Here is a 57,671-nt window from a genome sequence, read left to right as displayed (position 1 = left end):
CTTTTGGCATAATGCATGGTCTATCGATATTGATTAGTTAATCAACTTTCTAAAAGTAGGTAAGTGGCAGATGCGCAATTAGCTTTCCGGCATATGAATGCCGAGCCTTGCACGGGAGGACTCCGGTCGAAGCATGCAACGCGGGCTTGGATACGTGAGGTGTTAGCTGGAGGCAAAAGGCTGATGGAGGATTGCTTGCGAGAAATGACATTGGAGGTAAAGCTTACGAATGCTTGCCCTGCGCGAGAGAGATGCAGCTACAGAGGTGTCGCAGGCCAGTCGTTTGTTTAGACGCAGCCGGCGGAGTTCCGCGGCAACTCTGGAAGTTGGTGAAGGTTGCGGGATGGAGGGAGCACTCGTCCGTGGCTCTGTCGACTGAGCACACCGGCCTTCTGCCAGCGACCTTTGTGCGGGCTTTTACTGCCGCCGCGATAGACAGATGGAGCAAGTGCCGGCCAGCAGCACCTGCGCGGCCTCAACCTGGCCCAGGGATGCGTCCTGATCCGTCTCCAGGCGCACGCTGTCGGGTTGCAGGCAGCGCATGTTCCCGCATTTCTGGCAGTAGAAGTGGGCATGGCTCGGATGCAAGGGACTTACGCCAAGACAGTAGCGATCCACGCGATCGGGGCAGGCCAGGCGAGTCAGCACGCCTTTGTGGGCCAAAAGCTCCAGGATGCGGTAGACGGTCACGCGGTTCATGGCCGCGCCGGCGCTCGCGTCCAGACTGTCCAGGACTTCCCGCGTGGTCAGCGGCGCGGCCGAGCGCGTGAGCACGGCCAGAACAGCCAGCCGGTTGCAGGTAGGCGAGAGCCCTGCCGTGCGCAGCAGGGTGGGATAGTCGCAATCGACGCACATGTCGTTTCCTCGTTCGGACAAGAGCCCGGGTCGCCAAGGCTCCCCGGACTCTCGGTTACTGCAGGGTCAGCCTGAGCTTCTCCGCGACCTGTATCAGGTTCCGGTCCCAATTGCCTGCCAGAGGGTCGGCCACGATTAGTTCGGCCTTGATCTCCCTGGCCACGACATTGGCCGTAGCGCGCGAGAATTGAGGCTGCACGAATATGACCCGGATGCGGTGTTTGGAGGCGAAGCCGGCCAGCTCTACGAGTTCTTCGGGCTTGGGCTCCTTGCCCTCGATCTCGATCGGCACCTGTACAAGCCCGTAATTCTGGGCGAAATAGCCCCAGGAAGGGTGGAAAACCAGAAATTCCTTGCTCCGCGCAGGCGCCAGGATGGCGCGGATGCGTGCGTCCAGGGCGTCCAACTCGCTCAGAAAGGTTTGGTAGTTGGCTTCATAGGTCGCGGCGTTCTCGGGATCGACGGCTTTGAGCCCTTCCAGGATATTGGCCGCCTGGATCTTGACCAGCTTGGGCGAGAGCCAGATGTGCGGGTCCAGGCCGCCATGGTCATGCTCTGCGTCATCAGCTTGATTTGCTTCTTGCCCATGCTCCTCGCCTTGGGGGTGGGCAGCCATGGGGATCTTCGGCACACCGTTGTCGGTAGCCACCAGGAGCAGATTGGGGTTGGCGGCCTTGAGTCTGGGCATCCAGGCCTGCTCGAAACTGTCGCCTATGGTGAAGTAGGCTCGGGCGCTCTGCAGCGAGGCCAGTTGCCTGGGCTTTGGTTCATAGATGTGCGGACTCGCGCCCGGCAGGACCATGACCGAAACCTCGGCCAAGTCGCCGGCTATGCGCTCCACGAAGTACTTTTGGGGCACTATGCTCACGAAGACCTCGACGGCCTCGGCCTGGGCCAAGGTCGAGGCAAGCAGGACGGTCAGCAGCAGGAAGCAGGTCAGAATCCGTTTCATATTTCCCTCCCATGGGAGAAGCGGGCTTGCGAATGCAACTGAGTTGCATTACCTATGCAGCCTTGCCGCGTGAGTTGTCAACAGCCCTTAACCACCTCTCCGGCTTGCTTTTCGCGGCTAAAGCTGCCACGCAGGTCTACTCCTTGGACAAAAGCGCATGAACAACCTTTTCGGCAGCAGTCAGATATTCATCTCCCTGGCTATCGCCATCGTCCTGGAAGCAGCTCCCTTCTTGTTGCTCGGCTCGTTCGTTTCGGCCGTGGCCGGCGAGACCTCTCTTGGCCAGCGCTTGGCCCGTGCGGCCCCTCGCTCGCGTGGGGGCGGCATTCTTGTCGGCCTGTTCGCCGGTCTGGTCCTGCCCACCTGCGAATGCGGTGTGGTTCCGGTTGCCCGGCGGCTGTTGCGCCAGGGACTGCCGTCGCACACGGTCATAACGTATATGCTGGCCGCGCCGGTCGTGAATCCAGTGGTGCTACTTTCCACCTGGGTGGCCTTCCAGGGCAGCTGGGCGAGCCTCGCGGCCAGGGTCGGCGTGGTGGCCGTGGCGGCCGCGGCCATGGGCTGGGCCGTGGCGGGCACGGCTTCCGCTGCGTTGCTGCGCGGCGGCAATCCCTTCCCCGTGGGGCTGCCGCGCATGGACGAAGTGTGCGGACACGTCCATGGACCGGACTGCGGTTGCGACCATGACAATGGCGCGGACGGCCGGTCCCTGCCCCTGCGCCTGGCCCGAGGAACGGCTCTGGAGTTCCTGGACATGGCCAAGTTCCTTATCCTTGGCGCACTGGCGGCCGCGGCGGTGAAGACGTTCATGCCCTCGTCGCTGCTCACGCCCCTGCAGTCCAGTCTGCCCCTGTCAGTGGCGGCGATGATGGGTCTGGCCGTGCTGCTGTCGATCTGCTCCGAGGCCGACGCCTTCGTGGCAGCCTCCTTCACGGGCTTTCCCTGGGCCTCGCAAATGGCTTTCGTAACCCTGGGACCCATGGTGGACCTGAAGCTGCTGGCCATGTTCTACGGCGTATTCCATCACCGCCTGGCCACGGCACTGGTCGTGGTGCCGACGTTGCTGGTTTTCGTGCTCTGCATGGCCTTGGGCCTGCTGCTTCCGGGAGGTTCCTGGTGAGCGCTAGAACCCTGCTTACCCGTCTGTGGGCCAAAGCCGAGGCCATGCTGCTGGCTTCCCTCGGGCTGTACATGCTGGCCTTGGCTTCCAGCAATACATACTGGCTGCTGCTCAACCCCAAGTACAAGCTGGTCACGGCCGCCGGCGGCTGCGGCATCACACTGGCCGCCTTCGCCCTGTTCATGATGCCGGCCGCTCGGCCCGGAACCTGGCGCGGCCTGGTCATGGCAGGTCTGGTGCTCTTGCTGGCCATGCATGATCCTGAGATGACCATTGCGCCACAAGGCGGCCTGGACATGGACAGCGCATTCTCGACGTATTCGCCCCAGACCGGCTCCGCGCTAACTGGTCCGGCCAGGGGCAGACAGGCCCCGGAGCCCTCCAGGATCGAGCTGGACGGCCGCGAGTACGTGCGCATCAATACGGCGGAGCTGTATTTCGAGACTGTCGAGGCCAGCCCAGCCAAGCTGGCCCTGGGCTATGTGACGAAGGGCCTGGTGGCCCGCACGCCTGAGATGGACGCCCGCGGCGAAGTGGGCCTCGTGCGTGTGGCCGTGAGCTGCTGTCTGGCCGACGCCGTGGGCCTGGGCCTGCGGGTCAAGGTGGACGATCCCTCCGGCTACGAGCCGGGCCAGTGGTTTAAAATTTATGGCCGCCTGATGCCGCAGTCCGCCAAAGGTCTGCCTTCGGCGCCGCAGCTAGACGGCGTGTTCATCACGGCCCTGGCCGAGGGCTTTATCTTTCAGGCCGAGCGCGTGGAGGTAGTGGAGCCGGACTTGCCCTATATCTTCGAAGTGCGCGACAGTGAGCCCTATGCCTATTGAGCTTCGATCCATAACCGCGCCGCACGCCGCGCGCCTTCCGGAGCGAGCATGACACCCGACGCCGCATTTCCGGTTTTGGCCACGCTCCTGGGCCTGATCCTGGGCAGCTTCTACAATGTGTGCATCGCCCGCTACGAAAGCGGCTTGTCCATCCTGCGGCCCAGGTCCCACTGCCCGCTGTGCGGACGCACGCTGGGGCCGCTGGAGCTTGTGCCGGTGCTCAGTTGGTTGTGGCAGCGCGGCCGCTGCAAGGGCTGTGGAGAGCGCATAAGCCTCAAGTATCCCTTGGTGGAGTTGCTCTCGGGATTGTGGGCGCTGCTGCTGGCGATCCAGTTCGGTCCTGGCTGGGAGTGGCTGGGGCACATGATACTGGGCGGCATGCTGCTGGTGGCCTCGGGCATCGATCTCGACAACTTCATCCTGCCGGACAGACTGACCTTGAGCGGTTTTCCCCTGGCTTTGGGCTTCGCGGTCCTGCGGCCCGACCTGGCCCTGAGCGACGCGACCTGGGGAGCCTTGGCCGGGGCCGGCGCGTTCAAGCTCATCCAGGTCAGCTACAAATTCCTGCGCGGCGTGGATGGCCTGGGTACGGGCGACGTGAAGCTCATGCTGCTCATCGGGGCCTGGCTCGGCTGGCAACTCGTGCCCATGGCCGTGCTGGTGGGTTCCGTGGCCGCACTGCCCGTGGGCATCCTGTACGCGCTGCGCTCCAAGCGCACAGGGCAGCCGGCAATCGTGCCCTACGGCCCCTTTCTCAGTCTGGGCGCCATGGCATGCGTGCTTTACGGCGGGGAACTGCTGAGGCTGTTGACGCCCTAAGGTTCTCGGCGGCGTAGCGATGAAGAAAAGGCGTTGCGGGCCGGAATGGCCATGGAAGAGGGCAAGGCCGAAGGTAAATGCGTATTATGTCCCGCTTGGGACCAGGTCATGAGAGACGAATTAGGCAAGAAGCGAAATCTGAAAAGCCGCTGCGGAACGTGTTCGCGGCGCGCCCTGCCGCGTCACGACGCCGGGGCTGTCTCAGGCCGTATGGCTCAGGCTGCTCGGTCGATCCGGGTCATTGGCCAGGGACCGCCGGACTGGCTCCAGGCGCAGCCCGTCCAAGGTACTGGTCGCATTGAGGGGCAGGGCCTGTTTGCGCAGGAGATGGCCATCCCGGAAGTAGACCATGAGCCGCTCGGATTCCTGCACGACCATGCCTTCCATGCCCAAGAACCTGCTGCGGCGCGAGCGCAGGGCCTTGCGCCGCTCGGCCAGTGATTTGCTGTGTGCGAAGAACGCCTTGCGGGGCGTGATCTGCCGTAGCTGCTCCTCCTCCATGTTCAAGGCCTCGGCTAGTTGGGCGAAACTGGGACGTTGCCCTGTCTGGCAGGCGTAGAGATCCGAGGCTTCAAGCACGTCGTGCAGGTTCTCCACGGGCCAAGGGATATGCACACGGCCCGCGGCCAGCGAAGCCACCTCGACGCCCATGGCCTTCACGAAGGCGTTGAAACGGACAAGATACGTTTTTTGCACACCAAGACGCATGGAGATCTCGCTCAAGGTAGGAACCTTGCCGTTCTTGCGATATTGATCGCAGATGAAGACGTAGATATCTCTGTAGTTTACGGTTGATGCATCCTGCCGCGTGGATCGAGATGTTTTCTTGTACATAATCACCTCCACACAGCTCAATGCAGAGGTGATACCAAGCTGGCGAGAAGATGGACAGGAAGTGGAAGGTCTGCCGCAGGGCGGTGCTACGTCATCGGTTCAATGCAGAACGGATAAGCACGCCGGCTCGGTTGCATAAAGGCCAGGAATGAAATGTAAAAGCCTGCGGAAGAAACTCTCCGCAGGCTTTCTGCATGCTATATGGCTTCAGGTCGCACTAAATGTTAACAGGCGACATTCTCGGACTGCTGCATTTTGCGCGCGCACTTTTCGAAGTGCAATCCCTGGATTGCCAGATCCACGGCAGTGGGCAGCGATCTGAATCGCGTGAAGCCGGTTTTGAATATTAGCCGCCAATAGTGCCGCCTGGCGCGCGAGCGCATGCCGATGAGCCACAGACTACGCATGAATGCGGCCATGTCCGACAGAGTCGGCCGGCCGCGCGCGGTAGGTTTGTACTTGCTCAGGAACATGTTGATGCGCTTGTAGTAGATATTCGGGCTATATAGGGAGTTCACGAGATCCCTGTAGCCCTGCAGGAGCGTGTCCGCACCCATTTTGGGAATGAAGTTGAGCGAACCGTCAGTGTTCTCGCCGCTCGTGTCGCACAGCAGCCGGTTCTCGGCCTTGAGCCTGTGCCACAGGCGCGTGCCCGGCAGGGCCGTTAGCACGCCGACCATGGCCGTGACCACGCCGACCTTCTGGATGAAGTCCATCTGGATATCGAAGATCTTGTCCGTGTCGCTGTCAAATCCCACGATGAAGCCGGCCATGACCTGCAAGCCGTGGGCATGGATGGAGTCAACAGCCTTGGACAGGTCGAGGACGGTGTTCTGGTGCTTGCTGCATTCCTTGAGGCTCTCGGGCGAAGGGCTCTCGATGCCCAGGAAGACCTTGTGGAAGTTGGCCATGCTCATGAGCGTCATGAGCTGCTCGTCCTGGGCCAGGTTCAGGCTGGCCTCGGTGAGGAACTTGAAGGGGTAGCGGTGCTCCTTCTGCCAGGCGATGAGCGCGCGCAGGAACTCCTTGACCTTGTCTTTGTTGCCGATGAAGTTGTCGTCCACGATGAACACCGACCCGCGCCAGCCGGCGGCCCTGAGCGAGGTCAGCTCGCGCAGCATCTGGTCCGGCGTCTTCGTGCGCGGCATTCGGCCGTTCATGATGATGATGTCGCAGAATTCGCAGTTGAAGGGGCATCCGCGCGAGAACTGCACGGACATGGTCGCGTAGTTCTTGAGCTTCATGAGCGACCACATGGGCACAGGGGTCCTGGTGATGTCCGGCTTCTCATCCGAGGTGTAGACCGGCTTGGGCTCGCCCGCGGCCAGGTCGCGGATGAACAGGGGCAGGGTGACTTCGGCCTCGTTGAGCACCAGGTGGTCCACGCCGGGGAAGAGGTGCGGCGATGAGGTGAAAGCCGGCCCGCCGGCAACGATGCGCTTGCCTGCCTCCTTGCAGCGTTGGATAACCTCCTGCGCTCCTTCCTTCTGCACGAGCATGGCGCCGATGAAGACCATGTCGGCCCAGGCGATGTGCTCGTCCGTGAGCTCCTCCACGTTGAGGTCCACGAGACGCTTGTCCCAGCCTCCAGGCAGCATGGCCGCCACCGTCAGCAGGCCGAGCGGCGGGAATGCTGCCTTTCTGGAGACGAAGCGCAAAACGTGCTTGAAGCTCCAGAAGGTGTCCGGATAGCTGGGATTCACGAGCAGAATGTTCATTTCCGTCCTCTTGGTTCATGTTCTATATAGCATCCATAGGCGGAAACACGGTTTAATGAAAGCCCGGAACTTGAAATTTTAATGCTCAAAGCATGGCCTGGGCTGCTCGGTAATACCCCTCTCAATCTTCGTTCAGTTCGGGCAGTTCGGGCATCGCTTGGGCGGATAGCCGGCGCGCTTTTCGGCGACGCAGGGCGAGGCTTGCCCGCCGGGGGGCATGGCCAACGAGACGACATGCCCGGGCAACAGGGCAACAACTGTGACAAAGATGGTCAAACCAAGGTGCCGAAGCTCGCGATTTACCGTGGAACCCAAAACAGCAGAAGTCGGACATAGTTTGACGCGTTTATAAGCAAGAGTCTTACTTTATTATTTTAAAAAACATAAATACTTCCATCGGAGTAACAGGCCATATAGCAGATTATCATGTGTATAGTAAAGTTGTATCAACTTTATTGACTTGAAAAATATGGAGTACAAAGGGATAAGAAAGGCTTGTCGAGTTTAAAAAAGAATAATACCTAGGAGGCAAAGTACAAATTAAAACATTTAAGCATTTGAATTACACTTGAAGCTTTACATAAGCTCGTGCTCCCCGTTGCGCAGCATGGATTCATCGACACTCAAGCACTCTCTCCGCAGCTCGGAATGCTCTCTATCCTCCGGATCCACCTACCCGCTGTAACCGCTCTCGCACGTACGCGCATGGAAGCTTTACGACCCGATCGGAGCAGCTACTCCGCTAAGCGGCAGTTCTCGGGATTCGCCCTGTGATTCGATTCCGGTTCGATGAGATGGGCTGAATCCCAACAGAAACGGCATCACGGATGCAGTATGGAGGCGGGCTAAGCTCGCTGTCTGTATGGACTGACCGCCAGGACTCCGTCGAGCTGCGGGCGATACCGCCCAAGCCAGGGGGAAAGGAGAGAGGTCATGTCATTGCCGGTTACGAACAGTCACCCGCTGATGCGTATCCTCATGCTTGCCCTGATGCTGTTGACCTGTGCAGGGCTGACGGATGCACGAGCCGACGCATCGGAACTGGATTCGGGCGATGGCGGAATTCTCATTTCGCCTGCCGGGACGCCCAGGCGCATCATGGTCAACCTGGGCGACCGGGGACCCCAGGCCTATCCCGAGCGATTCCGAACCGCGCCCGATAAGGAGGCCGACCTTGCCGCGGCCATGGAGTTCCTGCTGTCCCGCGAGGAGATCCTCGGCTTGCAGGACTCGGCCAGGGAACTCGCCTTACAGGCCTACACGACTGACGAACTGGGCCGCCGTCAACTCCGTTTCGCCCAGCGCTACAAAGGCCTGCCGGTCTGGCCCGCCGAGATCCTGGTGCACGTGGACCCGGTAGGCCGCGTCGATCTCATGGAGGGCGCATACATTCCGACTCCGCTGGGGCTGCGCACGGCACCGCTCGTGAAGGCTGACGCCGCCGAAAGCAAGGCCCGCGATGTCCTGGACGGAGTTGCTGGCGAGAGCGCCTTGGCGCTCCTGGAAGGCAAGCCGGAGCTCATCGTATACATGGGCGGCGGCTCGCAGCCCCGGTTGGCCTGGAAGGTGATCCTGAACCGCTCCGTCGCCTCGCGCTGGCTGATTCTCGTGGATGCCATGACGCGGCAGGCTCTACTGGCCTACGACACGGTCATGGAGGACAACCCTTCGGGCTCGGGCCAGGACCTGCTGGGCGAGACGGTGCCCCTCAACGTGTGGGAGGACGAAGGGCTTTACTATCTCCTGGACACGAGCAAGCCCATGTTCCGGGGCATTGAGGAGTACATGGAATCCGGGGCCATCCCGGTGCATGACTTCGCGGGGCAAGATCCGCTTCTTGGCTTCAATCCCCGTCTGGTCGAGTCCGCAAGCCCCGATTCGGGCTGGCTGCCGGATGGAGTGAGCGCGGCCTACAATCTTTCCGAAACCTACGACTATTACTTCGAGCGTCACGGTCGGGATTCCATTGATGATCAGGGCATGTCCGTGCGGGCATACGTGCGCGTGGGCGGTTCGATTCTCAGCAACGCCTGCTGGAATCCTGGATTGGAGTCGTTCTTCTTCGGCGCGGGACAACGGGCCGTGGCCGGCCTGGACGTGGTCGCCCACGAGTTCACGCACGGCGTGGTCGATTACGCCTCAAGCCTTCTGTACTACGGGGAGTCCGGAGCCCTGCACGAGGCTTGGGCGGATATTTTCGGGTGCGCCGTGGAAGCCAGAACCATGGGCGCCACGGACTGGGTCGGCGGCACCGTCTTTTCGGAAAGATTCCAACGTAGCCTAGCCGACCCCGCCTCCAGGGAAATCGTCCCCGGACGTCCTTATCCCTCCCATGTAGACGAGATGGTCACCCCGGACGATCCGCTCCTGGGTGAGGATTATGCGGCGGATAATGGGGCCGTGCACTGGAACTGCACGGTTGTCTCGCATGCATTCTACCTTCTGGCCGAAGGCCAGGACGACGCCATCGGCATTGAGGACACGGAGGAGATCTTCTTCCGCGCCGTGACCAGGCACATGCCGCCGGCTTCGCGATTCCTCGACGCCCGCCTGGCCTGCCTGGCCTCGGCCGAGGAAATCTTCGGCTCGAATTCGGCCCAGGTGCGCGCCACGGAGGCTGCCTTTGCCGCCGTGGGCATAGTCGAGCCGCAGCCATCGCCCCCGTCCGATTTCTCAGATGACGCCATGGTCTGCCTCCTGCTCGCCACGGAACAAGGGCAGGATGCCGTCTGGTCTCTCGGCCGCCTTGATCCGGCCAGGGACGATGATCCGCAGGGCGAGCGCATTTCCCGGACGCCGGCGGCCCTGGCTCCTCCGGCGGTGAGCAACGACGGCTCGCTGGCGGCTTTCGTGAGCGCGGACCACGACGCCTGCACGGTCGACATGGACAGCCTGGAGGAGAACTGTCTCGGTCTGGAAGGTGAGGTGGCCAGCGTCGCTTTGTCACCGGACGGCAGCCTGATGGCCTATGTGCCCCTGACCGAAGCCGGGGAGCTGGCCGACCACTTTGTGCTTCACGATGTGGCGACCGGCGAGGAGGTCCCGGTTCTCTTCGTTGATGAAGCGGGTAATAGCGTCTTCCTGGCCGTGAATTCGGTCGATTTCGCAACCGACGTGCATACCTTGGCATTCGATGTCTTGGCCCCAATAGAGGAAGAAGACGGAACAAGGACTGCCGCATGGGTGGTAATCGTCGCGAACCTCGAATCCATGCAGGCTTATGCGCTTGCCGCGCAGGATACGCCGTTGGCCAGCCCGGCCATGGGCAACCAGAGCCTGGAGCACATCAGCCTGGAGGTCCTGACCGGGTTGGATGGACCGGAAGCCCAGTCCCTCGTGTCTGCCGGTGATCTGTCGTTGTTGAACTTCGCGCCTGTTGCGCAAACAGCGCCGCTTGCCGTCCCAAGCTTCAACAGCGACGACAGCGCAGTACTGTACAGCGCGCCAGATTCGGGAGCGCAGGCGCCCGCCATCTGGAGAGTTCCGATGGACATGGCCAACCTGCGGACTCTTGGCGATCCTGAAATGATCCTGGCCAATGCGCTCTACGCCGAGGCCTATGCGTCCGGGAGCACCGCTGACGGCGCGCAGTCCGAGACCGGCGACGCCAACTTGCGGCTTCCGGCTGCTCCAATGCAATTCGATATGCGGACCGTGGACGTGCGGAGCTTCGGCCTGGGTGACCAGTAGGCAAGAGCGATATCAGGGGGTGACTACGAAAGATGATGCCGGACAACCGGCTTGCCCGACCTGCCCGTTGCAGCCATGCGCGGACGATTCAGGAGGGGGGAGAGGAGCCACAGGCGGATATGGCCGGCCGTCAGGGACGGCGAGCTGTTTGAATATGCGCCGATTGGTTCTTTCAATCTCAACCATGCATCGGAGGAAAGGCCATGCAGAGACTACAAAGCAACAAAGCGAGTACGTGCAAGGTCACGCGCATTATTCTGTTGGTATTGGGCCTGCTGCTCTGGCAGACCCAGGCCATGGCCCAGGGAGACCTAGCGGAAGATGCTCCGGATCAACTGCCAGGACAGGCTGTGGACCTGTTCAGCGTGGATCCGTTCCAGAGTGCCGGCGAGATCGAGATGACTATTCCGTCCAAACTCAAGCAGACCAACGCGGCGAAGGTCAGGCAGGTGACGCCTCCGGGCGATGGTGACGAAGCAGTGGAAACCGCTTTCGTATTCCTGTTTCCGGACTTGTCTCAATCATCCGCAGGCACGGGCGGCTCGGGCTCCTCTTCGTCCGGGACCGGCGTGGGCTGGTCTGACGCCAGGCAGCAGCAGGAGGTGCTCTGGTATGTCGGCCTGCTGGATCCGACCCAGAGTGATAGCGCCCAAGGCGTGCAGATCTCGCAGACGCCCGCGGCGATCGTTCCGCCGTCGGTCACCAGCGATGGTTCGATGGTCGCCTTTGTGGAAGCCGAAGCGAACATGATCTGCCTCATCGACGCCCAGGCCGGCGAGGTATGTGACGAAGCCACTCCAGGGACCGGCGGCGGAACCGGTGGCCAATCCTCACGTCAGGCAGCTCCCGCCACTGGAGCGGTTGATGTCGCCCTCTCTCCGGACGGCAGCTTGCTGGCGTACGTGCCGCTGTCGGCCACGGAGGAGCCGGCCGACTATTTCGTGATCCGCGACCTCGCGACAGGGGAGGAGTCTCCTATACAGATCACGGATGAGTCCGGTCAGAGCGTCCTGCAGGCTGTCGGCGCGGTCGATTTTTCCGATGACGGGATGAAGATCGTCTTCGACGCGCTGGTCCCCGCCCAGAGTGAGAGTGGAGAGGCGACGCTCCAGTGGGTCGTGCTCGTGGGCGATTTTAATACCGGAGAGCTCGTGGGCTTCGGCATCCCGGATATGCAGCTTGTGAATCCCGCGTTCAGTCATGCGACTAGTAATTTTATAACCTTTGAAGCCGTGACTGGCGAAGGAGAGGAGATGGCCACGGTGCTGGTCGTCGCCGACATCAGCCAGCCGGAGGCGGCCCTCGGAGCCATCATCCAGAGCCTGCCCCCGGCCTGGCCTGGATTCGGAGCGGATGACATGTCGCTCTATTTCATAGCCCCCATTCAGGATGCCGAAACCGGGGTCGGCATTGTCAACATCCCGGTGGACCTGACAACCTTGGAGGCGGCTGGTGATCCCGTGCTGGTCTTGCCGGACGCTATTTTTGGCGATGCCTACGCCGCAGGAGGAGTGGCTGGCGGAGACGGCACTGGCGGTACTGGCAGCACCGGTGATGACGACGACTCCAACGGTGATGACGATTCCGAAAGTGATGACTCCGACGACAGCGGCGATTCCGGCTCGTTTTCTTTCTAGCAAGGACAGCTAGGAAGCCGTAGCTGGCTTGTTCGGAGGCAATAGCCGATAGAGTAAATGAATCAGGGCCCTGCATTTCGCGGAGCCCTGATTCATTTCATTGACCTAGTCATCACGCTATAGCCGTTTGCAAAAGAAACGAGAAAATGAGGGTTCAGGGAAATCATTTTCCTGGCAGGTGAGAGTCTGAGAGAGGGCAGCGCCCTCTTTCAGGTCAAATGCAAGATGCTCTAGTTGCGCCAATCCGGGCTTGGGCGCTTTTCTCGGGCGCTAGGCCTGTATCGTAAGCCTGCCGTCTTCCATAACTGCCACGGTGCGGGCCAGCTTGGCGTAGGCCGGCTCATGAGTGACCAGCACCACGGCCGGGCCGTCGGAGTTGAGCCCGGCCAGCAGCTCCATGATGCCCTGGCCCGTGGCCTTGTCCAGGCTGCCCGTGGGCTCGTCGGCAAAGAGCATTGCGGGGCCCGTGGCCAGGGCGCGGGCGATGGCCACGCGTTGCTGCTCGCCGCCCGAGAGTTGCCCCGGCAGGCGTTCGCCCTTGTCCGCCAGGCCCACGCGCGCCAGGCACTCGCGGGCCCTGTCGGTCTGCTCGCGTTTCACGGGCCGCAGGCCGTGCATGAATGGCAGCAGCACGTTTTCCTGGGCCGTGAGATAGGGCATGAGCTGATGCTGCTGGAAGACCACGGAAAAGTCCTTGCGCCGCAGAGCGTTGATAACGCTCTCGGAGGCGTGGTCTATGGCCCGGCCCTGCCAAGTCAGGGCGCCCGAGTCTGGTCGCAGCAGGGTGGACAGGACACTCAGCAGAGTCGACTTGCCCGAGCCTGAGCGGCCCACGATGGCCACGAAGCCGCCCGGCTCGATGTCCAGGCTCACGTTGCGCAGCACGGGCGTTTCCACGCCTTGCGAGCGGTAGCTTTTGCAGATGTCGCGTGCGGAAAGCATGCGGTTTGCTCCTTGAATCCCTACACGAGGCTGAAGGCTTCGCTGGGCTCTATGCGCGCGGCTTTCCAGGCCGGCAGGGCAGAGGACAGGACGGTCAGCAGGCTGACCATGGCCAGGGTCAGGGCCAGGTGCGCGAAACTGAAGGGCCAGGTCGCGGCATCGGCCACGTCCAGGGCGCGCAGCACCTCGACGCTGGCTTGGCATCCGGCCAGGTAGCCGACCACGGCGGCCAGCGCGCCCAACAGCAGGGCCTCGAAGCTGAAGGCCGTGAACACTCCGGCGCGCGAGAAACCCAGGGCACGCATGAGTCCGATCTCCTTGCGGCGTTCGCCCACTGAGGCATACAGCGACAGGGCGATCATGGCGCAGGCCGTGAGCAGAATGATCAGGCCAACTACCCAGGCCAGGGTGCTCACGAAACCGATGGAGTACATGCGCTGGCCCACGACCTGGCTCAGGGCCTTTATGTCTACGCCGGGCAGGGCCTGGCGCAGCTCTGCCACGATCTCGTCGATGGGGCAGCCGGCGCACAGGGCCGCGATCTCCACCAGATTGACTTGGCCCTGGCGGCCCATGGCGGCCTGCAGCGCGGCCAAGTCGGCGAAGAGCACCTCGTCGTCTTCGGAGCCGGTCTCGGCCAGCACGCCGGAAACTCGGAACTCCTTACCGCCGATTTTCACCGTCGATCCGGGCGCAAGGCCCATGCTGCTCGCGGCGCGGCTACCGGCCAGCAGCTCGTGTTCCGCTTTGGGAAAGGCGTGCTCGGTTTGCCAGTGGGCCTTGAGAGCCAGCTCGTCCTGCATGCGCACGCCGATGACGCCCACGGCCTGCTCGTCAACGCGGGCCAGGGCCACGAGCTTGGGCGAGACGGCGCTCAGCCGGTCATGCATGTGGATGGAGCGGATGCGTCGCTCCGTGTCGGCCTGCTCCAGGTGGCGCACGTCGTAGGACAGGCTGCCGAGCTGCACTCCGCCGTAGCTCAGGGCCAGAGTATCGGCCTCGGGGAAGATCACGATATTGGCGCCGTAGCGGGCCAGCTTGCGCTCGAAGCTCTCGCCCACGGCCTCGGCCACGTAGTGCAGGGCCACCACGGCCGTGACGCCCACGGAGAACACGCTCACCAGCAGCAGCGTGCGCAACAGCTTGCGGCGCGCGTTGCGCAGGGGGATGGTCAGCAGATTCACGGTCGCTCCTAGAAGTACTTGAGACCCTGACGCAGATCCTCGGTGCGCAGAACGACCGTATCGTTCACGATGGAGCGCTCAAGCGGGGCGGGATTGCAGCCGCCGCGCACCTCGTTGATGCGCGAGGCGTGGAAGCGCTGCCCGCAGTTGTTGCAGATCATGTACTCGCCGTTCTGGGAGTAGCCTTTCTTCTCCTGGTAGCACACGTCGCAGGCATCGAAGGCCGCGCGCGCCACGCCGTCGGACGTCTTGAGCAGGAAGAAGCGCACAGGCTTGCCGTCGATGTCCACGCTGAAGTGGCGGGCCTCGCCGCCGTCGAGTTCGGCAACCGGCACGCTGACGGCGCCGTCGGTCACGCTCATGGTCTGAGAACCGGAGGAGCAGGCCGCCAGAACCAGGGCGGCCAGGACAAGAAGGGCTATACGCATGGGTATTCCTTGGCTGAGGGGATACATCGTTTGTCGTGGGTCAATTGTCTACCAAATTGGTATGGAAATAGGAAGCGTCAAGAGGGAGGTAGATCCGAAAGGGGATCGCAACCTCGCATGTGTTACTTGGCGAGAGGAAAGCCCGATTCTGGGTCTCGGAGGCGTCAGCCTCCAATTTCGGCCAGCAGCCGCGTCCAGGGATTGCCGCCGGATGCGGGCAACGCCCACACTTGGCGGTGCAGCGCGGCCAGCCGCTCGGGATCATAGAGCATTTCCTTGCGCTCCCTTGCGCTCAGACCTGCGGGGCCGCATTGCAGAGCCTTGGCAAGCAGGTCGTCGCGTCTGGCCGCCACTTTCGGAGACATCCGCCGAGGGCCGCGCAGCAGGGCCAGATGCAGGCCCAGGGCTTCTGGATCGAGCACCACGCGGGCGAAACCGTTCAAGCGGTGGGCCGAGTCCGTCGAGCGTGTTTGCGTCAGGCGATCCCGATATTTTTCCACCGCGGCAATATGCGTTGGTGGAGCTGATTCGTCAGGCGTGAGGAACAGTCCCATGCGCCGGGCCTGGAGCCCGGCCGAGCGCCGGCCGGTGAGCACGGACAGAGGTACGGACAGCACCAGGGATAGTATGATGGGGCTGATCCACAGCAGGAATTGCGGATTGTACAGTGCCAAGGCCAACCCCCAGAGCAGGGCGAGCAGGCTGGACATGCCGTGGAAGCGAACAGCCTCGGCCCAGGTGGTGCCGCGATCGTCGCGCGTCTGGCCTCCCCAGCCTACCTGCCTGCCCAGCAGCGTCATGAACACGAAGCGGCTGTGGAAGAGCATGCGCACCGGGGCAAGCAGCGTGGACAGAAGCACCTCGGCCGCGATGCTGGCCGACAGCTTGGGCAGGCCGCCGAACAGCCGCGCTTCGCCGCGCAACGTCACGAGCAGCAGAGCCAGGAGCTTGGGCAGGAAGAGGATGACGCCGGTGCCGGCCAGCAGCAGCAAGGCCCATAAGGGGTCCCACACGGGCCATTCCGGAAAGAGCGAATGCGCCTCGCTGAAATAGACGGGCTCCAGCACGGACTGGGCAATGGCCTCGACCGTGGACAAAGCCAGGAACACGAACCACAGCAAAGCCGAGCCGTAGGACATGATGCCGTTGAGAAACAGGGCCCGATGGGCCGGAAAGATGCCGCGGGTGAAAACCAGGCGCAGATGCTGCAAGTTGCCCACACACCAGCGCCGGTCGCGCTTGAGTTCGTCCAACAACGTGGGCGGCAGCTCTTCGTGGCTGCCCGGCAGGTCGTAGGCCAGCCACACGGACCAGCCTGCGCGGCGCATGAGCGCGGCTTCCACGAAGTCGTGGCTCAGGATGTCGCCGCCAAGCGGCGGCTCGCCCGGTAGCTTTGGCAAGGCACAGTGGCGCATGAAGGGCCGTACGCGAATCAGGGCGTTATGGCCCCAGAAAGGCGCGTCGCCGAGTTGCCAGCAATGCAGGCCCGCGGCGAAAAGTGGACCATAGAGCTTGCCGGCAAACTGGGACGCGCGGGCGATGAGCGTCTCGCGGCCGAAAGCCGAGGGCGCGCTCTGCAGGATGCCTACGTTGCGACGGCGCTCCATGATGGCGACCATGCGCACCAGGGTCTGGCCGCTCATGACGCTGTCGGCGTCGAACACGGCCATATACGTGTAGCGTTGGCCGAAGCGGCGGCAGAAGTCGGCTACGTTGCCGCTCTTGCGCTTCTGGTTGACGCGCCGGCGGCGATAATAGATGCGGCCATGGCCGCCGAGCATGTCGCAGGCGCGCCGCCAGGCCAGTTCCTCCTCCACCCAGGCGTCCGGATCGGACGTGTCGCTCAGGATGTGGAAATCGAAGGACGCGAGCCGACCCGTGCGCTCCAGGGAGCGGTATGTGGCGGCCAGTCCGGCTAGCACTCGGTCCATGTCCTCGTTGCAAACCGGGAAGAGGATGGCCGTGCGGACGTCCGGGCGCTCTGGCGCATCGCGCTCGCTCATGTTGGTCACGGCGTAGCGGTCGTAGCGGCGCAGAAGAATGATGAAACCGGCCAGGCTGGTCCAGAAGCCGATGGAAATCCAGGCGAAGAGCACGGAATAGACCACCGTCAGGCTGGCTTCCAGGGGCGTGCCGCCTCCACGCGGCAGCAGCGAGGCCATGGTCGGGCCTGCGGCCAGAGTGGGCGCGAGCACCAGCAGGAGCAGGATCAGCCTGCGGCGCTGGGCAACCTTGCCCCACGGCTCGTTGAGGAATTCGCGCTGGAGGATGGCCTTGCGAACAGTCATGATAACTTCCGCGCCAATAGGTGTATGAGAACAAGCACGGCGAACAGCATGGGCCAGATCACACGGGGCTTGAGCACGGATAGGCGGCCGGTCAGACGGTTATAGCCCTGGGCCAGGCGCGTGGCTTGGCTCAGCCAGGGACGGCGGTCCATCTCCTCGGGGACCATGTGTCCGCGCATCAGGGGCAGGCACACCGGAGCAGGTACGGTGGGCAGCGCGTCTCGCGCCTCCGGTTTCCGCAGGCGCTCGCGCAGCAGGCTCATGGCCTGCGCCGGGGTCTGCTCGTCGGCTGGGTTGGCAGCCAAGCCGCGCAGGACCTCCAGGGTCAATTCCAGCCGGCGCTCCTCGGCCATGGGCAGCAGGCGCAGGTACGCCAACACCCTGCGGCCGGCGGCTTCGGTCGCTGGGACAGGATAGGAGGCTGCTTCGCAGCCTCCGTCGGGACGCCTGCTTTGCACGTTATGCTGGTCCATCGCTCTCCAATTAATCATTTCGAAAGGGAATGTCGCCCTGGCGGGGCGGCCATGTCGAGCCGCCGTATTGGCCGTTATGTGTAGGGCCGGGGAAGGTATCCCCCGGCCATCGGAGGTTGGTCTACGGCTTGAAGGAATAGCTCCATGTCTCGGTGAGCACGTCGGAGCCTTGTTGCAAGAAGGCGCGCAGTTCGACAGGGGAACGTCGCTCGGCCAGCATTTTATCCAGGGCCGAGGACGCATCGGGCAGCACGAGGAAACTCAGCCGCCAGCCACCCGTGGCCTGGTTGCGCATGACCTGCTGTTCCAGGAGCTTGGCCCCTTCGTCCACGCTGATCACGGCCATGATCGGGGCATCGGCCGCAAGGCTTTCCAGCGCGCCACCCTTGAAATCCACCACGAAGAGCCTGCTGCCGGTTCGGGAGCCCTGGCCGGCGCGCGTGGAGATCGCGTGTCCGGCGGGCGCGTGGCTCTCGGCCTCGCCCTGCCAACGCATGACGTAGTCGAAGGACATGGGTACGCCGGGCTTGGGCATCCGGGCCGGCGACCAATAGGCTACGATATTGTCATTCATCTCGTTTGGCGTGGGAATTTCCACCAGTTCGAGCCTGCCGGATCCCCAGTCGCCGCGTGGCTCGATCCACAGGTTGGGCCGCTGATGGTAGTGGGCTTCCAGGTCCTGGAAGGAACCGAAGTCGCGATCTCGCTGCAGCAGTCCGAAGCCGCGCACGGACTCGGCCTCGAAAGCGGAGATCGCCAGGTTCTTGGGATTCTTGAGCGGCCGGAAGAGCCACTCGCCCGAGGAGAATTGGATCTGCAGACCGTCGGAATCATGCACTTCGGGACGGAAGTCGTCCACGCCCTCAGGGCGTGAGTTTTCGCCAAAGAAGTACATGCTAGTGAGCGGCGCGATGCCCAGCTTCTCCACGGGCTTGCGCAGGAAGAGCACGCTACTGACCTCCATTTCCGTGGACACGCCTGGCTTGGCCACATAGCGGTAAGCGCCGGTGACACTCGGGCTGTCCAGCAGGGCGTAGATCGTGAGCTCGGTATCCTGCGGTTTGGGCTTGACGATCCAGAATTCACGGAACCAGGGAAACTCCTCGCCCTTGGGCGATGCAGTGTCCACGGCCAGTCCGCGCGCGGAAAGGCCGTAGTACTGGCCCTTGGGCACGGCGCGCAGATAGCTCGCGCCCAGGAATACGAGGAACTCGTCTTTGTAGTCGGCCCGGTTGACGGGAAAATGCACGCGGAAGCCGGCAAAGCCCATGCTGGCCGGAATATCGTTGGCGAATTCGTTGCGGCCGTAATCGAACATGTCCGTGTCGAAGCCCAGGCGTCCCACGCGGCCTTGATCCACGACATTCACGCTCACACTGCGGTCGTAATACAGGCCGGGATGGAAGAACTGCAGCTCGAAGGGCAGAGCTTCCCCCCGCCACAGGGATTTCTGAGGCCGGAAGCGGATATCCCTCCAGGCGTCGTAATCCATATTGAGCAGAAAATCGGGCACTTGACCTTTGGAATCCTCATACGGGGCCACGGCCAAGCCCAGGGCGCGGGCCACGACGGACTCGAAGGAAAAACCGACCTCCTGGTCGCCGAGGGGTTTGGCCGGAGAGACACTGCTGGGATGAATAGCCAGGAGCAAAAGAGCGAAGAGGGTAACTCGCAGAAATGGCGGACAACTCCGCACGGCTTTCCGAGAGCGAAAGCGGAACAGACGCATAGGTAACGACTCCTTGACGAATGCGAGGGATCGGGAACCAGAGGATGTGCGCCCTTCATCCTCCGGGTCCCTTTCAATGCAAAATCCCATGTCCTCCTCACACATAAAGGTCAAGTTCTTTCTTACGTTTGGATTAGCTCAGTAACGAAGCCTGCTGGCGGTTGCTGCGTATATCTTCAGAATGCGTCTAGCCATCGCCTTGCGCGAAAGCCTGAAAACATGCCCCAACTCTTTTTGCCGCGGAATCAGGGCAGCGAAGGCCGCAATTGCGGATACATTTGCTATTTACTCTGGCGCATGGGCCACCCGCAAAATAAACGCGACCCCCAGCCCATGCTCAAGGCGTGATTGGAACAGTATCCGGCTTTTCGCTGAAGCCTGAACCCTCTCCAGTCCTGGGTAACTCCAGCCCGGTGTTTACGGCATGGCCCCTCGCGCGGGCCCCTGGGACTCAAGGCCTAGTATCCGGTTGTAGTCCGGCGGGAGGGTGGACAAGGCGTTGCGTAGCGCGCCTTCGGACACGGCGTCGCGCAGGGCGGCCATGACCGCGCTGACCATGGGCTCCACGGCCGTGGTGTCGAGGTTCATGGTCTGGGCTACACGGGCCAGGAACAGCTCAGCCGTATCCAGGCCGTTTTCAAGCCCGGCGGAGAAATGGGCCTTGAGTTCCTTCGGGAGCTGGGGCGCCAGGTCCGCACGCCCTTCCTTGGATAGCGCCACGCCCAAAGCAGCCAGGGTAGCGGCTACGGCGGTCTCGGCCATGTCGCGCTCGCCTGGTTGCAACCGGTCGCGGACATCCTGAAGAAATGCATCGTAACGCATGGGTATCTCCTTGATATCAGGCGTTTCCGCTCAGCAGCGAGTCGAATTCCTTGGGTAGTTCCGAGGCCACATCGTCGATTTCGCCGGGCGCGATAGCTTCGTTCAGGGTTCCCAACACTGCCCGGCTTAGGGCCGCCGCCTCGTCGTGCTCCACCCCGCAGCGCCCTTGTACCCGGCGCACGAATTCCTCCACGCCGAAACCTTCCTGACGGTCGTCGGTCATGAATGGCGGCTTGAGTTCATTGGGTAGCTGCGCCGAGAGGTTGAGGCGTTGCCCTCGGCTGATGCGCTCGCTCAGGGTCGTGAGCACGGAAATGGCGGCCGTGGTGGATGCCTCGCGTGAGGGAGCGCTGGAGCGCTCCTGCACGCGCTGGACGAATTGCGAGAAGTTCATGCCGTCCCTCCTGTGGCGTTGTCCTGCGTTTGTCACAATAAAGAGTCCGGGCCGGAATGGCTGTCGGCGTTCAAGCCATCCCTGCGTCGGACGGAATCTCACATAGACCGCGAGTGCTCATCTGCTGTCGATTCCACGGAAATCGCTTATTGAACGGGCCGTTCAGTGCTTCCGCGATCAGGCAAATGCCTTGCGGTGCGTGTCGGGCAGTGGTGGGGAACAGGTGATGTAAGGAAGCTTCAGGACGCGTAGCCGAAAGCCGTTTGATACCCGCGAGCGCGTTCAAGCACGGCGGCCGCGAAATCCAGGGCTTGCGAGGGCAGATCGATCCTTTGTCCGCAGTGAGCCGGGCTGATGGCGTCTCCGTGGCGCTGAATTTCCCATTCCCGGCCATAGAGTTCGAGGTCTCGACTGGGATTGCCGGCCAGAGGCCAGTCCAACCAACGCCCAAGGTCCTCGCGGCAGGCTTCGTCGGTCGTAATATCCTCATATCTGACCACACGCGCCTGGTCCGTGGGCAAATCCCTGGCCAGCTCCTGCAGGCAGGTCGCGGCATCGAGTATGAAAGTCGCCAGGCTTTGCTCGTCCTGGCCGGGCCTGGGGATGCGCCGAGCTTTGTCCCACAGGCTCTGGGCCGCGGAAAACATGTCTCGCACAAGGATGACGACACGCCTGGGCCTGAGCAATGCAAGGCTTGGTTGGTGCAGCGCGGGCCTGACCTCCTTGACGCCCCAGCGTTCCAGGCCGGCCAATCTGTTGGCCAGCAGTCTGGCGACACGTGGGCCATTCTCTTCTCGCCCGGCGGGTCCGCCTGCATCGGTCCACTCGCTGTCGGGAATGTCGAAACCGAATCCGCGCAAGTGCTCCAGAAGGCTCGGGCTACGGCAGCCATGGGGGAGCCAGGGCTCTACGAGCGCAAGCCGGCGGGGCGGGAGTGTCAGCAGGTTGGCCAGCATGGTGCTGCCGGAACGCGGCATGGCCGCGATATAACAGTCTGCCCTGGGCAGGATGTGGTCGGGCATGAGCACTCTCATCCATGAAGTAGGGCTGTAAAAATATCTAGTTGTCCAGGGGGCCTAGAGGCTGTTCTACGACAGCCTGGCCAGCCTGGAAACGGATGGCGAAGGCCGTGCCCGGCCCGGGCAGCAGGTCGATGCTGCCGTCTAGCTGGCGCACCAAGCTGACCACGAGTTGCATGCCCAGGGTTTCGGTGGCCCGGAAATCTAAGTCCGGAGGAAATCCAACCCCGTCGTCGCGCAGGGTCAGGGTGACCAGTCCGTCCTCGTTGCGAGACATGTCGATGCGCACCTCGCCGAGATCATGATTCGCGAAGGCGTGTTTCAAGGCATTGGTGAACAGTTCGTTGATGATCAGGCCGCACGGAACCGCCAAGTTCACGGGCAGGGAGATGTCTTGGATATCGAGGCGCAAAGTGACGGCCCGCCCATTGGACATATTTGCCAGGAGGATATTCAGAAGATGGCGCAAGTAGCGGGACAGATCAATGCGCGCCAGGTCCGTGGACTTGTAGATCTCCTCGTGCACCAGGGCCATGGCTTGCACGCGGTTGCGGCTTTCGGTGAGCAGGGCGGTCAACTCCGGGTTGCCTTTACTGGAGGCTTGCAGGCTCATGAGGCTGGAGACCACCTGCAGGTTGTTCTTGACCCGGTGGTGGACTTCCTTGAGCAGGATTTCTTTCTCGGCCAGAGAGGCTTCCATGCTCGACAGGGCGGCTCTACGCTCAATTTCCGAAGCCACGCGAGCCGAAAAAATGGTTAGCACGGACCTGGCGCGCGCTTCATCCAGCAGGGGTTTATCGTCCATGACAGCGATATGGCCGATCGGCTTGCCGTGGCTGTCGTGGAGCGTTACGCCCAGAAAGCTCTCCAGGTGTTCATTTTGCAGGATCCGAGCCCTCGGGAAGGCCTCGCTCAGGCCAGACTGCACCAAAGCCACGCCTTGCTGAGCAACAAGTCCGCATGGCGTGTCCTGGAGAGAATACTCCTCCTTGCGCAGGGGCCGCCCCCGACCCCAAAAGGCCAGAGGCATGGCGCGGGTCGGCGGGGTATCTGTATATGTGCCGATGAGCGCGTGGGATGTCTCCAGCGCTTCGGCCAAGTGCTGAGCCATGGCCGCGAAGAACTCCTCACCCACGGGTGCGGCAGTGGCTCGAACCATGTGGCGCAGCGCCTCGTCCATGCGCCGTTTGTCCGTGATATCCTGCAGGAAGCCCACCAGACTGCCTACCTTTCCCGAACCGTCGCGCACCGGATAAGCCCGCAGGCGCATCCAGCGGGCTTCACCGTGCGGCGGCTGGATCACGCGGAATTCCTCCTCAATCTGCACCCCCATCCATCCGGAGCGCTCCAGACTGTTTCGTAGGCGTTGGGCATCCTCGTGATGAACCATATCGAGGCAGTCCCAGGGGCGCATGCCGAGCTTGGCGAAATTTGGCCCCAGGACCTGTTTCACTGCGGGGCTGACGTAGGTCAGCTTACCGGAGGGCAGCTCCATTATGGAGAATATCTCCTCCATGTTTTCCACCAGTTGCCTGAAACGCTCACGGCTGGCGGTCAGCTCGCGTTCACGCTTGCGTACGCGAAGGGCCATGGCCCGGAAGCTGTAAAAAACCCTCAGCAATTCCCGGGAGGAGGCCTGATGAGGCGTGCTGGTTTCCTGTTCGCCTCGGGCGAGGCTGCGCATCGCCTCGGCAAAGGAGGCCAACGGCAGCACGATGTGGCGATTGAGGCTTAAGCGGAGAAACAAGGCCAAGGCGCAGAAAAAGAGCAGCACGGCGGCCAGCAGGGCGCCCAGGAACATGAACGCAGGCTTGGCCACGTCGGCCAGGGGTTTGATAAGGAAAATACGCCAGCCCGTGAGCGACGTCGGCCAGGCCGAGGCCACCAGCAGCGAACGGCTGTGCTGGTCGCGAGCAAGGATGAGCTGGCCACCTTGGTCCGCCTTGCGGAAGAGCGCATCGCCGCCGATGTTGTCCTGGGTCATGACCCTGCGCATGTCCGGATGAGTGATGAGGTTGCCGAAGGCGTCGGTGATGATCAAGCTTCCCTTGCCTGGTACGAGCAGGGCGCTCAGGTGTCGCTGGAAGGCTTCCAGATCGAGTTCGCCGGCCAGCAGCAGGCCGCCCTCGATGCGTCGTCCGATGTACAGCACGAGACTGCCTGTTTCCTGGGACGGCACGGGACGAGACAGGATGAGCCTGTCGGCACCTCCGGCATCGAAGTCGAGGCCGAAATGTTCGCCTTCATCGCCGGAAGGCGATGAAGCCAGAATGCGGCCCTGTTCGTTCACAAGCATGATCTTGTGGAAGTGGGGATCGAAACTCAGCATGGATAGAGGAAGCTTGTCCGAGCCTTTACTTAGCGCTGCATATTGAGTTTCAACCGCCTCCAGATGGCTGAATGCATCATCCAGGTAGACTTCGACGTAACGGACAATTGAGCTTGCGAAGACTTTGCTGTCGGAGGCGAAGTTGTCGATCATCCTATGCAGCCCGAATACGCCCAGGATAAAAATGGCGAACAGACCGGGCAGGACCAGCCAAAGCAGGATGACCCTGTTGAGGAGACGTGAAAGAGGCCGAGGCGGCGTCATTGTGTAAGGCTCCGAGAAACGGGGGGGTGGCTTGACGCGGGCCCAGGCACCCTGGCCGTGAGCCGCAAACGATGTGGCAGGCCGAGACGCACTGGATTCGCTCAGGCGTAGCTCGTACCACCAGTCCGTCTGGGCCGCAACCGGCTGGACTGGATTGCAGGGCCAATTGCAAGGGAAGGCATTTCTTGCAGGAATGTTGGCAGCGTACTCAAGGCAAACAATGGCGTATCATGGCGGCAGGTTCTTATGACAAAGCTGCCTGTCTTTCGACAAGTAACCTAAACTGGGCTTATGGCCCTCCGGTGATGTGAGACGCGGTGTTGCCGGAACTGTATGTGTTAAACTTCTTCCGGTCGTGTCTGCGGCCGAGCATGTCCTGTATTACCAAGCCGGCCGTCAGAATCAGATACAGACCCAGAATGGATAGCAGGATGATCAGAAGTTCGGCGCCGCCGTCAAAGTGTGCCATATGCTACCTCCTTGCCGGATAAGGCATATCCCCCTCAGGCTGTCAGCGTATTTGGATTATTAAGAATACGCTGTAGGGGGGATGCGTTATTGCCGGTAGGACATTTCCGGGCGACATCGAGAAAAAGTCCCCGGCAGCATGAGGCTGCCGGGGGTGGGGGGGGGGGTGTTATTCCACCCGGGGGGGGAGTCGGGCGGAACATTCGCTGTCTGCATGTCGCCCAGGTCTGCCTGGATTTTGGACAGACTCAGGCTGGTTGATTATGTAGCAAAGGGCGGGTTGGAAAAGCTGTCGGACGGATACTTTATTTCATGTAGGAAATGATCCTGAGTCGTTTTATACTGCTTGCACAACTAATGCATATCGAAAGAAGTGTCTGGTTGTTTCTTTCTATATTATTACCGTAATACTAGAAACTGCTTTCACTCAACATTTGGTAGCGTGTCGACTTGTGTGGCTTGATCCTCTTATATGGATTTGGTGTGCGTCTAATGAGCTTGCGTCTGGTTGCTTATCCGCCAATACCTGGTTTCGGAGTCAGAGACTCGGCCATGGTCATGGCCACGGCCGTGAGCGGCGTGGCCAGTGCCACGCCGAGGATGCCGAATAGGCTGCCCATTACGAGCTGCGCCATGAGAATGGCCACGGGATGCAGCGATACGGCCTGTTTCTGGATGAGCGGGGTGAGCAGGTAGCTCTCCACGCCCTGCACCACGAAGAAGATGCCCAGGACCCATAGGACCATGGGCAGGCTCTCGGAGATAGCCACGAGGGTCACGGGAAGCAGCGCTAGAATGGGGCCGAGGTAAGGAATGAACGACAACGCGCCGGCTATGAACCCGAGCGAGAGTGCCATCGGCAAGCCGATCAGGAGCAGGCCGAGCCAAGTAAGGATGCCGACCATGGTCATTTCCAGCAGGCGACCCATGAGCCAGCGCCACAGCACGGAACCCATTTCGCCCATGGTTTCTTCGGCCTTGCGAGCCCCGCTTTCCGGGAGGAATCGTCGCAGCAGTCGAAGATGGGCCTTGGGCATGGCGGCGAGATAGATTCCGATAAAGAGGATGATCACGCCGCTTCCCAGGGCACCCGCCGCAGAGGAGATCGCCCCGGCCGAGCGCTTCCATATCTCGTCCAGTTGATTGCGTATGCGTTCGGTTTCCGTGGCCTTGTCCGCTTCGCGCAGTATTACTCGGCCCAGGCTCGTTCGCGAAAGAGTGTCCTGCGCCTGCGAGATGCGCTCGGGGATTTGCTCCCCTAGCTCGGTTAGGCTCTCGGCCACACGCGGCAGGAGCAGCAGGGCCAGGAGCGCCGCCATGGTCAAGTACATGAGCAGGGTGGCGAGCAGTGACCAGCCGTAGGACAATGGGGTGTGTTCTTCAACGATGCGAGCCGAGCCGATCATGAAGATGGCCAGCAAGCTGCCGGCGAAGAGGAGCAGGAAGGCCTCGGGCGCGAGCAGGATGACCACGACCGGAGCCGCCATGAGCCCCAGGGTGCCGGCGACTACGGCGGTTCGGGCGGAAAGCCGCCTTGCTTCAATGTCCACGATCTCCCTCCGGCGTGCCCGGGGAGAGGGGGCCAGGCTCGCGCATGCCGAAGAGCTCTTCGTACTCGGCAGGCAGGCCGTGCAGAACCTTTTTGATATAGGCTTCGGACACGGCGTCCTTGAGCACTCCGGCCACGGCCTTGCAGCGCTCCAGGGCCTGGGGATAGCCGATCTTCATGCGCTTCTCGGCGCGGTTGTAGAACTCCTCCAGGTCATAGCGGTCCGTGCCCCGATCACAGGAAAACATGTTTTTGAGCTGGTTGGGCAGCTGGGCTTCCAGGCCGTCCCGCTCGGTTCTGGGCAGGCGTTCGCCCAATGTGCCCAGAAAGGCCTCCACGGTCTGTTCCGCCTCCCTGCGAGATTCGATGCCTGCCCTTTCCCTGACTGACTCGACGAACTGCTCGTATCGCACGCGGCCTCCTGTATCGTTGCAGATGGTTCCGCATGCCAGCATACTCGCAACCGGGGAGGCGGAGTGCAGGACCATTCCTGATTCTAGTGTCCAAGGGCGTCCGACAGTCTGCGGATGTACGGAACGCCACATGCTTTGCGGCTGGGCGGCGTGTGGCAGCCTCGAGGGCATGCTGCCCGGCGAAAGCGTCGCTGGCAGGAAAGCTACGAGCCCTTGAACGCGAGGATCAAGCGGCTGGGCGGAAGCTCAGGCGCGAATCAGAGGTAAGCGGCTGCAATGACGGGGAGTTCAGTGGATTTTGGAGGCAATTTTTCGATGAAGCGGTCGGGTCGCTTGGGACTAAAATCCGGCCAAGGGGAGGGTAAACCTTAGCCGGATTTTATGGAGGGTAATCCCCGCAAGGATTAAATAATTGCTAGCTAAAAGTAGGTGAAATTGCAAGGACAAACCTGCTCCTGCAAAACCGTGCGCGGGGCCGGGAGAAGCGTCCAGAGCAGAACCCTCATTTGAGGAGACGAACAGAACGTCCCATTTTATCGAAACTATTCCGTCTGGAATAGTGGTTCATCCACAAGAGAAACTCATCGGAAGGAAAGCAAGAATGTCATGGCGAATGGTGTTGCGAATTTTTTTCTTTTGTATAGAATAAATTTGTTTATCAAACACAAAATTGCTTAAACTTAATTTTTCAGAGCATTATATGTCGCGTATCCATAAGGGTATATACCTTTTTGCGAGGTGTGCCGCCAAAGGCTCCGTTTCGCATAATTACGTCCGTAGAGCATCTTCGGGGCGCGACATGTAGTTGTCTTCATCTCTCACATACAAGGATTGTCGGCCCCATGTCTCTCGGACATGGGGCTTTTTTTACCCATTAAGGAGGTTGCCGTGATTATTGGCTGTTTGAGAATCATCAACGGCCGCATGGAAGGATGCGCTTCGCCCATCGGGACTGCGCGGCCAGTACGGGATGCATTGTGGAAATGGCGCATTCACCGGGGCGCTCAGGAGTCCCCAGTTCTTAAAGCATTTTGCATTTCAGACGCTCCCTTCGGCGTTGACGGCGGAATTACATTCCGCCTACGCCTGCGGGGCGGCAAGCCATGCCGACGCATGGCTTGCAGAGCATTTTCAAAAGCAAAATGCTCTAAAGGCGCAGCGGACCTCCAGCCAATTACGCGACCGGCAGGGGAGATGTCTGGGGGTTGCCGGCTATTCTCTCTTTCCAGAGCCTTGAGCAGGATAAACGGCAGTGACAGTGATTCCGGTCAGAGGGGTGTGGCGGCGTGTTCCGTCAAGGAGGCGCGGCGTGTTCGATAGTTATGTGGAATACAAGCTCTCCAGCAGTCTCACGTCCAAAGCGGCGCCGGAGCACCTGCGCAGGGAGATCAGCGGGACGATCAGAAGCCTAAATCTGGATGATCAATATGAGGAGGCCGGAAGGCTGACCGCGACCATTCTCGATCTGCAGCGTGCTGCGGCGGAAGGTGTCGACAGGCGAGCCGTGTTCGCGCACGACCGGAACACCCTGGAGATATGGGAGCATCTCTACGGACGGGGTGCGAGCTTGGACGTCGGGCTGGCAAAGCTCCTTGAGCGGGGCAACCTTATCGTGATTGATAAGATCGCCGTCTATCACAAGCACAGGGGCAGGAATCTGGCGCTTCGCGCATTGGCCGACACGCTCAGGAGCTTTCGCGCGAATTGCGACTTGGCAATCCTCAAGGTCTATCCGCTTCAGTTCAGCAAAGGCAGCGCCAGTTTTGACATTCGCCTGCGCATGGACCTGCTGCCTAGAGACTGGGACACAAGCAGAGCCAAACTCAAGGCGCATTACCAAAAGCTTGGCTTTCAATGCCGTCCGGATTCCGATTTCATGTTTATCGCCAGCGATGAGGCCCACGAGCGCCTGACCACCTGGCGGTCGGGAGCCAAGGGGCCGAGTTCGGTATGATATCGCCCTTGCCTGTGTCTTGACCGCCTCACGCCGCGTTGACGAGATGCCGGGAGTCTTCGCCTGCCGGGAATCACCTGACAGGCGAAGACAACATTTCGGGGAAACCGGGCGAGGCTATCAAGGTGAGATCATCATGCACCCACAAGGCCGCCGCGCCGAGCTCCCGGCTAAGGAACTCGATTCCGCGCTCTGGGCCAAGGACGAGCAAGGCCGTGGCCAGGGCGTCGGCCGTCTCGGCGTTTTCAGCAAATACCGTTACGGCCGCGCTACCCGACACCGAGCTCAGGCTGTGCGGGTCCAGAACGTGATGACGCCGTCCCTGGCTCCTGGGATCATCGCCAGACGCGAAGCGACGATAGTCGCCCGAGCCGCATATGCCGCGCTCGCGCAGCAGAGCCGAGCCTAGCAGACCGGGACCGCGCGGATTCTCGATGCCCACGCGCCAAGCGCGCGTTCCGAAGCAGTACATGTCCCCACCGGCCTCCACGATGCCCGCCGCAACACCCGAGCGACGCAGCAGCTCCACTGTCGCATCGATGACCGCTCCCTTGGCCAGGCCGCCCAGGTCCAGGGCCATGCCGGCCTCGGGCAGAAACACCGTGCGCTTGACCGGGTCCAGCACGACCTTGCGGTAGTCCACCAGCCCTTGTTGCGCCCGCGCATACCATGGGTCCAGCCCCCAGTAGGCCGCGACACGACTCACGGCTCCCACGCTGATGTCGAAGGCGCCGCTAGTGAGCCTGCCCCAGGCCAGGCCGCGCTCGATGACGCCATAGGCCTCACTGCTGACCTGCGCCGGAGCGCGGCCAGCATTCAAATTCACGCGGCCTACGGAGCCGTGCGGATTGCGCAGGTCCAAATCGGCCTGCATGATGCGAATAAGTTCGAAGGCCTTATCCGCCGCGGCATCGGCCACGTGTCTGTCGGGAGCTTCCAGGCTCAGGCGGACGATGGTGCCCATGGCCAAGTCGGCATACTGGTATGGTATGCCGCTTATGCTTGCGGCAGCGGCGTTGCGGATCGAAGGCAGACCGGTTGCGGGCGGGTGTGCGTCTCGCTGCAGCGGAATGGCGGCCAGAATCAGGACCAGGGCCACGGCGCCGGCCAGGACCGGGCTGCGCGTCGCCACAGGCAGAGTTCCCGCGAGCAGGGGAAGGCAGCATAGGACGCCGCACAACCCGCCCAAGCCGAGGGCGGCCTCGGCCGTGCCGAAGGCGCGCACGGCAAGAATGCCGAGTAGAGGCCCAACCACGAACCCCAGGCTGGCAGCGGATTGGTACACGGCCATGTGCGTGGCCCGGTCTGGTCCAGAGGATGCGGCAAGTCCCAAGGATGCGGGCAGCGAAGCGGCCGAGCCCAAGCCTGCGGCCAAGCCGGAGATGGCCACGGCCCAGATTGTGGAAGGCAACAGCGGCAGGGCCAACAGACCCAGGGCGCTGATAAGCATGCCGCCGGCCGCCCAGCGCAGGGCGTACGGACCGTCGGCCAGCCGGCCAGTGAAGGGCAGGCCAAGGCAGACCGCAAGATTGGGCAAGCTGAAGAGCAGGCCGAAGAGCAGTGGATCGCGCGGCAGGCTGGAGGTCAGGAACATGGGCAGGAATGCCGCCCAAGCCGCGATGCCCAGAGCCCGGCCTGCCACGGCGGGCAGCAGCCTGGCGGCAAGCGGGTCGGCCAGGGCCGCACGCAGCGCGGGCAGCAGCCGTGGCCCGACCGGGTCGGGATGGCTTGCTGCAGTGCCGGGAATGGGCGGTCTGAATGTGCGCGTGCAGCGCGGCAAGGCCAGGAAGAAAAACAGAGCCGCCGCAAGCATGCCGACCGACAGGAAGGCCAGCACGGCTTGGATATCCCGTCCGGCCAGGATCAGCCCGCCCAGGAGAGGCGCCAGGAGAAAAGCCAGTTGGTTGGCCAGGGCGGCTTGCGCCAGGCGTCGACCGGCAGGCGCGGCCGAGGTTGGCCCGGCTGCCGCCGCCAAGGCTAGGGGCCTGCTGGCTCCGGCGCACAGCCCGAGGCCTGCCTGTACCAGCAGCAGCCCCAGCTGGGCTTTCCCGACACTGCTGGCCGCCTGGAAGAGCAGAGGCAAGGCCGAGGCAAATACACAGGCCAGGGCCATGAGCGTGCCCATGGATGCTCCGCTCCGGCCGTAGCCGTCCATGCGGTCGGCCAGCCAGCCCATCACGGGTGCTGCTGCCAATTTGGCCAGGAAATAAATGGAAAAGGCCGCTCCAATCCAGCTCGCGCCATCCATCGGAGCCAGGGGCGCGGAGGCGAGACCGGCGGCCGTGAGCGGGTAGGCGAAGGAGAATGCGCCCGCGGCCAGGCCGGACAAGGCCAAGCCCGTCAGCAATGCGGGCATGGACTGCGGGCGCGGCTTGGCGGGGCTGGTCATGTGTTGTCCTCGCGCGGATTCCTCTTAATCCACCAAGCTGCTGGGCCGCAGAAATGGCGGTATGGAACTCTCGGCCGCGACGCTTAGCGAACGCACCACGTAGCGCACGGTCTCGGCGTATAGGCCGGGCACGTTGTAGGGTGTGATCATGGTCGTGCGCACTGCGCCCACTATATTGGAGTAGATAAGAAAGGCGGTCTCGGCCTCGGGCAGTTCAGGATTGATGGAGCCGTCCTGTTGGCCCCGGCGTACGAAAGCCTGGAGAGCGCGGATGATTTCCAGGAATTTCTCGGCGATGCGCTCTCGCTCCGCAGGCAGCTCCACGTCGCTGAAGGGCGAGCAACGAATGAGCACGGGGAAGGTCCGGCGGTGCTCCTGGGTGAAAGTCAGATAGCTCTCCACGAACAGGCGCACGCCGTCCAGGCCGCTTCGCGCCTTGCGCGTTTTGTGGCTCAAAGTGGCCAGCAGGTCGTCGATCATGGAGAAGCCCGCGGTGATAAACAGGCTTTCCTTGTTGCCGTAATAATGGGCAACTAGGCCGAAGGCCACGCCGGCCTTTTCGGCGACCATCTTCATGGTCGTGGTCGAATAACCGTGCTGGCCGAAAACTTCCTGTGCTGAGTGCAGGATGGCCGTCTTCTTGGGCATGGAGTTTTCCTGCCTTGCGGCGGCTTCGGTGAGTGGCGGGTTAGACTCGGTCAGTGGCATTGACTTACCATTCATGTGAACAAGTTCACATTTGTCGATAATGTATTTACGTCGTTATTCATTTTGTGCTAGCGCCTAATGCATACGCTTGAGGCCTGAAGCGCGCAATGTGTATACGGCTTGCCGCTGGCCATGCCTGAAAATGAAAATTTCAGGTAAGTTGAAATAGCCTAACAAATCTTGATTGACGAATCAATCAGGCGGGGGTATACCCCCTTTACCGTGACAAGTTTGTAAGCAAGTTAACAATATTGTCCATGGTCGATGCCCTTGGGGCACTCGCGGGAGCATGCTCCCGGCCAACTCTGCCTGTCGCCAGGAGGCGATATGTGCGCGAGCGACAACTGCGGTCTCGTCTGCAAAGCCCAAGTGGCAAGCCCCACAAGAAGGTCTAAACGCCTGTGGGTGCACCAGTTGGGCCAGTGGACGGACAGGCCGATCATCAACCTGACAAGGCTCGCTTGCTCAATCGCGCGTCTCCTGGCTCATCTGTTGAATTTCCTCTCTTCCTTTATATCCCATCCACAAATTCATCTTCACCGAATTCCCTGTATCCAGAACGTTTCGATCCGTGCCAGGCGCATGCCGCCCGCGCGGACCGTAATCCGAGTGTGCACGCATCGCTTCGTGCGGGCGCGGGCCCGTGCGATATCGCTGCCGCGGCGCTGCCGACCGAAATGGCCGGCGCCGGGCGCGACACGCGGGCCAGGCTTCATGGTCCGCACTGAATGCTTGGGTGTAGGCGTTTAGACCTAGCCCAAACCGCGACGCATGTCCGCGCCATCCCGCAGGGTGGCGCTCGGGCCTGGCCCGTTTCGCTCAACGCGGCGTAGCGCGCCGCAAGCTGGAGGTTCGTTCATGTCCACTTATGTTACGGCCCACGTAGCGCGCCCCACACGCAGGGACGCCTACTATGACTGGCTGCAGATGCTTACCGGACTGGGGCTGGTGCTCTTCATGTGGTCGCACATGGTGCTGGTCTCCTCGGTGATCGTCGGCCCAGGGGTGATGAACGCCATCGCCGACTTCTTCGAATCCACCTACATGGCCCAGGTGGGCGGGCCGCTCATTTTTCTGGCCTTTCTGGTGCACTTCGTACTCGCGGCGCGCAAGATTCCCTTCCGCTTCGAGGGCCAGCGCCTGATGGCCGACCACGCCCTGATGCTCAAGCACCGCGACACCTGGCTGTGGCTGGTGCAGGTCGTCTCGGCCATGATCATTCTCATTCTCGGCGCAATCCATATGTGGGTCGTGCTCAACGACCTGCCCATCACGGCTCAGAAATCCGCGGCCCGCGTGCAGAGCGGCTTCTGGCTCGTGTTCTATGCCGTGCTGCTGCCCATGGTGGAGCTGCACGTGTCCGTGGGCTTCTACCGCATCGGCGTCAAGTGGGGCTTCATCCGCAGCGACAACCGCGCGATGGGCAAGAAGTTTGAATATGGGCTGTTCGCCCTGTTCATGACCATCGGCGTGATCACCCTGATCCGCTTCGCAACCCTGGCCACCGTCTTGGCGGAATAGGGGGGAGACATCATGCAGACCTATTTTTCCGATCTGCTGGTCATCGGCGCGGGACTGTCCGGCGAACGCATAGCCGTGGAGGCAGCTGGCGCGGGCTTCGGCGTCAACGTGCTGTCCATCGTGCCGGCCCGGCGCTCGCACTCATCGGCTGCCCAGGGCGGCATGCAGGCGGCGCTCGGCAACTGCGCCATGGGCAAGGGCGACTGTCCCGACGTGCACTTCGCCGATACGGTCAAGGGCTCCGACTGGGGCGCGGACCAGGAAGTGGCGCGCATGTTCGTGGATAACGCGCCCATAGAGATGCGCCAGCTGGCCTTCTGGGGCGTGCCCTGGAACCGCGTGGTGCCCGGCAAGTCGACCTTCTTCAAGGGCGGCGAGAAGTTCGAGAAGATCGAGGAGGAGGACAAGGAGGGCCTCATCACGGCCCGCGCCTTCGGCGGCACGGCCAAGTGGCGCACCTGCTACACCTCCGACGGCACGGGCCACGCGGTCATGTGCACCCTCGACAACCGCTGCGCCCAGCTCGGAATCAATGTTTTCGATAAGAAGGAAGCCATAGCGCTCATCCACGACGGCGCGAACTGTCTGGGCGCGGTGGTGCGCTGCCTCAAGACCGGCGTGCTGGAGGCTTACGTGGCGCGGGCCACGGCCATCTGCACCGGTGGCTTCGGCCGCATCTACAAGGCCACCACCAACGCGGTCATCTGCGACGGCGGCGGCCATGCCATCGCCATGGACACGGGCCTGGTGCCGCTCGGCAACCCCGAGGCCATCCAGTTCCATCCGACCGGCATCGTGCCCACCGACATCCTGGTCACCGAAGGCTGCCGCGGCGACGGCGGCACGCTCCTTGATGTGAACAAGGAGCGTTTCATGCAGATTTACGAGCCCGAGAAGGCCGAGCTGGCTTCGCGCGACGTGGTCAGCCGGCGCATGACCGAGCACATGCGCGCCGGCAAGGGCGTCAAGAGCGCCTACGGCGAGCACCTGTGGCTCGATATCCGCCACCTCGGCGACAAGCACATATCCACCAAGCTGCGCGAGGTGGACGAGATCTGCCAGAACTTCCTGGGTGTCGACCCGCGCGTGGACCTCATCCCGGTGCGGCCCACGCAGCACTACACCATGTCCGGCATCCGCACGAACAAGGATGGCGCGGCCTACGGGCTCAAGGGCCTGTTCTCGGCCGGCGAGGCCGCCTGCTGGGACATGCACGGCTTCAACCGCCTGGGCGGCAACTCCCTGGCCGAGACGGTCGTGGCCGGCGGCATCATCGGCAAGAAGATCGCCGAGTTCCTGCAGGGCCATGAGGTCAACTTCCCCACCAAGACCATCCGCGATGCCCTGCTCAAGCAACAGTCGCGCATCGACGCCCTCATCGCGGGCAAGAACGGCCGCGAGAACGTCTACAGGGTCCGCGAGGCCATGCAGGACGCGCTCATGGACGGCTGCTTCGTGTTCCGCAACGGCAAGGATCTGGAGAAGTGCGTGAACGTGCTGCAGGAAGTCATGGAGCGGGCCAAGGCTGTCGGCCTCCAGTCCAGCGGCATCGGCGCCAATCCTGAGCTGTCCGCCGCGCTCAAGATCCAGGGCCAGGTCAAGCTCGCCCTGTGCATCGCCAAGGCAGCCCTGGAGCGCAAGGAAAGCCGCGGCTCGCATACCCGCGAAGACTACCCCGAGCGCAACGACCGCGATTGGCTCAAGCGCACCCTGGCCTACTGGCCCGAGGGCGCTCGCCTGCCGCGTCTGGAGTACGAGGATCCGACCCCGTATTACGAGCTGCCCCCGGGCGAGCGCGGCTACGGCGGAGGCAAGATCATCACCGCCGACGCGGAGAAGATCGCCAAGTTGACCATCAAGCCGGGCGCGAAGCCGGCTGAAGCCGCCAAGGCCAAGACCGCCAACTAAGGGGAGCCGACGATGGCCAGAAACCTTCAGTTCGAGATATTCCGTTACAACCCGCAAGATCCCGCGTCCGTTCCGCACATGCAAAAGTACGTGCTGGACGAGACCGAGAACATGACCCTGTTCATCGCCCTCAACCGCCTGCGCGAAGAGCAGGACCCGTCGCTGCAGTTCGACTTCTGCTGCCGCGCGGCCATCTGCGGGGCGTGCGCCATGGTCATCAACGGCAGGCCCAACCTGGCCTGCAAGACCAAGACGAAGGAACTGCCGGACGAGATCACGCTTCTGCCCCTGCCAGTGTTCAAGCTGGTTGGTGATCTGTCCGTGGATACGGGCGTCTGGTTCCGCCAGATGTACGACAAGGTCGAATCCTGGGTGCACACCAGCAAGGCCTTCGACCCGGCGGCGCTCGAGGAGCGCATGGACAATGCCGTGGCCGAGCAGGTCTACGAACTCGAGCGCTGCATCGAGTGCGGCTGCTGCGTGTCGGCCTGCGGCACGGCGCGCCTGCGTCCCGATTTCCTGGGCGCCGCCAGCCTGAACCGCATCGCCCGCTTCGTGGTGGACCCGCGCGACCAGCGCTCGGACAAGGACTACTACCAGATCATCGGCAACGACGAGGGCATCTTCGGCTGCATGGGCCTGCTGGCCTGCGAGGACGTATGTCCCAAGGGACTGCCGCTGCAGAACCAGCTCGGTTTCCTGCGTCGCAGGATGGGCATTACGGCGCTCAAGCGGCTGTTCAAGTAAGGGGGAGATGATGCGCGAGATTCCCGCACAACAGATCATCGATACCGTGGCCGACATGTGCATCAAGGCCAACCGCTATCTGCCCGCCGACGTCAAGCGCGCCTTCGACGCCTGCGCCGCGGCCGAGGATTTGCCGGCGGCCAAGGAGGTCTTTCGTCAGCTCAAGGAGAACTACGAGCTGGCCGAGGAGACCGGCCTGCCGCTGTGCCAGGACACTGGCTTGGCCGTGTTCTTCGTGGACGTGGGCGACGACGTGCGCGTCACGGGCATGAACCTGCGCGAGGCCATCAACGAAGGCGTGCGCAAGGGCTACAAGGACGGCTTCCTGCGCAAGTCTTCCTGCGATCCCATGACGCGCAAGAACGTGGGCGACAACACGCCGGCCATCGTGCACTTCGACATGGTGCCCGGCGACAAGCTCAAGATCAGCTTCATGGCCAAGGGCGGCGGCTCGGAGAACATGAGCCGCGTGACCATGCTCGCCCCGGCCCAGGGCTGGGAAGGCATCAAGAAGTTCGTGATCCAGCGCCTGGCCGAGGCCGGTCCCAACCCCTGCCCGCCTACCATCCTCGGCATCGGCGTGGGCGGCACCTTCGACTATGCGCCCATTCTGGCCAAGAAGGCTCTCATGCGGTCCCTGGACGCGCTCCATCCCGATCCCAAGATCGCGGCCATGGAGCAGGAGCTGCTTGCGGCCGTGAACAAGCTGGGCATCGGCCCCATGGGCCTCGGCGGCAAGACCACCTGCCTGGGCGTGAAGATCGAGATGCGCCCCTGCCACCTGGCCAGCCTGCCCTTGGCGGTCAACGTCCAGTGCCACTCTTCCCGACACCAGGAGGTGGAGATCTGATGGCGGAATATTCGCTCAAGACGCCTCTGACCGACGCTGACATCCAGAAGCTCAAGGTCGGAGACGTGGTCAAGCTCACGGGCACCATCTACACGGCCCGCGACGCGGCCCACAAACGGCTGGTGGAGACCCTGGACAAGGGCGACGAACTGCCCTTCCGGCTGGAGGGTTCACTCATCTACTACGTGGGTCCCAGTCCCGCGCCTCCGGGGCGGCCCATCGGCGCGGCCGGGCCGACCACGAGCTACCGCATGGACAGCTATGCGCCGCGCCTGCACGGCCTGGGCCTCAAGGGCACCATCGGCAAAGGCAAGCGCAGCGAGGAGGTCAAGCAGGCCCTGCGCGAGCACAAGGCCGCCTACTTCGGGGCCACGGGCGGCGCGGGCGCGCTGCTCTCCAAGTGCATCACGGCGGCCAAGGTCATCGCTTACGAGGAACTCGGCCCCGAGGCCATCCGCGAGTTGAGTGTCAAGGATTTCCCGCTGCTGGTCATCAATGACTGCCAGGGCGGGGAACTGTACGCCAAGCCGGACCTCAAGGCCGCCGGGCTGGAGTAGGCCAGGCTGGGATAGGTTTGTCGCGCGCGAGTGCACACATGAACACTGGGAGGATATGATGGCTCTTTACACGAAGCAGGAAGCGCTGGAGTACCATTCCAAGGGCCACAAGGGCAAAGTCGAGGTCGTGCCCATCAAGCCCTGCAAGACCCAGAAGCACCTGTCCATGGCCTACAGCCCCGGCGTGGCCGAGGCCTGCCGCGCCATCCACCAGGATCAGTCCTTGGTCTACGAGTACACCGGTCGCGGTAACCTGGTGGCCGTTGTCTCCAACGGCACGGCGGTGCTGGGCCTGGGCAACATCGGCCCCCATGCCGGCAAGCCGGTCATGGAAGGCAAGGGCGTTTTGTTCAAGGTCTTCGCCGACGTGGATGTCTACGATATCAACCTGGACTGCAACGATCCGGACAAGCTCATCGAGATCGTCAAGTCCCTGGAGCCCACCTTCGGCGGCATCAACCTGGAAGACATCAAGGCTCCCGAGTGCTTCTACATAGAAGAGAAGCTCAAGGCCATGATGGACATCCCGGTATTCCATGACGACCAGCACGGCACGGCCATCATCTCCGGCGCGGGCCTCATCAACGCCCTGGAGATCAGCGGCAAGCGCGTCGAGGACATGAAGCTCGTGGTCTCGGGCGCGGGCGCCAGCGCCATCGCCTGCACCAAGTTCTACCTGAGCCTCGGCATCCAGAAAGAGAACGTCTACATGTACGACTCCAAGGGTCTGCTGCATGAGGGACGCAAGGACCTGAACGAGACCAAGAAGTTCTTCGCCCAGAAGAAGGACGTCGGCTCCCTGGGCGAAGGTCTCAAGGGCGCGGACATGTTCCTGGGCCTGTCCGCGGCCGGCACGGTCAGCAAGGATATGGTCAAGGGCATGGGCAAGAATCCCATCATCTACGCCTGCGCCAACCCCGATCCCGAGATCCCTTACCCGGACGCCAAGGAAGCCCGGCCCGACGCCATCATGGGCACCGGCCGCTCGGACTTCCCCAACCAGATCAACAACGTGCTCGGCTTCCCCTTCATCTTCCGTGGCGCGCTTGACGTGCAGGCCAAGGCCATAAACGAGGAGATGAAGATCGCCGCGGCCAAGGCCCTGGCCGCCCTGGCCAAGGAGCCCGCGCCCGACTACGTTTGCCAGGCCTACGGGGTCAAGGAACTCAAGTTCGGCGTGGACTACGTGATCCCCAAGCCGCTGGACCTGCGGCTCATCGAGTGGGAATCCACGGCCGTGGCCCAGGCGGCCATGGACACCGGCGTGGCCCGCAAGCCCATCGCGGACATGGAAGCCTACAAGAAGTCCCTGCGCGAGCGTCTCGGCGAGTCGCGCAAGCGCGTCGAGGCCTTCGTGGATATGTACAACCTGGACGTCTAGCCCAGGCTGTCTTCAACGTAATTTTACAACCCGCGCGCCTCGCGCGCCCGTCCGCGGCCCGGTGGACGGGTCGCGCGAGGGCTGCGCGGCAAATATAGAGGAGTGAGGCATGTAACGTCCCCCTTCTGGGGGCAAACAAGGGGAGGTCCCGTGAAAGAGTCTAGTCAAGGTCGAAGGATAGGTTTTATCCTTGGCCCCATCCTGTTCATTGCCATGCTGCTCCTGCCAGTGCCCGAGGGTATGAAGCCCGAGGCCTGGAAAGTGGCAGCCATCACCGTACTCATGGCCGTCTGGTGGATCACCGAGGCCATTCCCATTCCGGCCACGTCGCTGCTGCCCATCGTGCTGTTCCCTGCTTTGGGCATCATGAAGTCGGCGCAAGCCACAATTCCTTACGCCGACCATCTCATATTCCTGTTCATGGGCGGCTTCTTCATCGCCGTGACCATGGAGCGCTGGAACCTGCATCGGCGCATCGCCATTCACACCATCAGGCTGGTGGGCACGAGCCCCTCGCGCATGACGCTCGGCTTCATGCTGGCCACGGGCTTCCTGTCCATGTGGATATCCAACACCGCCACGGCCATGATGATGGTGCCCATCGGTCTGGCCGTGGTCATGCAAGCAACCGGCCTGAATAGCGATCAGATGCGTGAGCGCGTGGGAGGCTCCACGGGCGAAATCAACTTCGGCAAAGGCCTCATGCTGGGCATCGCCTACGCTGCGTCCATCGGCGGCGTGGCCACCATCATAGGCACTCCGCCCAACGTCATCATGGTCGGCATGATCGCGAAGTTGTACGGCCAGACCATCAGCTTCGCCGAGTGGATGATGTACGGCGTGCCCTTGTCCGCAATCATGCTGGCCATTACCTGGTTTCTGCTGACCAAGGTGCTGTTCAAGACCGGCAACCTGGAGCTCGGCGGAGGCGCGGCCATCATCGAGAAAGAGCTGCGCGATCTTGGGCCCATGAAGAAGGAAGAGAAGTACATCGTTTACGTGGGCCTCGTGGTCTCCTTGATGTGGATATTCCAGGCGCTCATCGTCAAGTACCTGGGCTTCAAGATGATCGCCGACGCGACCATCGGCATTCTTGGCGCCCTGGCCATGTTCGCCATCCCCTCCGACTTCAAGAAGGGCGAGTTTCTGCTCAACTGGAAGACCGCGGTCAAGATCCCCTGGGACGTCATCCTGCTCTTCGGCGGCGGTCTGGCCATCGCCAACGGCTTCGCCAAGACCGACCTGGCGGTTTGGATAGCCCAGCAGCTCACGCTGCTCGACGGCCTGAGCATGCTCTCCTTCGTCGCCATCGTGGTGACCATGACCATCTTCCTGACCGAGGTCACCTCGAACACCGCGACCGCCACGCTGCTCATTCCCATCATGGGCGCGTCCGCCGTGGCCCTGGGCGTGCATCCGTACGCCACCATCGTCGGCGCGGTCGTGGCGGCCTCCTACGCCTTCATGCTGCCCGTGGCCACGCCGCCCAACGCGGTCATCTTCGGCACGGGCTGTGTGACCATCCCGCAGATGGCCAAGGCCGGCGTGTGGCTGAACATCATAGGCATCATCCTTATCACGGGCTTTACCGCCTACATCATGCCCGCGCTGTGGGGCGTGGAGTTGAATACGCTGCCTGAATGGGCAAACGTCACGGCGACATCGGTGCCGTAACGGGCCTCTGGTTGTGAACGGGCGGGGCGCAAGGGCGCCCCGCCCACACCCTCCCGAGTCTTCCGGACGGGAGGAACATAGGTCCGGGCGCACTTCGCGCCCAAGCGAGGGACCATGCGACTGCCCAGGAAGTATTTCCCCATCATCGCCACATGCGCGGTGCTGCTGGTCGTGGCCGTGGCCGGGTATCTGACCCCGGCTGAATCCCAGAAACTTCCGGTACGCATCCTTTTCGACAATACGGGCGGAAAGGTGGTCTTCACCCACCTGCGTCACCATCGTGACTACGCCATCGCCTGCGAAGCCTGCCACCACGAGAACGCACCCCAGGGCGCCGAGCCACTGCCGTGCGGCTCCTGCCATCCGCTGGCCTTTGACGAGCAGTATGTGAAGCAGCACGTGGCTTCCTTCCCGGACAAAACGTACTGCATCCAGTGCCACCACCTGGAATACGCCAAGCTGAATTTCGGCCATGACGAGCATGTGGAGTACGCCGGCGGAGACTGCCAGGCCTGTCACCACGGCCCTGACATCGAGCCCGAGCCCCAGTCCTGCCGCAGCTGCCACCCCGAGGAAAAACCTGAGAGCGGTGACTCCATGCCCGATCAGATGGAAGCAGGTCACACCCGTTGCGCCAGCTGCCATCAGGATATGTTCGACCACGGCCTGACAAGCTGCAAATCCTGTCATGTGGAGGCGGACATGACCAAGTGGCACGGAGACTTCACCGGCTGCGCCCAATGTCATGACGAGCACCCCGAGAAGGAACTGGTGCTCACGCGCACCAATGCCTTCCACGACCAGTGCATGAGTTGTCACGAGGAGCGTCGGCAGGGGCCCTACAAAGACGATGACTGCAACAAGTGCCATATCCGGTGATCGCCATGAACAGGATGTTTTCTCCATCAACGGATCCGGGTCCAGCCGCAATGGCCTTGCCGGCGCCGGTCCGCGCTTGCGTGCCCCTGGCCGGCCATGCTCCTAGAGTGTCTTGCGGCCAGGCCGTGACCAAGGGTCAGCTTGTGGCCGAGGCGCTGGAACCAGGCCTGGGCGACGCGCACGCGCCCGTGGCCGGCAAGGTCGATCTGGTGGACAAGTGGAACGTGTGCGTAGTTGCGCAGGGCGAGGCCAGGGCTGAGCCGGTCGACCTCGCGGCGCTGGAGGGCGGCACGTTGCGCGCGGTCCTGCGGAGCCTGGGCGTGGATATCGCACCTCTGGCGGTAATAAACACGCTGGTGATCAACGGGCTCAACTCCGAGCCGGGCGTTACCTCGGCCGAGCTGCTTTTGCGGGACTTCGCGCCCACGCTGCAGGCAGGCCTGGACCTGGCCCGCAGGGTCATGGGCGCAAGTGTGTGCGTGCTGGCGTTGCGCCAGGGCGTGGCCGCCTCGCTGGCGGGCTGCGACACCAGATCCGTGCCCGCTGTCTACCCGCAGACCCTGGACCCCTTGGTCATCAAGGCCGTGACGGGCAAGGAGAATCCCGAGGGCGTGGCCGCACTGTCCGTGCATGAATTGTTCTGCCTGGGGCAGGTGGCCGAGACTGGTCTGCCCTGCGACAGGACCGTGCTCACGGTCGGCGAGCGCAACTTCCTGGTCGTCGTGGGCACGCCCGTGTCCGAAGTGCTCGCAGCCGCCGGCCTGGATGCTCGGGACGGCGACCGGGTGGTATTGGACGGCCTCTTTCGCGGCTTCACGGCCCGCTCCCTGGGGCAAGGCGTGGACAAGGGCGTGTATGGCTTGTCGGTAGTGCCGGCCGGGGCGCATGCTCCCGTAACCGATGCGCCGTGCATGGAATGCGGCAAGTGCGTGCGTATCTGTCCATCCAGGGTGGACCCGGGCTTGCTCTCGGGCTGCGCCGAGTTCGGGCTGCTCAAGCAGGCCGTGGACAATTACATCGACGCCTGCATGGAGTGCGGCCTGTGCGCCTACGTGTGCCCCACGCACCGGCCCGTGCTGCAGTATATCCGCCTGGCCAAGCAGCAGTTGCGCGAGGTGGCCGAATCAGTCTGATATTAGAGCATTTGCTTTTGAAAATGCTCTGCAAGCCGTGCGTCGGCATGGCTTGCCGCCGCGTAGGCGTAGGCGCAATTCACTTGCGCCGTCAACGCCGAAGCGGGCGTCTTAAAGGCAATCTGCTCTAGAGATTGCACAAGCGAGGACTGCCTCTGATTATGATCGATGGGAGACTGTTTCCCTCGGCCTTCGCGATATGAGCTGTTTGAAAACGACTTGGTCCGACAACCCGGGAGACTGCCATATGCAATCTCTGACGCCCGATAAAACGGCGCGAGTACTCGGGGCGGGAGCACTGCGCCCCCTGACCGCCGCGCCCGTGCTCACGGTCTCGGCTCCGCCCTTTGCTCACGCCGGCTCCAGCGTGCGCTCCCTGATGCTGACCTCCATCGCCGCTCTGGCTCCTGCCGCGATAATGGCGGCAGTGGCTTATGGACTGCCGGCCGTGCGCGTCATGGCCTTGTGCGGGGCCACGGCCATAATAACCGAAACCTTGTGCGAGCGGCTCATGGGCCGTCAGAGCAGCGCGGACGACTACCACTGCCTGTACGTGGGTCTCGTGCTGGCCTTCCTCCTGCCAGCCGCCGCGCCATGGTGGCTGGCCGTCATGGGCGCGGCGTCGAGCATAGTGCTCGGCAAGATGATCTTCGGCGGCCTGGGAGGCAGCCCCCTGAGTCCGGCCCTTGTGGGTTGGGCAGTGTGCCGCTTGTCTTGGCCCGAGGCCATGGACGCCGAGTTCTCTATGCTGGCCTCGGAGTTGATTTCGCCCCTGCACCATCTCAAGTTCTTCGGCCCCGAGGCCGTGGACGGGATCACGTCCGTGCAGCTCCTGCTGGGGCGGCAGCTCGGCGGCCTGGGCGCAAGCCAGCTCTGGGCCGTATCGGCGGGCGGTCTGTTGCTTCTGGCCCTTGGCCGGGTGCGTTGGGAAATTCCGCTGGCTTTTCTAACCGGTCTGGTCGCCACCACGGGAATCTATTGGCTGAGCGATCCGGCGTCCCATGCCTCGCCGCTCTTCCACCTGCTGGCGGGCAGCGCCATTTTCGTGGCCTTCTTCGCCGCCACGGACGAACCCTCCAGTCCATCGCGCGTGCTGCCCATGCTCCTGTTCGGCCTGTTGGCCGGCGCGCTGACGGCCGTCATCCGCATCTACGGCATCTATCCCGACGGCGCGCCCTTCGCCGTGTTGCTGGCCAATCTGTTCACACCGATGCTGGCCCGCATCCGGCCCAAACCTTTCGGAGCGAGGTAGGCCATGCGCGAGATGTTCAAGATGGTCGTGGTGCTCTCGGTCATCGCCGGTCTGTCCGGCCTGACCCTGGCCTCCCTGCGCGAATACACCGCCCCGCGCATCGAGGAGCAGGTATTGGCCTATGTGCAGAGACCGGTGCTCGATGCAGTCATCGGCCAGCGTGACAACGACCCGGTTCAGGACCGTCAGACCTTCGTTTTGCCGAGTACGGGCCGCGAAGTCCTGGTCTTTCCGGTCATACGGGAAGGTCGGCTCGTGGGCGTGGCTTTCGAAACCCAGGGCCCTGGTTACGGCGGGGACATCGGCGTCATCACAGCCTTTTCCCTGGAGTCGGACCGCATCATGGGCATCGGCATGACGACCATGAAGGAAACACCGGGCGTGGGCACTCGCGTGGCGCAACACGGCTTCACCACGCAGTTCCACAACCGCGCCCTGGACGGGCTGGCGCTGTCGGCCCAGGGAGGATCGGTCAACGCCGTGGCCGGGGCCACGGTTTCCTCCACCGGGGCCGTCGAGGCCGTGCGTCAGGCAGCGGAAATTTACAAGGCGCTTAAGCCCGAATTCGAGAAGACCTGGTCCTGACACATCCGGGATCGGTTATAGTTTTAGCCTGGAGGCATCGCATGAACGCGCTGTGGAAGGAATTCTCCAAGGGTCTGTGGAAGGAGCTGCCGCCATTCAAACTCGTGCTCGGCCTGTGTCCGACCCTGGCCGTGACCAAGACGGCCGGCAATGGCCTGGGCATGGGCTTGGCGGTCATCTTCGTACTGGCCTTGTCCAACCTCCTGGTCTCCCTGGTGCGCAATATCATCCCGCCCAAGGTGCGCATCGCCTGCTTCATCGTCATCGCCGCGACCCTGGTCGTAGCCGTGGAGCTGCTCATGCAGGCTTATGCCTATCCGCTCTACCTGCAACTGGGCATCTTCGTGCCGCTCATCGTGGTCAACTGCATCATCCTGGGCCGCGCCGAGGCCTTCGCCTCTCGCAACGGGCCGCTGCTGTCCGTGGCCGACGGCCTGGGCCTGGGCCTGGGCTTCGCCATGTCCCTGACGTTCCTGGGCGGGCTGCGCGAGCTGCTTGGCTACGGCACACTTTTCGGCCAGCAGATCGCTTGGTCGAGCTTCAAACCCTTCGGTTTCATGGTCGAGGCGCCCGGGGCCTTCGTCTGCCTGGGACTGCTCCTGGGAGCCATGAACTACGCGACCAATTGGCGCCGCAGGCGGCAGGGCTTGGCCGAGATTGAGAACCTGAGCTGCGGCTCGTGCCGGGCCTGCTCGGCGGCGGGCATCCGCGGCGGCAAGTAGGAGAGCGCCATGCAGGAATACTTCCTTCTTTTCGTGGCCGCGGTTTTCGTCAACAATATCGTGCTGGCCCAATATCTGGGCAACTGCCCGTTCATCGGCACCTCCAAGGAGAGCGGGGTGGCGCTCGGCATGGGCGCGGCCGTGGTCTTCGTCTCGGTCATGGCCGCGGCGATCACCTGGCTGGTGCAAAAATACCTGCTGGAGCCCTTCGGCATAGGCTACCTGCAGACCTTGACCTTCATCCTGGTCATCGCGGCCCTGGTGCAGTTCGTGGAGATGTTTCTCAAGAAGGCCATGCCACCCCTGTATAAAGCCCTCGGCATCTTCCTGCCGCTGATCACCACCAACTGCGCCGTGCTGGGCATCGCGCTCATCACCCAGCGCGCCGAGTATTCGTTCATCAAGACCGTAGCCTTCGCGCTGTTTTCGGGGGCTGGGTTCATGCTGGCGCTGGTGCTCCTGGCCGGCATCCGCGAACGTCTGGCGGTCAAGCGCGTGCCCCGCTCCCTGCGCGGCACGCCCATTGGTTTGGCCATGGCCGGGCTCATGTCCCTGGCCTTTTTCGCCTTCAAGGGCATGATAGGGTAGCAGCCCGTTGAAAAACGGGCTGTTCGGGCCAGGATGGCCCGCCGGGTGCGCAGCAACCGTCCGGTATGGTGGAGCTTTGCTCAACCATTCCGGAGTTGAAAAAGTGCAGGGCGGACTTTTTCAACAGTCTGTCAGGGAGGAGGTCGTATGATTCTATCCTCGATGCTTGTACTTTTCGGCCTGGGCCTGGTGTCGGCCCTGGTGCTCGCCGTGGCCTCCAGGCTGCTGTTCGTGAAAGAGGACCCGCGCATCGCGCAGGTGGAGGGCGCATTGCCCGGCGCGAACTGCGGGGGCTGCGGCTATCCGGGCTGCGCCGGCGCGGCCGCGGCGGTGGTCTCTGGCCAGGCCGACGCCGGGGTATGCGTGGTGGGCGGCATGGAAACGGCCCAGAAGGTCGCGGCCATCATGGGTCTGTCCGTGGTTGAGCGCGAGCCGCAACTTGCCGTGCCCGATTGCACGGGCGGACCGCGCGCCGAGGAAGCCTTCAGCTATGAGGGAGTGGACGACTGCCGCGCCGCGGCCATGCTCTACGGCGGCTCCAAACGCTGCCCCGAAGGCTGTCTCGGTCTGGGCTCCTGCGTGAAGGTCTGTCCTTTCGACGCCATCCACATGGGACCGGACAACCTGCCGCACGTAAACCCCGCCGAATGCCGGGCCTGCGGCAAATGCGTGGCCGTATGTCCGCGCGGGGTCATCAGCGTGCTCGGGCTGACCACCAGGCTCCTGCACTTGAATCAGACCAACGACTGTCTGCCGCCCTGCCGCCAGAAGTGCCCTGGCCAGATCAACATTCCGCGCTACGTCGAGCAGGTGCGCCAGGGCGACTACGAGGGAGCCGTGGCGACCATCCGCGAACGCAACCCGTTGTTGCTGGTCTGCGGCCGCGTCTGCCCCAGGCCCTGCGAAACCGTTTGTCGCAGGGGCAATGTGGATGAGCCCGTGGGCATCAACATGCTCAAACGTTTCGTGGCCGACCACGAAATGCATTCCGGCACGCGCTTTCCGGTGCCCGTGGCCAAGGATACGGGCCGCAAGGTGGCCGTGATCGGCGGCGGGCCGGCGGGCCTGTCCTGCGCCTTCTTCCTTCGCCGATTGGGCCATAGCCCGACCATCCTGGAGGCCATGCCCGAGTTGGGCGGACAATTGCGCTACGGCATTCCCGAGTACCGCTTGCCTAAGGCCGTCCTCGACTGGGAGATCCAGGGCATCCTGGACATGGGCGTGGAGGCGCGCACGGGCGACAGGTTCGGCAAGGACTTCAGCATCGACAGCCTTAAGACCGAGGGCTTCGAGGCCTTCTTCCTGGGCATCGGCGCTTGGGAGCACTCGACCATGCGCGTGGATAACGAGGACGCGCCCGGTGTCATGGGCGGCACCGAGTTCCTCACGACCCACGCGCTGGGCCGCACGCCGGAGGTCGGCAAGCGGGTCGTGGTCGTTGGCGGCGGCAACACGGCCATGGACGCCGCGCGCACGTGCATCCGCCTGGGCGCGGAGGTGACCCTGGTCTACCGTCGCTCGCGCAAGGAAATGCCGGCCAACGCGGAGGAAGTCGACGCAGCCGAGGAAGAGGGCGTCAAGTACCTGTTCCTGGCAGCGCCCACGCGCGTGGTGCTGGACGGGAACGGCCGGGCCAAGGGCCTTGAGTGGCAGCGCATGGAGCTGGGCGAGCCCGATGCCTCGGGCCGGCGCAGACCCGTGCCCGTGCCGGGCTCGGAAACGGTCATAGAGGCCGATTTCATCGTCGCGGCCATCGGCCAGAAGCCGGATATCTCCTGTCTCTACGAGGATGGGAAGGCGTGCCCCCTGGAAACCACCAAGTGGAAGACCATCGTGGCCAATCCCGACACGCTGCAGACCGCCGTAGAAAGCGTGTTCACGGGCGGCGACGTGTTCACCGGCCCGGATCTGGTCATCACCGCCGTGGGCGCCGGCCGCAAGGCCGCACGCTCCATACACTACCTGCTGACCGAGGGGCGCATCCCGGTGTCCGAGAAGACTCAGCGCGAGATGATTCCCTGGACGCTCTTCAAGGAGGTGCCGGGCGTGGAGGTCAAGGCAAGAGCTAGGATGCCGCACCTGTGCGAGGGCGACGAGCGCACGTGCACCTTCTCCGAGGTCGAAGGCGCCATCCCGGAGCAGGACGCCCTCAAGGAAGCCGCGCGCTGCCTGCAGTGCGGCCTGCTATGCTACAACCGCGACATTGACGCCAACCCGGAAGTGCCCCTGGACCAAGTGCATTGATTCTGCGGCCGTGCGAGTGCGAACTGAAGAGAGGCCGGATTCGGCCTCTCTTTTTGTGATCCGTAAGCTGGTATGTCGACCCTATTGTGCGATTGCTCTGGCTAACGCAGTTTGCCACATGAATTGGGGAGGCAGGATAATCATTTCCATGCCTTATCACGCTCCAAAGTCGGAGCAGGCCGTCTGCGGCCATAACGCAGTTTGACCAGGGCTCGCGCGCGGTCTATTGGTAGCTTTCGTACACTGATCAGGAGGACATAATGCGTAATGTGCTGCAGCGGATGCGCTGTGTAATGGATAAGGATATCGGCATTGATCTCGGCACCAAGAACATCTCGGTCTATGTGAAGGGGCGAGGCCTCGTATTCCATGAGCCCACGGTAGTGGCCATAAAGCGCGGGAACGGCAAGGTGCTGGCCTTGGGGGGAGCGGCAAAGCGCATGCTGGGCCGCTCATCGCGGGATGTGCAGGTGGTCAACCCCATGCGTGAAGGGGTCATCGCTGACCTTTCGGCCACCGAGGCCATCTTTCGCCACATGTTCGAACAGGTGCTGGGCTATGGGTCCTACAGACGCTCCAAGGTTATGATCTGCGCGCCCATCGGCTCAACGCACCTGGAGCGGCGAGCCCTGCGCAACGCTGTGCAGTCCGTGGGCGCGCGCAGCATGGACATGCTCGACGAGCCAATGGCCGCTGCTCTGGGGGCCAAGCTGCCTGTGGCCGAGCCCGTGGCCAGCATGATCGTGGATATTGGCGGGGGCATCACCGAGGCTGCCATTATCTCGCTGGGCGGAATCGTGAACCACACGTCGATGCGCTGCGGCGGCGAGAAAATGGATGAAGCCATCCAAAGCCACGTCCGGCGCAGGCACAACATGCTTATCAGTCGGGGCGAGGCCGAGGAGGCCAAGATACACGCGGGCAAGGCGCATCCGGACCTGGAAGATATGGTCGTAACCGTGCGTGGCCGCAATCTGGCCACGGGCCTGCCGGATGCCGTGAAAGTGACTTCGGCTGAAATCCACGAGGCAATCCGCGAGCAGGTGAGCGCCATCGAGCGCATCGCGCATGAGGCTCTCGAGCGTTGCCCGGCCGAGTTGGCCGGCGATCTCATGACGAGCGGCATCAATCTAACAGGAGGCGGCAGCCTGCTGCGCGGCATGGACGATTATTTGCGGGAAAAGTTGGGGATCCCGGTTCGCGTCATGGACGATCCGCTCCGGAGCATCGTGCGTGGGTTGGGCTATGTCCTGGAGTCGCCCAGAGAGGCCTAGATTGCCCAGGCCAACAGGGCCGAGCAGCACTCAAAAATAGGTGAATGCTTATCGAAAGCAGACCACGCGACGTGGTTGCAGCAGCCTGCCATTGCACTACGCAGGCCCGCAGACGCGCTTTTCCTGGGAACTGCTTGGCGGGAGAGACTCTTGGAGGGCAGAGCTCCTTTCAGGAGCTTGTGCGGCGGCCTTAGCCGCCCGACGCGTCCGTCTGGGGCTTGGCGGCCGCGAGGCCCAGCGAGGCCAGATCCTTTGTCAGCCGGGCCTTGGCCTCGGCCGGTATGCGGAAGGCCAGGTCCATGGTGCCTACGCGCACCGTGAACAGCATGCCGCCATCGCTGCCCGGCGCAATCTTGGCCGAGGTCGTTTCGATGGGCTTGCCTACGGCTCGTGCACCCTTTTCGATATCCTCGCGTTGCGAGAGCGGCAGCTTGTCGGCGGCCATATGCGCCAATCCGGCCAAAAGAGGCACGAACCTGGCCATCTGCTGGTTGTCGAAGGCGATGGAGATGCGCTTGGCTTCGGTGGAGGTGAGTTCCACCAGGATGACGCGTCCGTCGCTGGAGGTGCCGCCGTGAAAATCCTGAATGTATTTCATGCGTCGGTTCCGGGATAAGTTGATTGATGCTGCTGAGCGTTTAAAGTCTGCCTAGGAGAAACAGGACCTGCCGTCAAGATAAGGTATGTAATGAAAAAGACGCGTCCGAGCGAGGTTTAATAGTGTCCGTGCGGTGCAAGACGCACGCGATCAACGGCCGAGGGTTGCTCTGCTCGGGGGGGAAAAGCCGGTGGCTGGTCCTGCTGGGAAGCCGAGAACGGATTCATCTGCGGGGAATGGCATTGAGTTTCGCGTCAAGATCGTCCATGTCCACGGGTTTTGGGATGTAGTCGTCCATTCCGGCATTCAAAAACCGCTCGCGGTCCCCGCTTAGGGCGTAGGCGGTCAGGGCGATGATGGGAATGTTGGCCGGAGCGCCCGGAACCTGGCCTTCACGGATGCGTCGGGTGGCCTCGACCCCGTCCATCTCGGGCATCTGCGCGTCCATGAGCACTACCTCGAAGGGCCGCTCGGCCAGGCGATCCAGTGCTTCGCGGCCTGTAGCCGCCACGGTGACAGCGTGGCCCCGGACCTTGAGCATTTCCGTAAGCACGAACTGATTGATGGGATTGTCCTCGGCAAGAAGTATGTTGAGCGGCTTGGTCGATGTGGCCGTCCTGCCGTTGGTAGCCATGGGCCTCTCCAACTGCCGCTCCATGCGGTCGAATTCGGCGGTGAAATGAAATGTGGAGCCCAGGCCCGGCTCACTGTCGACCCATATGCGCCCGCCCATGCGCTCCACGAGTTCCTTGGAGATGGTCAGGCCAAGGCCTGTGCCGCCGTACTTGGCATGAGCCGAAGCCTCGGCCTGGGAGAAGCTCTGGAAAATGGCCTGCTGTCGCTCGGCTGGAATGCCGATGCCCGTGTCGCGCACGCTGAAGTGCAGCCGCACGGCTTCGGGATGCTGTAGGTCGCTCGGTTCCCTGGCTACATGCAGTTCGATGCGGCCGCGCTCGGTGAACTTGAGGGCATTGCCCAGGAGATTCGTCAGCACCTGCCGTAATCGGCCCTCATCGCCTACCAGCCAGACCGGGACGGTTGGGGAAACGGCGAGGTTCAGCGCGAGGCCTTTTTCCTCGGCAATCATGGACATGGGACCGAGCACCGAGTCCAGGGCTTCGCGCGGCTGAAAAGGTTTGCGCTGGGGTGCAAACCTGCCGGCCTCGATTCTGGACAGGTCCAGAATGTCATTGATGATATCCAGCAGGGCTCGGCCCGACTGGCGAATGAGCTTGAAGTGCTCTTTGACATGCTGGGGGCAGCGCCGCTCCGCGAGTTCGGCCATGCCGAGAATGGCGTTGAGCGGTGTGCGGATTTCATGACTCATATTAGCCAGGAATTCGCTCTTGGCTCTGGTTGCGGCCACGGCCAGGGCTTTCTGGCTCTCCAGTTCGGCGATGCGCTCCTGCAGTTCGGCGTATAGGCGCACGTTCTCCATGGCCACTGATGTCGCGTCGGCCAGGGCCTGCAGCACGCTCAGCTCGCGCCGCGATGGCCTGTGCCGTCTTGCCCAATACGCGCCTATGGCCGCCGTGGGCTCTTCCCGGTGCACGGGCACCACCAGCAGGCTTTTGACAAAGGTGGGCTCGTAGACACCGGGAGGGATGCGTTCGTCGGCGGAGATATCTTCAATGGCCGCCGGCTGCCTATGCAGCATGACCCACCCGCCGATGCACTTTTCCATGGGGAAGCGCATGCCCTTGAAAAGGGGCCTTATGGCGCTCTCGTCGGCGTAGTAGGACAAGTCTCCTTCGCGCAGGATGAAGGTGGCTCCATCCGCGCCCATGAGGTCCCTGGCCGCAGAGCGGACCACGGCCGCGATATCCCTGATTTCCCGCGCCCGAGATAGATCCCGGCTGGCCTTGACCAGTCTTTCCAGGGCCTTCTGGTAAGAAATGTCGTAAGTCTTCATTGTCCTGCCTGTAAAAACTGAGGGGCCAGGACATATCTGTATACTCGCTTTTCCCGCGCTTGCCAGGGAAGAAGGCTGAATTGTGAAGGCTTACTTCCCGATTCAGGGGCTTTTAGCATTCAGGAGAGCCTCGATCTCCAGAGGGTCGCCACGGGACGGCTCGCGCTCAAGGTGCAGGGCTTGGTGATCGCAACGCGTCAGGCATACGCCGCAGCCCATGCATTGCTTCTCGTCCACCCAGGCGTGGTCGTCGCGGATTCCCATCGCGCCGAAGGGACAGGCCTCCGTGCAGGCGCCGCAGCCCGCGCAATGTTCGGTCTCGACCCGGCAGACGTAGCCCGAGGATGCCAGCATGGGCACCCCGCGCTTGTGGGCCTGCATGGCTCCGCAACAGCACGAGCAGCAGTTGCAGATGGCGTAGAAGCGTCCCAGCATGGCGTCCTTGAAAAAGGCATGATGCGCGTGGCCGCGCGCGTCCTCGGCCGAGAGGATGTCCAAAGCCTCCTGCACGCTGATGCGCCGGGTGCGCTTGGGGTGGTGTTCCAGCATGAACGAGGCGAACGGATCGCCCACGAGGAGGCATACGCTCAGAGGCAGGCAGGGGTTTGGCGAGGCCGCGCGGCAGGGGCAGTCCAGGGCCGCGATCAACGTCGGGTTCTTAAGCACTATGTCGCGGGCCTGGGTGTACGGGATGACCTGTTCGGGCAGCTCCAGGCTCACTTCACGTCCCACGCTGATGAGCTTGCGCGCCGAGTCGAGGGACACGGCCTTGCCGTGGTACGAATCGGCAAATACTTTTTTCCCTCTGTCAGGATCGGTCCCGCCGCCGCTCAGCAGCCTGGAAAACTTACCCAGGCCGGCCAGGAGCGGGTAGATCAGCCTGGAGGCGGGGTGCTGGCCCTTGGCCATGGCTATGTAGAGATAGCACCAGCGGCCGTAGACATAGGCGTGCAGCCTGTCGAAGACCGTGAAGCCCGGCGTGCGGCGGGCTTCGTCCAGGAAGGCGCGTGTGGAGGGCTTCATTGGCAGGGGTATTCGCATGTATGTAGATAGCCGGACAGATGAGGGAAATGCAAGCCTCTCCTTTCTCGGGCTTCTGCTTTCTCCCTGCGTCATTCTTGCTCCTGCTCCTCTTCGGCCTGGATCTCCTCCCGCTCTTGCGGTGAGAGCCGTGCGCCGACACGCTCCAGTGCCTGGGGTCCGTATTCATCGCAGTAGCGGCGGGTCACATCGGCATCCAGGGAGGCTTCCTGACCCATGCGTTCGCTTTCGCAGGCCATGTTCCGAGCAGCGTAGTAATCCTCGTAGGCCTGGCGGTATTCGCCTCTTCGCTCGTGGCATTCCGCCAGGACATTGCGGGCCCATAGCCGCTCGTATTCATTGGCGTCTTCACCCGCCAGGCTTTCCACCGTGTATTCATATGGCGTAGCCAGATCCAACGGACAATCCTCGGGCCGGTGCAGGCTTCCGGAACCGCCACGCCAACCGGCGCAGGACGTGGCGAGCAGCGCGAGAATCAACAGAATCAGGGATACGACCTGCCGCTTCATGATCAACCTCCTGGGGTAAGGGCCCAAGCCGTCGTTTTCATAGTAGCAGGCGCGGCGGGAAGGAGAAGCGAAAATTCGGGCAAATGGAACGCAAGCCGAGGTGTTGAACTGGGCCGGGAGCCATTCGCCCGGCCCTTGAAGCGGACAAGGCGTCAGATCTTTTGCTCTACCTGCTCGAAGCAGGGGATGCACAGGGTCTCGCCGCCGAAGCGACGGGTGCGCGACTCCATGGTCAACTCGCCGCAATGGGCGCAGGCCAGGCTATCCAGGATGCGCGCTGGCCTGGGTGGCAGGGACTCGATGGCCTCTATGCTGAACAGGATCTCCAGGTCGGCGTCCATAATTGCTTTCTGGACCTGCGCACGCAGCTCCTGCGAGCGGCGTTTCTCCTCCTCGCTGGCCGTGCCGTCCACGATCCTCTTCATTAACTCGCGCATCTCCACGCCGGCCGGACCGTAGGCATCGGGCCTGAGCAGCGCGCGCAGGGCCTTGCCGTCCGACCGGCGATGAAAACTGAAGGCCATCTTGCCATGGTCGCGATGGATGAAGTTGCCCTTGCCGTAGGTGCAGCCCGTGAGGAACTGGATGGCGTCCGCCCCGCACATGTCCGTTTCGCTCACGGCCACGAGGGGGCTCTGATCGTTGTGGCCCAGCTCGCGCAGACAAAGCTCGGCGGCGCGCAGGCCGATGCTCAGGCCAGGGCACTCGTGCCCATGGAATTCAATGGTTTTGGCGATTTGCTCGGTACTTAAAGAACAGCCCATGCTGATTTCTCCTCTTTCAGATGTCCTTGGGGATGATGAACGGTTGCCGGCCGTGGTGCACTATGTCCACGGCCACGCCGTAGACGGACTCGATGACCTCGGGGCCCAGTTCGTCGGGCGTGCACAGGGCGTGGACGCGGCCGTCCTTGATTAACAGGAGCCGGTGCGCGAAGCGCAGGGCCGTGTTCAGGTCGTGCATGGTCATGATCGCGGCCATACCGTGGCCTTCGACCACGTGCCGGATGGTGCGCAGCACCTCCAACTGGTTGCGCAGGTCCAGGGAGCTGGTCGGCTCGTCCAGCAGCATAATTTGGGGCTCCTGAACCAGGGCGCGGGCGATGCAGACCTTTTGCAATTCGCCGCCGCTCATCCGGTCGATGGAACGCAGGGCTAGATGGCTCAGGCCTACGTGGCGCAGGGCTGCCTCGACTAGGCGCAGATCCCTGGCCGATGCGCGCCAGCCCATATGCGGCTTGCGGCCCAGCAGCACGGCGTCGAAGGCGGTCATGCGCCCGGCTTCAGCGCGCTGCGCCACGTAGCTCAACCGCTTGGCAACCTCGGCGCGGGCCATGCGGAACACGTCCAGACCCTCGACCAGCACCGCGCCGCCCCTGGGCCTGTGCATGGCGTTCAGGCACTTGAGCAGCGTGGTCTTGCCCACGCCGTTGGGCCCAAGCACTGCCAGTATCTCACCGGCCGCTATATCGAAACCCAGGCTGTCCAGCACCTGGCGACCGTCGTATCCGAAGCAGAGGTCTTTAGCGTGCAGGATCATCGCCGCCCCCGGACCAAAAGAAACAGGAAGGTAGGCGCGCCCAGGAAAGCCGTGAGCACGGACACGGGCAGCACGTGCGGGGCCAGGGCCAGCCGCGCGGCCGTGTCCGCCGCGAGCAGCAACGCCCCGCCAAGCAGGCAGCTAGCGGGCAGCAGAAAGCAGTGATCATCCCCGATCATGCGCCGGGCTATATGCGGACAGACCAGGCCCACGAAGCCGATGATGCCGAGAAAGGACACGACGGTCGCCGTGAGCACGCAGGCCGCGAGCATCCCGGTCAGGCGCACGCGCTCCACGAGCACGCCCAGGCCATGCGCGGTTTCGTCGCCCGCGTCGATGGCGTTGTAGTTCCACCGGTTGGCGATGAAGAAGACCATGGCCGGAACCACGACCCCGGCCATGATGCCGATTTCGCGCCAGCCAGCGCGGGCCGTGTCGCCGAAGGTCCAGAAGACCATGGCCGCCAACTGCACGTCGTCGGCGAAGTATTGCAGGAGCATGGTTCCGGCCGTGAACAGCGAGCCCAGGGCCACTCCGGCCAGGACCATGACCTCGGGCGTGGTCCCGCGCAAGCGCGCCACGGCCACGATGACCAGGGCCGCCAGCAGGCAGAAGGCGAAGGCGCAGGCCGTGGTCAGCCATGGGTTCAGGATGGTCACGGCCCCGGCGTTGGCGCTTTGCATGATTCCTGATCCCAGCACCATGACCGAGAAAGCCGCGCCGAAAGCCCCGGCTTGGGACACGCCCAAGGTGAAGGGCGAGCCGAGCGGATTGCGCAGGATGGACTGCATGGCCGCGCCGGCCACGGCCAGGCCTATGCCGGCCAGAATGGCGGCCAGAGCCTGGGGCAGGCGGATGTTCCAGATGATGAGCGCCAGGCGCGTGTTGTCGGCTTGGCCCAGCAGCGTGCGCAGCACGTCCGCCAAGGGGATGCGCACCGCACCCAGGGATACGGCTGTTACCAGCAATAGGCCCGACAGGCCCACGAGGCCGATCAAAAGGAGTGTCTTGCGGCTGATGTAGGCTGAATACTCGGCCGGGATTACGCCGTCCTCGAAATGGGGCACGGCTACTTCACCGGCACTGGCTGAAAGGCCAGGTTACGGAATAGCGCGTTCATCTGCCCGAACACGGGCTTGCCGACCAGGAAGGCGTAGATCTCGTCAGCCTTGGTCGCCGGATCGACGTCCGCGAAGCGCTCGGGATAAAGCGTCTTGCCCACGAAGTAGCCGTCGGCGAAGATGGAGCCGAAATTTTCGGAGTACCAGTTGAAGGGAAGCACGCCGAACACCCGCCCCTTGCGCACGGCCGTCAGGCTGCGGTAGGCCGGGTCCGTGCGCAACTCGTGCAGTCCGCCGGCCGAGTCGCCAAGTTGCAAGGTGGACAGGTCCAAGAAAAGCACGTCCGGATCCCAGGCCACTATCTGTTCCTTGGCCACCACGGCCTGGGACAGGCTCTTGCCCTCGGGCGCGAGAGTGGCGGCCAGGTTGCGTGCGTTGGTGAACACGAAGGGCGGGTAGGACGGCTCGGTGGAGTGGAAGCCGTGCGGCCCACGTGCCGCGAGGCCGCCCACGTAGCAGGATATGCGCTGATCAGTCGGGATATCGCGCGTGCGCAGCGTCAGGTCGGCCTGGAGGGCGTCGAAGTAGGCGATGACCGCCTCGGCTCGCTCGGTCTTGCCCAGCACTTCGCCCATGAGGCGCAGGGCGTGATTCAAGTTTTGTCTGTCGTAGGTAAGGTTTCCGTACTTGAGCACGATTACAGGGATGCCTGTTTTGGTCTGCAGCAGTTCAGGCTCATGCCCCATGGTCGAGTAGGTCTTGAAGATCGCCTGCGGCGAGGGCTCCAGGTTCAGGATACGTTCGGGATTATCGTGGCCGCGAAACTCACCGAACACGGGCAGGTTCTTGAATTGCGGGTTGGCCAGGGCATAGGGCCGGGCGTCGAACGTGTTGCGCCGAGTCTCGATGTCGTCCACGGCCACGACGCGCTCCTGCGCCTGAAGATAGCTCAACAGGCGCAGGCATCCCGGCCCCGAGCAGATGACCCGCTCGACCTGGACTGGTACAGACACAGTGCGCCCATGGGCGTCGGTGATGGTGTGAGTCGGGCCGGCCAAGGCCGTGCTGGTGCATAGACAGAACAGCAGCGCACAGAGCAGTGAGGTGACGGGTAGTCGGAGGGGGTCCATTTTCAACCTCGTGTATATGTAGCATTAATATGTAACTCGTGCTACGAATATGCTTAGCGATTACCGAGTAGTAAGTCAAAGCGCAAGTAGCGCATCCGAATGGAAACAAGGCCGCTTAGCGGCCAAGTAGTCTGCGCCAGGAAAGGGAGCCCACTGGCATCGCTCGGCAAGGTATGTGACTAGCGCCGAATGCAGCCCGGATGGATACATGGATTGAGGAAGGGTAAGTTTGAACAACCAATTCACCCAATTCATCTGTGGCCAACAGCGGAAAAGCTGGAGTTTGGAATGGCGCATGGCTGAATTTAAACAATGGTTCGAGGCAAATTTCAAAAAAAAGGTTTTTGTGGTTGACGAGGGAAGACGAAAGACATAGATAGCTCGTCCGCCACGAGGCTGGGCCGAGTCTCCGTCAAGGAGAGGCGACGGTTCTGTGAAAGCTGAATTTTTCCGTTTGGACGAAGATTCCCCGACCATATTTGAATGGGGGCTGCCCAGCGGGGTGGTCGCAAAAAAAAGGTTGGCCGGGGAGTTGACGGCGCAAGGCAAACAGCCTAGATAGCCCGTCCGCCCGCGAGATGTCGCGAGTGGCTGGCGAAGGGGGTGCCCTTGGCCAGGCTTTACTGAGTAGGTGGCAAGGCTTGAAACAAGCCGAAAAAAAAGCCGCTGAAAAGAGTTGACGAAAGGGGCGAGGGCGACTAAGAAGCACACCTCGCGCCGGACGAAAGCTCTTGGGCGAAAGCCCGCGCACAAGTCCAAGCGGA

The 57,671-nt window shown here is 62.7% G+C and carries 48 protein-coding genes; 21 read left to right on the top strand and 27 right to left on the bottom strand.

Translation table 11 applies throughout. The features are described 5' to 3' along the window. Positions 1-417: 417 nt before the first annotated feature. Both H585_RS0105745 and H585_RS0105740 read right to left on the bottom strand, forming a co-directional pair. Complete coding sequence (locus H585_RS0105745) at positions 418-855, bottom strand: Fur family transcriptional regulator (RefSeq protein ID WP_027367123.1); 438 nt, start codon at positions 853-855, stop codon at positions 418-420. A gap of 55 nt (positions 856-910) precedes the next feature. Then, a complete protein-coding gene (locus H585_RS0105740; protein ID WP_027367122.1) occupies positions 911-1,807 on the bottom strand; it encodes a metal ABC transporter solute-binding protein, Zn/Mn family in 897 nt (298 codons plus the stop codon). Positions 1,808-1,964: 157 nt separating this feature from the next. Here H585_RS0105740 and H585_RS0105730 point away from each other — a divergent pair, with 157 nt between their 5' ends. Genes H585_RS0105730 through H585_RS0105720 form a run of 3 tightly spaced genes read left to right on the top strand, consistent with a single transcriptional unit; the run spans position 1,965 to position 4,570 of the window. Beyond that, positions 1,965-2,927, top strand: a complete 963-nt coding sequence (locus tag H585_RS0105730; protein WP_027367121.1) for a permease — start codon at positions 1,965-1,967, stop codon at positions 2,925-2,927. Further along, entirely contained in the window at positions 2,924-3,751 is an 828-nt protein-coding gene (locus H585_RS0105725; protein WP_027367120.1) for a TIGR03943 family putative permease subunit, read from the top strand. Before H585_RS0105730 ends, H585_RS0105725 begins: the two co-directional genes overlap by 4 nt. A 48-nt stretch (positions 3,752-3,799) precedes the next feature. Further along, on the top strand, positions 3,800-4,570 hold the full coding sequence (locus H585_RS0105720; RefSeq protein ID WP_027367119.1) for a prepilin peptidase: 771 nt from the start codon (positions 3,800-3,802) through the stop codon (positions 4,568-4,570). Between the two features lie 201 nt (positions 4,571-4,771). Here the strand turns inward: H585_RS0105720 and H585_RS0105715 are convergent, their stop codons facing one another. Both H585_RS0105715 and H585_RS0105710 read right to left on the bottom strand, forming a co-directional pair. After that, positions 4,772-5,404, bottom strand: coding sequence for a hypothetical protein (locus H585_RS0105715; RefSeq protein WP_027367118.1), 633 nt, complete (start codon positions 5,402-5,404; stop codon positions 4,772-4,774). A 224-nt stretch (positions 5,405-5,628) separates the two neighbouring features. Further along, positions 5,629-7,122 (bottom strand): B12-binding domain-containing radical SAM protein, encoded by a 1,494-nt coding sequence (locus tag H585_RS0105710; RefSeq protein ID WP_027367117.1) that lies wholly within the window; start codon positions 7,120-7,122, stop codon positions 5,629-5,631. 933 nt (positions 7,123-8,055) lie between these two features. On the opposite strand from H585_RS0105710, the gene H585_RS0105705 reads away from it, so the two are divergent. Further along, positions 8,056-10,812 carry a M4 family metallopeptidase gene (locus tag H585_RS0105705; protein ID WP_027367116.1) on the top strand — a complete coding sequence of 919 codons (2,757 nt, stop codon included), beginning with the start codon at positions 8,056-8,058 and terminating at the stop codon, positions 10,810-10,812. Between the two features lie 203 nt (positions 10,813-11,015). Beyond that, positions 11,016-12,449 (top strand): TolB-like translocation protein, encoded by a 1,434-nt coding sequence (locus H585_RS0105700; RefSeq protein ID WP_027367115.1) that lies wholly within the window; start codon positions 11,016-11,018, stop codon positions 12,447-12,449. Between the two features lie 270 nt (positions 12,450-12,719). Here H585_RS0105700 and H585_RS0105695 read toward each other — a convergent pair whose 3' ends face one another. From H585_RS0105695 to H585_RS0105635, 13 genes are all read right to left on the bottom strand, one after another. Then, positions 12,720-13,391 (bottom strand): ABC transporter ATP-binding protein, encoded by a 672-nt coding sequence (locus H585_RS0105695; protein WP_027367114.1) that lies wholly within the window; start codon positions 13,389-13,391, stop codon positions 12,720-12,722. A gap of 20 nt (positions 13,392-13,411) precedes the next feature. After that, on the bottom strand, positions 13,412-14,575 hold the full coding sequence (locus H585_RS0105690; RefSeq protein ID WP_027367113.1) for an ABC transporter permease: 1,164 nt from the start codon (positions 14,573-14,575) through the stop codon (positions 13,412-13,414). Between the two features lie 8 nt (positions 14,576-14,583). After that, positions 14,584-15,003, bottom strand: a complete 420-nt coding sequence (locus H585_RS0105685) for a DUF2318 domain-containing protein (RefSeq protein WP_027367112.1) — start codon at positions 15,001-15,003, stop codon at positions 14,584-14,586. Between the two features lie 164 nt (positions 15,004-15,167). Next, complete coding sequence (gene mdoH, locus H585_RS0105680; protein ID WP_027367111.1) at positions 15,168-17,291, bottom strand: glucans biosynthesis glucosyltransferase MdoH; 2,124 nt, start codon at positions 17,289-17,291, stop codon at positions 15,168-15,170. Next, entirely contained in the window at positions 17,288-17,764 is a 477-nt protein-coding gene (locus H585_RS0105675) for a hypothetical protein (RefSeq protein WP_027367110.1), read from the bottom strand. Before H585_RS0105675 ends, mdoH begins: the two co-directional genes overlap by 4 nt. 121 nt (positions 17,765-17,885) lie before the next feature. Next, positions 17,886-19,493 carry a glucan biosynthesis protein G gene (locus H585_RS0105670; RefSeq protein ID WP_027367109.1) on the bottom strand — a complete coding sequence of 536 codons (1,608 nt, stop codon included), beginning with the start codon at positions 19,491-19,493 and terminating at the stop codon, positions 17,886-17,888. A gap of 417 nt (positions 19,494-19,910) precedes the next feature. Continuing rightward, positions 19,911-20,315, bottom strand: coding sequence for a DUF2267 domain-containing protein (locus H585_RS0105665; protein ID WP_014259777.1), 405 nt, complete (start codon positions 20,313-20,315; stop codon positions 19,911-19,913). A gap of 16 nt (positions 20,316-20,331) precedes the next feature. Then, positions 20,332-20,709: a DUF2267 domain-containing protein gene (locus H585_RS0105660; protein ID WP_005988753.1), complete on the bottom strand. Its 378-nt coding sequence runs from the start codon at positions 20,707-20,709 to the stop codon at positions 20,332-20,334. Between the two features lie 239 nt (positions 20,710-20,948). Continuing rightward, positions 20,949-21,731: a hypothetical protein gene (locus H585_RS0105655; RefSeq protein ID WP_014259778.1), complete on the bottom strand. Its 783-nt coding sequence runs from the start codon at positions 21,729-21,731 to the stop codon at positions 20,949-20,951. A gap of 37 nt (positions 21,732-21,768) precedes the next feature. Continuing rightward, a complete protein-coding gene (locus H585_RS0105650; protein WP_027367108.1) occupies positions 21,769-24,321 on the bottom strand; it encodes a sensor histidine kinase in 2,553 nt (850 codons plus the stop codon). A gap of 289 nt (positions 24,322-24,610) precedes the next feature. Then, positions 24,611-24,790, bottom strand: coding sequence for a hypothetical protein (locus tag H585_RS0105645; protein WP_014259780.1), 180 nt, complete (start codon positions 24,788-24,790; stop codon positions 24,611-24,613). A 511-nt stretch (positions 24,791-25,301) separates the two neighbouring features. After that, entirely contained in the window at positions 25,302-26,339 is a 1,038-nt protein-coding gene (locus H585_RS0105640) for an AI-2E family transporter (RefSeq protein ID WP_027367107.1), read from the bottom strand. Further along, complete coding sequence (locus H585_RS0105635; protein WP_014259782.1) at positions 26,329-26,751, bottom strand: DUF2267 domain-containing protein; 423 nt, start codon at positions 26,749-26,751, stop codon at positions 26,329-26,331. The genes H585_RS0105640 and H585_RS0105635 overlap by 11 nt, the downstream gene beginning before the upstream one ends. A 1,309-nt stretch (positions 26,752-28,060) precedes the next feature. On the opposite strand from H585_RS0105635, the gene H585_RS0105630 reads away from it, so the two are divergent. After that, positions 28,061-28,705: a hypothetical protein gene (locus H585_RS0105630; protein ID WP_014259783.1), complete on the top strand. Its 645-nt coding sequence runs from the start codon at positions 28,061-28,063 to the stop codon at positions 28,703-28,705. Between the two features lie 73 nt (positions 28,706-28,778). Here the strand turns inward: H585_RS0105630 and H585_RS0105625 are convergent, their stop codons facing one another. Both H585_RS0105625 and H585_RS0105620 read right to left on the bottom strand, forming a co-directional pair. Further along, a complete protein-coding gene (locus H585_RS0105625) occupies positions 28,779-31,094 on the bottom strand; it encodes an MFS transporter (protein WP_027367106.1) in 2,316 nt (771 codons plus the stop codon). Positions 31,095-31,118: 24 nt separating this feature from the next. After that, positions 31,119-31,742: a TetR/AcrR family transcriptional regulator gene (locus H585_RS0105620; RefSeq protein WP_034627259.1), complete on the bottom strand. Its 624-nt coding sequence runs from the start codon at positions 31,740-31,742 to the stop codon at positions 31,119-31,121. Positions 31,743-32,660: 918 nt separating this feature from the next. Between H585_RS0105620 and H585_RS0105615 the strand changes: the two genes are divergently transcribed. The 15 genes from H585_RS0105615 (at position 32,661) to mreB (ending at position 49,117) form a co-directional block, all read left to right on the top strand. Continuing rightward, positions 32,661-33,323, top strand: coding sequence for a succinate dehydrogenase/fumarate reductase transmembrane subunit (locus tag H585_RS0105615; RefSeq protein WP_014259786.1), 663 nt, complete (start codon positions 32,661-32,663; stop codon positions 33,321-33,323). Between the two features lie 12 nt (positions 33,324-33,335). After that, entirely contained in the window at positions 33,336-35,231 is a 1,896-nt protein-coding gene (locus tag H585_RS0105610) for a fumarate reductase flavoprotein subunit (RefSeq protein ID WP_027367104.1), read from the top strand. Between the two features lie 12 nt (positions 35,232-35,243). Further along, entirely contained in the window at positions 35,244-35,978 is a 735-nt protein-coding gene (locus H585_RS0105605; RefSeq protein ID WP_014259788.1) for a fumarate reductase iron-sulfur subunit, read from the top strand. Positions 35,979-35,988: 10 nt separating this feature from the next. Next, complete coding sequence (locus tag H585_RS0105600) at positions 35,989-36,828, top strand: fumarate hydratase (RefSeq protein WP_014259789.1); 840 nt, start codon at positions 35,989-35,991, stop codon at positions 36,826-36,828. Continuing rightward, the gene (locus H585_RS0105595; RefSeq protein ID WP_005988735.1) at positions 36,828-37,385 is read left to right on the top strand and encodes a Fe-S-containing hydro-lyase; all 558 of its coding nucleotides are present in this window, start codon (positions 36,828-36,830) and stop codon (positions 37,383-37,385) included. Before H585_RS0105600 ends, H585_RS0105595 begins: the two co-directional genes overlap by 1 nt. A gap of 58 nt (positions 37,386-37,443) precedes the next feature. After that, positions 37,444-38,766, top strand: a complete 1,323-nt coding sequence (locus H585_RS0105590; RefSeq protein ID WP_014259790.1) for a malic enzyme-like NAD(P)-binding protein — start codon at positions 37,444-37,446, stop codon at positions 38,764-38,766. A gap of 150 nt (positions 38,767-38,916) precedes the next feature. Next, positions 38,917-40,440, top strand: coding sequence for an SLC13 family permease (locus H585_RS0105585; RefSeq protein ID WP_027367103.1), 1,524 nt, complete (start codon positions 38,917-38,919; stop codon positions 40,438-40,440). Positions 40,441-40,554: 114 nt separating this feature from the next. Then, positions 40,555-41,319 (top strand): cytochrome c3 family protein, encoded by a 765-nt coding sequence (locus tag H585_RS0105580; protein ID WP_014259792.1) that lies wholly within the window; start codon positions 40,555-40,557, stop codon positions 41,317-41,319. A 5-nt stretch (positions 41,320-41,324) separates the two neighbouring features. After that, on the top strand, positions 41,325-42,452 hold the full coding sequence (locus H585_RS0105575; RefSeq protein ID WP_027367101.1) for an electron transporter RnfC: 1,128 nt from the start codon (positions 41,325-41,327) through the stop codon (positions 42,450-42,452). A 247-nt stretch (positions 42,453-42,699) separates the two neighbouring features. Next, positions 42,700-43,704, top strand: a complete 1,005-nt coding sequence (locus H585_RS0105570; protein ID WP_014259794.1) for an RnfABCDGE type electron transport complex subunit D — start codon at positions 42,700-42,702, stop codon at positions 43,702-43,704. A 3-nt stretch (positions 43,705-43,707) separates the two neighbouring features. Continuing rightward, complete coding sequence (gene rnfG, locus H585_RS0105565; RefSeq protein ID WP_027367099.1) at positions 43,708-44,289, top strand: RnfABCDGE type electron transport complex subunit G; 582 nt, start codon at positions 43,708-43,710, stop codon at positions 44,287-44,289. Positions 44,290-44,330: 41 nt separating this feature from the next. After that, on the top strand, positions 44,331-45,011 hold the full coding sequence (gene rsxE / locus H585_RS0105560) for an electron transport complex subunit RsxE (protein ID WP_027367098.1): 681 nt from the start codon (positions 44,331-44,333) through the stop codon (positions 45,009-45,011). A gap of 9 nt (positions 45,012-45,020) precedes the next feature. Next, on the top strand, positions 45,021-45,599 hold the full coding sequence (locus tag H585_RS0105555; RefSeq protein WP_027367097.1) for an electron transport complex protein RnfA: 579 nt from the start codon (positions 45,021-45,023) through the stop codon (positions 45,597-45,599). Positions 45,600-45,746: 147 nt separating this feature from the next. Beyond that, positions 45,747-47,843, top strand: coding sequence for an FAD-dependent oxidoreductase (locus H585_RS0105550; protein WP_027367096.1), 2,097 nt, complete (start codon positions 45,747-45,749; stop codon positions 47,841-47,843). Positions 47,844-48,103: 260 nt separating this feature from the next. Beyond that, positions 48,104-49,117 (top strand): rod shape-determining protein, encoded by a 1,014-nt coding sequence (gene mreB / locus H585_RS0105545; protein WP_014259799.1) that lies wholly within the window; start codon positions 48,104-48,106, stop codon positions 49,115-49,117. A 190-nt stretch (positions 49,118-49,307) separates the two neighbouring features. On the opposite strand, the gene H585_RS0105540 is transcribed toward mreB, so the two are convergent. The 8 genes from H585_RS0105540 to H585_RS0105505 all read right to left on the bottom strand — a co-directional run bounded on the left by H585_RS0105540 (position 49,308) and on the right by H585_RS0105505 (position 56,907). After that, positions 49,308-49,715 carry a hypothetical protein gene (locus H585_RS0105540; RefSeq protein ID WP_027367095.1) on the bottom strand — a complete coding sequence of 136 codons (408 nt, stop codon included), beginning with the start codon at positions 49,713-49,715 and terminating at the stop codon, positions 49,308-49,310. 223 nt (positions 49,716-49,938) lie between these two features. Next, on the bottom strand, positions 49,939-51,627 hold the full coding sequence (locus H585_RS0105535) for a GAF domain-containing hybrid sensor histidine kinase/response regulator (RefSeq protein WP_027367094.1): 1,689 nt from the start codon (positions 51,625-51,627) through the stop codon (positions 49,939-49,941). 102 nt (positions 51,628-51,729) lie between these two features. Next, a complete protein-coding gene (locus tag H585_RS0105530) occupies positions 51,730-52,743 on the bottom strand; it encodes a 4Fe-4S binding protein (protein WP_027367093.1) in 1,014 nt (337 codons plus the stop codon). Next, a complete protein-coding gene (locus H585_RS0105525) occupies positions 52,740-53,177 on the bottom strand; it encodes a hypothetical protein (RefSeq protein ID WP_014259803.1) in 438 nt (145 codons plus the stop codon). The genes H585_RS0105530 and H585_RS0105525 overlap by 4 nt, the downstream gene beginning before the upstream one ends. 152 nt (positions 53,178-53,329) lie before the next feature. Beyond that, entirely contained in the window at positions 53,330-53,941 is a 612-nt protein-coding gene (locus tag H585_RS0105520) for an FmdE family protein (RefSeq protein WP_027367092.1), read from the bottom strand. Positions 53,942-53,957: 16 nt separating this feature from the next. After that, positions 53,958-54,716: an ABC transporter ATP-binding protein gene (locus tag H585_RS0105515; RefSeq protein WP_027367091.1), complete on the bottom strand. Its 759-nt coding sequence runs from the start codon at positions 54,714-54,716 to the stop codon at positions 53,958-53,960. Further along, a complete protein-coding gene (locus H585_RS0105510; protein ID WP_027367090.1) occupies positions 54,713-55,783 on the bottom strand; it encodes a FecCD family ABC transporter permease in 1,071 nt (356 codons plus the stop codon). The genes H585_RS0105515 and H585_RS0105510 overlap by 4 nt, the downstream gene beginning before the upstream one ends. 2 nt (positions 55,784-55,785) lie before the next feature. Then, a complete protein-coding gene (locus H585_RS0105505) occupies positions 55,786-56,907 on the bottom strand; it encodes an iron ABC transporter substrate-binding protein (RefSeq protein WP_027367089.1) in 1,122 nt (373 codons plus the stop codon). Positions 56,908-57,671: the final 764 nt, after the last annotated feature.

The organism is Desulfocurvibacter africanus subsp. africanus DSM 2603, assembly GCF_000422545.1.
GTDB classification, from domain to species: Bacteria; Desulfobacterota; Desulfovibrionia; order Desulfovibrionales; family Desulfovibrionaceae; genus Desulfocurvibacter; species Desulfocurvibacter africanus.
This window is presented reverse-complemented; position numbering and strand designations above follow the sequence as displayed.

What these genes read in the sequence shown, in the direction of transcription:
- H585_RS0105730 (WP_027367121.1), top strand. Translation starts at nt 1,965, where the DNA reads ATGAACAACCTTTTCGGCAGCAGTCAGATATTCATCTCCCTGGCTATC.
- H585_RS0105570 (WP_014259794.1), top strand. Translation starts at nt 42,700, where the DNA reads ATGCAATCTCTGACGCCCGATAAAACGGCGCGAGTACTCGGGGCGGGA.
- H585_RS0105655 (WP_014259778.1), bottom strand. Translation starts at nt 21,731, where the DNA reads ATGCCCGACCACATCCTGCCCAGGGCAGACTGTTATATCGCGGCCATG.
- H585_RS0105675 (WP_027367110.1), bottom strand. Translation starts at nt 17,764, where the DNA reads ATGGACCAGCATAACGTGCAAAGCAGGCGTCCCGACGGAGGCTGCGAA.
- H585_RS0105550 (WP_027367096.1), top strand. Translation starts at nt 45,747, where the DNA reads ATGATTCTATCCTCGATGCTTGTACTTTTCGGCCTGGGCCTGGTGTCG.
- H585_RS0105595 (WP_005988735.1), top strand. Translation starts at nt 36,828, where the DNA reads ATGGCGGAATATTCGCTCAAGACGCCTCTGACCGACGCTGACATCCAG.
- H585_RS0105745 (WP_027367123.1), bottom strand. Translation starts at nt 855, where the DNA reads ATGTGCGTCGATTGCGACTATCCCACCCTGCTGCGCACGGCAGGGCTC.
- H585_RS0105540 (WP_027367095.1), bottom strand. Translation starts at nt 49,715, where the DNA reads ATGAAATACATTCAGGATTTTCACGGCGGCACCTCCAGCGACGGACGC.
- H585_RS0105645 (WP_014259780.1), bottom strand. Translation starts at nt 24,790, where the DNA reads ATGGCACACTTTGACGGCGGCGCCGAACTTCTGATCATCCTGCTATCC.
- H585_RS0105615 (WP_014259786.1), top strand. Translation starts at nt 32,661, where the DNA reads ATGTCCACTTATGTTACGGCCCACGTAGCGCGCCCCACACGCAGGGAC.
- H585_RS0105740 (WP_027367122.1), bottom strand. Translation starts at nt 1,807, where the DNA reads ATGAAACGGATTCTGACCTGCTTCCTGCTGCTGACCGTCCTGCTTGCC.
- H585_RS0105535 (WP_027367094.1), bottom strand. Translation starts at nt 51,627, where the DNA reads ATGAAGACTTACGACATTTCTTACCAGAAGGCCCTGGAAAGACTGGTC.
- rnfG (WP_027367099.1), top strand. Translation starts at nt 43,708, where the DNA reads ATGCGCGAGATGTTCAAGATGGTCGTGGTGCTCTCGGTCATCGCCGGT.
- H585_RS0105575 (WP_027367101.1), top strand. Translation starts at nt 41,325, where the DNA reads ATGAACAGGATGTTTTCTCCATCAACGGATCCGGGTCCAGCCGCAATG.
- H585_RS0105555 (WP_027367097.1), top strand. Translation starts at nt 45,021, where the DNA reads ATGCAGGAATACTTCCTTCTTTTCGTGGCCGCGGTTTTCGTCAACAAT.
- H585_RS0105715 (WP_027367118.1), bottom strand. Translation starts at nt 5,404, where the DNA reads ATGTACAAGAAAACATCTCGATCCACGCGGCAGGATGCATCAACCGTA.
- H585_RS0105520 (WP_027367092.1), bottom strand. Translation starts at nt 53,941, where the DNA reads ATGGGCTGTTCTTTAAGTACCGAGCAAATCGCCAAAACCATTGAATTC.
- H585_RS0105525 (WP_014259803.1), bottom strand. Translation starts at nt 53,177, where the DNA reads ATGAAGCGGCAGGTCGTATCCCTGATTCTGTTGATTCTCGCGCTGCTC.
- rsxE (WP_027367098.1), top strand. Translation starts at nt 44,331, where the DNA reads ATGAACGCGCTGTGGAAGGAATTCTCCAAGGGTCTGTGGAAGGAGCTG.
- H585_RS0105665 (WP_014259777.1), bottom strand. Translation starts at nt 20,315, where the DNA reads ATGCGTTACGATGCATTTCTTCAGGATGTCCGCGACCGGTTGCAACCA.
- mdoH (WP_027367111.1), bottom strand. Translation starts at nt 17,291, where the DNA reads ATGACTGTTCGCAAGGCCATCCTCCAGCGCGAATTCCTCAACGAGCCG.
- mreB (WP_014259799.1), top strand. Translation starts at nt 48,104, where the DNA reads ATGCGTAATGTGCTGCAGCGGATGCGCTGTGTAATGGATAAGGATATC.
- H585_RS0105695 (WP_027367114.1), bottom strand. Translation starts at nt 13,391, where the DNA reads ATGCTTTCCGCACGCGACATCTGCAAAAGCTACCGCTCGCAAGGCGTG.
- H585_RS0105610 (WP_027367104.1), top strand. Translation starts at nt 33,336, where the DNA reads ATGCAGACCTATTTTTCCGATCTGCTGGTCATCGGCGCGGGACTGTCC.
- H585_RS0105700 (WP_027367115.1), top strand. Translation starts at nt 11,016, where the DNA reads ATGCAGAGACTACAAAGCAACAAAGCGAGTACGTGCAAGGTCACGCGC.
- H585_RS0105710 (WP_027367117.1), bottom strand. Translation starts at nt 7,122, where the DNA reads ATGAACATTCTGCTCGTGAATCCCAGCTATCCGGACACCTTCTGGAGC.
- H585_RS0105670 (WP_027367109.1), bottom strand. Translation starts at nt 19,493, where the DNA reads ATGCGTCTGTTCCGCTTTCGCTCTCGGAAAGCCGTGCGGAGTTGTCCG.
- H585_RS0105720 (WP_027367119.1), top strand. Translation starts at nt 3,800, where the DNA reads ATGACACCCGACGCCGCATTTCCGGTTTTGGCCACGCTCCTGGGCCTG.
- H585_RS0105620 (WP_034627259.1), bottom strand. Translation starts at nt 31,742, where the DNA reads ATGCCCAAGAAGACGGCCATCCTGCACTCAGCACAGGAAGTTTTCGGC.
- H585_RS0105580 (WP_014259792.1), top strand. Translation starts at nt 40,555, where the DNA reads ATGCGACTGCCCAGGAAGTATTTCCCCATCATCGCCACATGCGCGGTG.
- H585_RS0105660 (WP_005988753.1), bottom strand. Translation starts at nt 20,709, where the DNA reads ATGAACTTCTCGCAATTCGTCCAGCGCGTGCAGGAGCGCTCCAGCGCT.
- H585_RS0105705 (WP_027367116.1), top strand. Translation starts at nt 8,056, where the DNA reads ATGTCATTGCCGGTTACGAACAGTCACCCGCTGATGCGTATCCTCATG.
- H585_RS0105530 (WP_027367093.1), bottom strand. Translation starts at nt 52,743, where the DNA reads ATGACGCAGGGAGAAAGCAGAAGCCCGAGAAAGGAGAGGCTTGCATTT.
- H585_RS0105590 (WP_014259790.1), top strand. Translation starts at nt 37,444, where the DNA reads ATGGCTCTTTACACGAAGCAGGAAGCGCTGGAGTACCATTCCAAGGGC.
- H585_RS0105625 (WP_027367106.1), bottom strand. Translation starts at nt 31,094, where the DNA reads ATGACCAGCCCCGCCAAGCCGCGCCCGCAGTCCATGCCCGCATTGCTG.
- H585_RS0105650 (WP_027367108.1), bottom strand. Translation starts at nt 24,321, where the DNA reads ATGACGCCGCCTCGGCCTCTTTCACGTCTCCTCAACAGGGTCATCCTG.
- H585_RS0105600 (WP_014259789.1), top strand. Translation starts at nt 35,989, where the DNA reads ATGCGCGAGATTCCCGCACAACAGATCATCGATACCGTGGCCGACATG.
- H585_RS0105605 (WP_014259788.1), top strand. Translation starts at nt 35,244, where the DNA reads ATGGCCAGAAACCTTCAGTTCGAGATATTCCGTTACAACCCGCAAGAT.
- H585_RS0105505 (WP_027367089.1), bottom strand. Translation starts at nt 56,907, where the DNA reads ATGGACCCCCTCCGACTACCCGTCACCTCACTGCTCTGTGCGCTGCTG.
- H585_RS0105515 (WP_027367091.1), bottom strand. Translation starts at nt 54,716, where the DNA reads ATGATCCTGCACGCTAAAGACCTCTGCTTCGGATACGACGGTCGCCAG.
- H585_RS0105685 (WP_027367112.1), bottom strand. Translation starts at nt 15,003, where the DNA reads ATGCGTATAGCCCTTCTTGTCCTGGCCGCCCTGGTTCTGGCGGCCTGC.